Source organism: Marinococcus luteus, from assembly GCF_034497705.1.
Lineage (GTDB): Bacteria > Bacillota > Bacilli > Bacillales > Marinococcaceae > Marinococcus > Marinococcus luteus_A.
This window is the reverse complement of record NZ_JAXRUV010000011.1, coordinates 1-57671: the sequence shown is the minus strand read 5'-3', so window position 1 is coordinate 57671 and position 57671 is coordinate 1. Positions and strand designations below refer to the sequence as shown.

48 protein-coding genes (1 of these 48 running past the window's edge) are annotated in these 57671 nt (G+C 50.2%); 19 read left to right on the top strand and 29 right to left on the bottom strand.

Annotation, left to right across the window (positions count from 1 at the left end):
• A protein-coding gene (locus tag Q9M42_RS14280) for a copper resistance CopC family protein (protein ID WP_322527133.1) crosses the window boundary here: on the bottom strand, positions 1–481 show its 5' portion. 83 nt of this gene lie to the left of the window's left edge; the window shows 481 of its 564 coding nt (coding positions 1–481); the start codon lies at positions 479–481; its stop codon lies off the left edge, out of view.
• A gap of 186 nt (positions 482–667) precedes the next feature.
• A complete protein-coding gene (htpX, locus tag Q9M42_RS14275; protein ID WP_322527132.1) occupies positions 668–1567 on the bottom strand; it encodes a protease HtpX in 900 nt (299 codons plus the stop codon).
• Positions 1568–1796: 229 nt separating this feature from the next.
• Between htpX and Q9M42_RS14270 the strand changes: the two genes are divergently transcribed.
• The 4 genes from Q9M42_RS14270 (at position 1797) to egtD (ending at position 7078) form a co-directional block, all read left to right on the top strand.
• Entirely contained in the window at positions 1797–3740 is a 1944-nt protein-coding gene (locus tag Q9M42_RS14270) for an aconitate hydratase (protein WP_322527131.1), read from the top strand.
• Between the two features lie 78 nt (positions 3741–3818).
• Complete coding sequence (locus Q9M42_RS14265) at positions 3819–4703, top strand: SDR family NAD(P)-dependent oxidoreductase (RefSeq protein ID WP_322527130.1); 885 nt, start codon at positions 3819–3821, stop codon at positions 4701–4703.
• 150 nt (positions 4704–4853) lie between these two features.
• Positions 4854–6119, top strand: coding sequence for an ergothioneine biosynthesis protein EgtB (gene egtB, locus Q9M42_RS14260; protein WP_322527166.1), 1266 nt, complete (start codon positions 4854–4856; stop codon positions 6117–6119).
• Between the two features lie 2 nt (positions 6120–6121).
• Positions 6122–7078: an L-histidine N(alpha)-methyltransferase gene (gene egtD, locus Q9M42_RS14255; RefSeq protein ID WP_322527129.1), complete on the top strand. Its 957-nt coding sequence runs from the start codon at positions 6122–6124 to the stop codon at positions 7076–7078.
• Positions 7079–7106: 28 nt separating this feature from the next.
• On the opposite strand, the gene tenA is transcribed toward egtD, so the two are convergent.
• Positions 7107–7778: a thiaminase II gene (gene tenA, locus Q9M42_RS14250; RefSeq protein WP_322527128.1), complete on the bottom strand. Its 672-nt coding sequence runs from the start codon at positions 7776–7778 to the stop codon at positions 7107–7109.
• A gap of 162 nt (positions 7779–7940) precedes the next feature.
• Here tenA and Q9M42_RS14245 point away from each other — a divergent pair, with 162 nt between their 5' ends.
• On the top strand, positions 7941–9551 hold the full coding sequence (locus tag Q9M42_RS14245; RefSeq protein WP_322527127.1) for an FAD-dependent monooxygenase: 1611 nt from the start codon (positions 7941–7943) through the stop codon (positions 9549–9551).
• A 194-nt stretch (positions 9552–9745) separates the two neighbouring features.
• Here the strand turns inward: Q9M42_RS14245 and Q9M42_RS14240 are convergent, their stop codons facing one another.
• From Q9M42_RS14240 to Q9M42_RS14220, 5 genes are all read right to left on the bottom strand, one after another.
• Positions 9746–10273: a GrpB family protein gene (locus Q9M42_RS14240; protein WP_322527126.1), complete on the bottom strand. Its 528-nt coding sequence runs from the start codon at positions 10271–10273 to the stop codon at positions 9746–9748.
• Between the two features lie 91 nt (positions 10274–10364).
• Positions 10365–11843, bottom strand: a complete 1479-nt coding sequence (locus Q9M42_RS14235; protein WP_322527125.1) for an aldehyde dehydrogenase family protein — start codon at positions 11841–11843, stop codon at positions 10365–10367.
• A gap of 94 nt (positions 11844–11937) precedes the next feature.
• A complete protein-coding gene (locus Q9M42_RS14230; protein ID WP_322527124.1) occupies positions 11938–14163 on the bottom strand; it encodes an ATP-dependent helicase in 2226 nt (741 codons plus the stop codon).
• A gap of 75 nt (positions 14164–14238) precedes the next feature.
• Entirely contained in the window at positions 14239–14556 is a 318-nt protein-coding gene (locus tag Q9M42_RS14225) for a hypothetical protein (protein ID WP_322527123.1), read from the bottom strand.
• Positions 14531–15811: a Zn-dependent hydrolase gene (locus Q9M42_RS14220; protein ID WP_322527122.1), complete on the bottom strand. Its 1281-nt coding sequence runs from the start codon at positions 15809–15811 to the stop codon at positions 14531–14533. The genes Q9M42_RS14225 and Q9M42_RS14220 overlap by 26 nt, the downstream gene beginning before the upstream one ends.
• A 173-nt stretch (positions 15812–15984) precedes the next feature.
• Here Q9M42_RS14220 and Q9M42_RS14215 point away from each other — a divergent pair, with 173 nt between their 5' ends.
• The 7 genes from Q9M42_RS14215 to Q9M42_RS14185 all read left to right on the top strand — a co-directional run bounded on the left by Q9M42_RS14215 (position 15985) and on the right by Q9M42_RS14185 (position 24426).
• Positions 15985–17358 (top strand): aminotransferase, encoded by a 1374-nt coding sequence (locus Q9M42_RS14215; protein WP_322527121.1) that lies wholly within the window; start codon positions 15985–15987, stop codon positions 17356–17358.
• Positions 17359–17564: 206 nt separating this feature from the next.
• Entirely contained in the window at positions 17565–18452 is an 888-nt protein-coding gene (locus tag Q9M42_RS14210) for a nitrilase-related carbon-nitrogen hydrolase (protein ID WP_322527120.1), read from the top strand.
• 20 nt (positions 18453–18472) lie between these two features.
• Entirely contained in the window at positions 18473–19846 is a 1374-nt protein-coding gene (locus tag Q9M42_RS14205) for an NAD(P)-dependent oxidoreductase (protein WP_322527119.1), read from the top strand.
• 25 nt (positions 19847–19871) lie between these two features.
• Positions 19872–21149 (top strand): NAD-dependent dihydropyrimidine dehydrogenase subunit PreA, encoded by a 1278-nt coding sequence (preA, locus tag Q9M42_RS14200; RefSeq protein WP_322527118.1) that lies wholly within the window; start codon positions 19872–19874, stop codon positions 21147–21149.
• A 12-nt stretch (positions 21150–21161) separates the two neighbouring features.
• Positions 21162–22586 (top strand): dihydropyrimidinase, encoded by a 1425-nt coding sequence (gene hydA, locus Q9M42_RS14195; protein WP_440972332.1) that lies wholly within the window; start codon positions 21162–21164, stop codon positions 22584–22586.
• A 128-nt stretch (positions 22587–22714) separates the two neighbouring features.
• On the top strand, positions 22715–24184 hold the full coding sequence (locus tag Q9M42_RS14190; protein WP_322527116.1) for an NCS1 family transporter: 1470 nt from the start codon (positions 22715–22717) through the stop codon (positions 24182–24184).
• Between the two features lie 14 nt (positions 24185–24198).
• Entirely contained in the window at positions 24199–24426 is a 228-nt protein-coding gene (locus Q9M42_RS14185) for a hypothetical protein (protein ID WP_322527115.1), read from the top strand.
• 40 nt (positions 24427–24466) lie between these two features.
• On the opposite strand, the gene Q9M42_RS14180 is transcribed toward Q9M42_RS14185, so the two are convergent.
• On the bottom strand, positions 24467–26089 hold the full coding sequence (locus tag Q9M42_RS14180; RefSeq protein ID WP_322527114.1) for a PucR family transcriptional regulator: 1623 nt from the start codon (positions 26087–26089) through the stop codon (positions 24467–24469).
• Positions 26090–26310: 221 nt separating this feature from the next.
• On the opposite strand from Q9M42_RS14180, the gene Q9M42_RS14175 reads away from it, so the two are divergent.
• The 3 genes from Q9M42_RS14175 to Q9M42_RS14165 are packed head-to-tail and all read left to right on the top strand — an operon-like array spanning position 26311 to position 29428.
• Positions 26311–26847: a biotin transporter BioY gene (locus tag Q9M42_RS14175; RefSeq protein WP_322527113.1), complete on the top strand. Its 537-nt coding sequence runs from the start codon at positions 26311–26313 to the stop codon at positions 26845–26847.
• A gap of 23 nt (positions 26848–26870) precedes the next feature.
• A complete protein-coding gene (locus tag Q9M42_RS14170; RefSeq protein WP_322527112.1) occupies positions 26871–28280 on the top strand; it encodes an AMP-binding protein in 1410 nt (469 codons plus the stop codon).
• On the top strand, positions 28280–29428 hold the full coding sequence (locus Q9M42_RS14165; RefSeq protein ID WP_322527111.1) for a thiolase family protein: 1149 nt from the start codon (positions 28280–28282) through the stop codon (positions 29426–29428). The genes Q9M42_RS14170 and Q9M42_RS14165 overlap by 1 nt, the downstream gene beginning before the upstream one ends.
• Before the next feature lie 44 nt (positions 29429–29472).
• On the opposite strand, the gene Q9M42_RS14160 is transcribed toward Q9M42_RS14165, so the two are convergent.
• The 12 genes from Q9M42_RS14160 to Q9M42_RS14105 form a co-directional block, all read right to left on the bottom strand.
• On the bottom strand, positions 29473–30639 hold the full coding sequence (locus tag Q9M42_RS14160) for a mandelate racemase/muconate lactonizing enzyme family protein (protein ID WP_322527110.1): 1167 nt from the start codon (positions 30637–30639) through the stop codon (positions 29473–29475).
• A gap of 12 nt (positions 30640–30651) precedes the next feature.
• Positions 30652–32358 carry an SLC13 family permease gene (locus Q9M42_RS14155; protein ID WP_322527109.1) on the bottom strand — a complete coding sequence of 569 codons (1707 nt, stop codon included), beginning with the start codon at positions 32356–32358 and terminating at the stop codon, positions 30652–30654.
• A gap of 136 nt (positions 32359–32494) precedes the next feature.
• A complete protein-coding gene (locus Q9M42_RS14150; RefSeq protein ID WP_322527108.1) occupies positions 32495–33205 on the bottom strand; it encodes a response regulator in 711 nt (236 codons plus the stop codon).
• Position 33206: 1 nt separating this feature from the next.
• Complete coding sequence (dcuS, locus tag Q9M42_RS14145) at positions 33207–34817, bottom strand: DcuS/MalK family sensor histidine kinase (RefSeq protein ID WP_322527107.1); 1611 nt, start codon at positions 34815–34817, stop codon at positions 33207–33209.
• Positions 34818–34906: 89 nt separating this feature from the next.
• On the bottom strand, positions 34907–35728 hold the full coding sequence (gene nei, locus Q9M42_RS14140) for an endonuclease VIII (protein ID WP_322527106.1): 822 nt from the start codon (positions 35726–35728) through the stop codon (positions 34907–34909).
• A gap of 15 nt (positions 35729–35743) precedes the next feature.
• Positions 35744–37021 (bottom strand): PrsW family glutamic-type intramembrane protease, encoded by a 1278-nt coding sequence (locus tag Q9M42_RS14135; RefSeq protein ID WP_322527105.1) that lies wholly within the window; start codon positions 37019–37021, stop codon positions 35744–35746.
• 150 nt (positions 37022–37171) lie between these two features.
• Entirely contained in the window at positions 37172–38920 is a 1749-nt protein-coding gene (cydC, locus tag Q9M42_RS14130; RefSeq protein WP_322527104.1) for a thiol reductant ABC exporter subunit CydC, read from the bottom strand.
• The gene (gene cydD / locus Q9M42_RS14125; protein ID WP_322527103.1) at positions 38917–40632 is read right to left on the bottom strand and encodes a thiol reductant ABC exporter subunit CydD; all 1716 of its coding nucleotides are present in this window, start codon (positions 40630–40632) and stop codon (positions 38917–38919) included. The genes cydC and cydD overlap by 4 nt, the downstream gene beginning before the upstream one ends.
• The gene (cydB, locus tag Q9M42_RS14120; RefSeq protein ID WP_322527102.1) at positions 40632–41642 is read right to left on the bottom strand and encodes a cytochrome d ubiquinol oxidase subunit II; all 1011 of its coding nucleotides are present in this window, start codon (positions 41640–41642) and stop codon (positions 40632–40634) included. Before cydB ends, cydD begins: the two co-directional genes overlap by 1 nt.
• Positions 41629–43038 carry a cytochrome ubiquinol oxidase subunit I gene (locus Q9M42_RS14115; protein WP_322527101.1) on the bottom strand — a complete coding sequence of 470 codons (1410 nt, stop codon included), beginning with the start codon at positions 43036–43038 and terminating at the stop codon, positions 41629–41631. Before Q9M42_RS14115 ends, cydB begins: the two co-directional genes overlap by 14 nt.
• A gap of 212 nt (positions 43039–43250) precedes the next feature.
• Positions 43251–43853 (bottom strand): transglutaminase-like domain-containing protein, encoded by a 603-nt coding sequence (locus Q9M42_RS14110; RefSeq protein WP_322527100.1) that lies wholly within the window; start codon positions 43851–43853, stop codon positions 43251–43253.
• 81 nt (positions 43854–43934) lie between these two features.
• The gene (locus Q9M42_RS14105; RefSeq protein ID WP_322527099.1) at positions 43935–45326 is read right to left on the bottom strand and encodes an NCS1 family transporter; all 1392 of its coding nucleotides are present in this window, start codon (positions 45324–45326) and stop codon (positions 43935–43937) included.
• Positions 45327–45659: 333 nt separating this feature from the next.
• Between Q9M42_RS14105 and Q9M42_RS14100 the strand changes: the two genes are divergently transcribed.
• The gene (locus Q9M42_RS14100) at positions 45660–46235 is read left to right on the top strand and encodes a UbiX family flavin prenyltransferase (RefSeq protein ID WP_322527098.1); all 576 of its coding nucleotides are present in this window, start codon (positions 45660–45662) and stop codon (positions 46233–46235) included.
• A gap of 66 nt (positions 46236–46301) precedes the next feature.
• On the opposite strand, the gene Q9M42_RS14095 is transcribed toward Q9M42_RS14100, so the two are convergent.
• Entirely contained in the window at positions 46302–47096 is a 795-nt protein-coding gene (locus Q9M42_RS14095) for a PhzF family phenazine biosynthesis protein (RefSeq protein WP_322527097.1), read from the bottom strand.
• A gap of 196 nt (positions 47097–47292) precedes the next feature.
• Between Q9M42_RS14095 and Q9M42_RS14090 the strand changes: the two genes are divergently transcribed.
• Entirely contained in the window at positions 47293–48786 is a 1494-nt protein-coding gene (locus tag Q9M42_RS14090) for a UDP-N-acetylmuramoyl-L-alanyl-D-glutamate--2,6-diaminopimelate ligase (protein WP_322527096.1), read from the top strand.
• 137 nt (positions 48787–48923) lie between these two features.
• Positions 48924–49214, top strand: a complete 291-nt coding sequence (locus tag Q9M42_RS14085) for a DUF3892 domain-containing protein (protein ID WP_322527095.1) — start codon at positions 48924–48926, stop codon at positions 49212–49214.
• 40 nt (positions 49215–49254) lie between these two features.
• Here the strand turns inward: Q9M42_RS14085 and Q9M42_RS14080 are convergent, their stop codons facing one another.
• The 7 genes from Q9M42_RS14080 to Q9M42_RS14050 all read right to left on the bottom strand — a co-directional run bounded on the left by Q9M42_RS14080 (position 49255) and on the right by Q9M42_RS14050 (position 56410).
• The gene (locus Q9M42_RS14080) at positions 49255–49683 is read right to left on the bottom strand and encodes a hypothetical protein (protein WP_322527094.1); all 429 of its coding nucleotides are present in this window, start codon (positions 49681–49683) and stop codon (positions 49255–49257) included.
• 85 nt (positions 49684–49768) lie between these two features.
• Positions 49769–51244, bottom strand: coding sequence for a HAMP domain-containing sensor histidine kinase (locus tag Q9M42_RS14075; protein WP_322527093.1), 1476 nt, complete (start codon positions 51242–51244; stop codon positions 49769–49771).
• A complete protein-coding gene (locus Q9M42_RS14070) occupies positions 51228–51926 on the bottom strand; it encodes a response regulator transcription factor (RefSeq protein ID WP_322527092.1) in 699 nt (232 codons plus the stop codon). The genes Q9M42_RS14075 and Q9M42_RS14070 overlap by 17 nt, the downstream gene beginning before the upstream one ends.
• Positions 51927–52564: 638 nt before the next feature.
• Positions 52565–53554 carry an NAD(P)-dependent alcohol dehydrogenase gene (locus tag Q9M42_RS14065; RefSeq protein WP_322527091.1) on the bottom strand — a complete coding sequence of 330 codons (990 nt, stop codon included), beginning with the start codon at positions 53552–53554 and terminating at the stop codon, positions 52565–52567.
• A gap of 68 nt (positions 53555–53622) precedes the next feature.
• A complete protein-coding gene (locus tag Q9M42_RS14060; protein WP_322527090.1) occupies positions 53623–54453 on the bottom strand; it encodes an ABC transporter permease in 831 nt (276 codons plus the stop codon).
• Positions 54450–55436 (bottom strand): ATP-binding cassette domain-containing protein, encoded by a 987-nt coding sequence (locus Q9M42_RS14055; RefSeq protein WP_322527089.1) that lies wholly within the window; start codon positions 55434–55436, stop codon positions 54450–54452. The genes Q9M42_RS14060 and Q9M42_RS14055 overlap by 4 nt, the downstream gene beginning before the upstream one ends.
• A 113-nt stretch (positions 55437–55549) precedes the next feature.
• Positions 55550–56410, bottom strand: coding sequence for an alpha/beta fold hydrolase (locus Q9M42_RS14050; RefSeq protein ID WP_322527088.1), 861 nt, complete (start codon positions 56408–56410; stop codon positions 55550–55552).
• 186 nt (positions 56411–56596) lie between these two features.
• Here Q9M42_RS14050 and manA point away from each other — a divergent pair, with 186 nt between their 5' ends.
• The gene (manA, locus tag Q9M42_RS14045; RefSeq protein ID WP_322527087.1) at positions 56597–57565 is read left to right on the top strand and encodes a mannose-6-phosphate isomerase, class I; all 969 of its coding nucleotides are present in this window, start codon (positions 56597–56599) and stop codon (positions 57563–57565) included.
• Positions 57566–57671: the final 106 nt, after the last annotated feature.

Here is a 57671-nt window from a genome sequence, read left to right as displayed (position 1 = left end):
TGCCGGGGATATTCGGGCCTGCTTCTTCTGCTTCCTGCTCTTCCTCCTGTTCAGCCTCTGTGAGGGCACTTTCACCTGTACGTTCTTCCAGGTTATCCTGTCTTTCTTCTAAAGAAGAATTACTGTTAATACTGAAATTAATGCCCTGCTGCTCAGACTCCCCTTCCGTATCCGTTACAGTGTAATTCAATATATAGTTTCCATTTTCCAGAATGCTTTCGATTTCTGCAGAGACTGTCGTTCCGTCTTCACTGATCGATGGTTCTTCTATATCAATTTCATCGCCGGTTTCTACAAGCAGATACATATCTTCTACACGGTCAATCTCTGTATCAAAGTTGAGTTCCACTCGCTCGGGTACTTCCAACAAAGAATCTCCATCTTCCGGACTCGAGGATTCCAGTACGGGCGCTGCAACCGCCTGGTAAGGGGAAGCGATGAAAAATAAAACCGCGAGAAGACCAAAAATTCGATATTTCATAGGACTTCTCCTTTCAATAAATAAATCACTCTATTCTTTATATCATGATATAAAGCCAAATTCGAACCATATCATTTACGTTTTTGTGTCAATTTTATATTTCCCGGGAAATATCTACCTCTCTATCCTTCCACCTGGTACAAAAAACCCGGACGCGGCAGGCGCATCCGGGGAAGGTGCATATATTCAGCTTTGTTCTAAACGGCGGATCCGGTCTTCAAGCGGCGGGTGCGACGAAAAGAGCATCGCAGCTGCCGACGGCTTGTTATTAATTTTCAGCGTCTGCATGGAGGACTGTTCCGTATCTACCCGGTCCACATAATTTTGCAGCGAGCGGAGAGCATGGGCCATCTTGTCTTTTCCAGCAAGGTCTGCCCCGCCGCGGTCGGCGTGATACTCACGGTAACGGGAGTAGGCAGCCACGACAATGCTTCCGAGAATCGAAAAGAGGATTTGAAATACAATAATCGCCAGAAAGTGAATAATCGGGCGCATATTTTCGTTTACGAATCTCGATACTGCAAAGGCTACGACCCGTGCCAGGAACACCACGAACGTGTTCACGATTCCCTGCAGCAGTGTCATAGTGATCATATCGCCATTTGCCACGTGGGCAACCTCATGGGCGATAACGCCTTCAACAGCATCATCGTCCATCGATTGAAGCAGACCGGTTGAAACGGACACAAGCGATCTTTTTTTGGTCGGCCCCGTCGCAAAAGCGTTCACTTCAGAGGACTGGTAAATCCCAACCTCCGGCATATGAGTGAGCCCTGCGCGCCGGCAGAGACGGTGAACTTTTTCAACTACCATTTTTTCAGCCTGGCTTCCCGGATTATCCGGGTCAATCACTTTGACGTTCATCGCTTTTTTCGCTATGAATCTCGACATAGCCAGTGAAATAAATGCTCCGGCAAAGCCGATAACGGCACTGATAATTAACAGCGGCACCAAATTGAGCGTCCCGGCCCCGTAGTCATAAGCACCCAGGTTAACACCAAACAAACTTAGTATTGAAAACACGACGACAATTGTTAACAACACCATCATGTTCGTTAACAGAAACAGCATGATTCTTTTACCCATGGCTTTCTCTCCTTTTTTCCTGTTCATTTTCTTTTACACAAGTATTTATACGCAGGTGTACCCCGGATGGTTTCATCCTTATTTATATTATCACACATTAAAATTTACACGAAAAGAAAGATCCCTCGTATGTTTACAAGTTTTTCTAAGCAGGTATAAATATTAAGAGCATGTTTTCATTCAGAAAGAATTAACACAATTGGAATTCTGACGAAGGAGGACGCCATTTATGGCACGAAACGTCGCACAAAAGTTAATTGAAGAGCACCTCGTCTCGGGAGAGATGACTCCAGGCGAAGAGATTGGGATGAAAATCGACCAGACACTCACCCAGGATGCCACAGGAACAATGGTGATGCTTGAGCTTGAAGCAATGGGGGTTGAACGGGCTCAGACAGAAGCTTCCGCCCAGTACGTAGACCACAATATCATTCAGGAGGATAACAAAAACCCGGATGATCACCTGTTTCTTCAAACAGCAGCAAAACGCTTCGGCATGTATTTCAGCCGCCCGGGTAACGGCGTCAGCCACCCAGTACACATGCAGCGCCTTGCCCGTCCCGGCCGCACCCTTCTCGGGTCGGACTCCCATACTTGTGCCAACGGCTGTATGGGGATGCTTGCCATGGGAGCAGGCGGCATCGAAGTAACGATGGCCATAGCTGGAGAGCCATTCTTTGTTAAAATGCCCCAGGTTTGGGGAGTAAAGCTTACCGGCAAGCTGCCGGACTGGGTCAGCGCCAAGGACGTTATTCTTGAACTTCTACGCCGCCATGACGTAAAAGCCGGCGCTAACAAAATCATTGAATACTACGGACCAGGCCTTGAAGACCTGAGCGCTATGGATCGTCACGTCATCGCGAACATGGGAGCCGAGCTCGGTGCCACCGCAAGCGTATTTCCATCGGACGATGAAGTGAAGCGTTTCATGGCAAGCCAGAACCGCGAGGACGAATGGCACGAGTTGAAAGCTGACCGCGGTGCCCAGTATGACATCGATGAAGAAATCGATTTGTCCTCTCTTGAGCCGCTGATTGCCAAACCGTCGAGCCCGGGCAACGTTGTACCGGTGCGGGAAATCGCCGGCGAACCTATTTTCCAGGCATATATCGGTTCATCCGCGAACCCTGGATACCGGGACTTTGCGATTGCTTCTGAGATTGTCAAAGGGAAAAATGTGCATGAAAATGTAAGCTTTGACATTAACCCATCTTCACGGCAGATGCTGACAGACCTCGTGTCCAACGGCCATATTGCCAATCTTCTGAGCGCTGGCGGACGGCTGCACCAGGCAGGCTGTAACGGCTGTATCGGTATGGGACAGGCACCTGCCACCCACAAAAACAGCCTGCGGACGACTCCGCGGAACTTCCCGGGACGCTCGGGTACGAAGGAAGACCGCGTATTCCTGTGCAGCCCTGAAATAGCTGCTGCTTCCGCGCTTTACGGTGAAATTACTGACCCGCGGACTCTTGATATGGATTATCCTAAGGTAGGCGAACCTGATGAGCCAACCGTTGATTTCCGGCTGCTGCAGGAGCCGCTTCCTTACGAAGAAGCAAAAAATATAAAAATTGAAAAAGGCCCGAACATTGCTACCCTTCCGGAAATGGAAGAGCTGCCGGACCGCATCGAAGTACCAGTACTGCTGAAGCTTGGCGACAACTTCTCCACCGACGAGATTCTTGCCGGCGGAGCACGCGTGCTTCCGTACCGCAGTAACCTGCCGGAAATCAGCAAGTTTTCATTCGAAATTACCGATGAAGACTATTACAACCGGGCAATGGAAATTAAAGATGATACCGGTCACGCTATTGTCGGCGGATCCAACTACGGCCAGGGCTCAAGCCGTGAGCACGCAGCCCTTGCACCCCGCTACCTCGGCCTGCGTGTTGCCCTTGTCCAGGACTTTGCCCGTATTCACTGGCAGAACCTGGTGAACTTCGGCGTGCTTCCGATCACGTTTGAAGACACTGAAGACTATATGAAAATCGACGCCGGTGACACTATTGTGCTTGAGAACCTGCGTGAAAATATCCAAAATCACAACACGTTTGAAGCCACTGTTAAGAACAAAAATGAAACCATTACCGTGCGCCATGAAATGTCGAGGCGCCAAATTGACATGATGCTCCGCGGCGGCTTGATCAACTGGGTACGCGCAAAACAATAATAGTACCGGCGGGGCAGACGCTTCTTTTTTAGGAAGCGCTGCTCCTTTATATTTGATGATTAAGGGAGGCCTTCATTGATGGAAAACAAAGTAGAAAATCAAAGAACTATCCTTTTGACCGGTGCCACTAACGGCATCGGCAGAATCGTCGCAGAAAAACTGGCAGCTGAAGGGCACACCCTATTGCTGGTGGGACGCAAGGAATGGAAATGCGAAGATTTGATTACAGAATTGGAGCAGAAAACCGGAAATACGAAACTTCATTTTTATCAGGCTGACCTTTCTCTGCTTCGGGAAATTGAGACACTCGCAGAGACAGTGGCACGGGACTACGGCCAGCTTGACGCCCTGATTAATAATGCCGGAGCCGTCTACTCTTCCAGGGTTTGGACGGAGGAGCATCTTGAGCGCACCTTTGCCCTGAATTACCTCGGGGTATTTTATCTTACTGAACTTCTCCTTCCTCTTCTCCGTAAGAGCTCTGACGGCCGGATTGTAAATGTTTCCTCTGCGGCCCATGCCTTATCCAGGATGAACTTTCAAAATCTGCAGGGTGAGCAGAAGTATAACGGTTTGAAGCAATATGGTCTGGCAAAGCTTTCGTTGCTGCTGTATACGTATGACCTGTCCCAAAGGCTCCGCCATGAAAATATTAAAGTGAACGCTCTCCACCCCGGCAACATTTCCACCGGGTTCGGATTGAATAATAAAAATGCCTTTTACCGGGGGCTTAACAAATTCACCAGTATGTTCGGCGACTCCCCCGAAGAAGGAGCTGACCTGGAAGTGTCGCTTGCTTCAGGTGCCCGCGGCTCTCAGGTAACCGGTAAATACTTCACGAAAAAAGGTATTACGAGCTCTTCGAGTGATTCCTATTCCACAGCCAATCAAAGAAAGCTGCGGGAAATCAGCGAAGAACTTGTTTATCACTACACCGGAAGAGAGCTTCAGAAAGAAGCCTAAAAAATATCAGCCTAATGGAATGCCTTCGCGGGCATTCCTTTTTTCGCTTTTCTGTCTTTCCGCCTTGTTTTGCCCTGTTTTGAAGCGGGTATTTAATCTTCATGTGCATGTACTTATGCACCATTCTATTTATCTGAGGAGGAATTCCCCATCGTACAGGCGAAGGCAAATGCCGCAAAAGCTGACTTTACCGAACGTTTTAAGTCTCTGCGTCAGCAGACGATGAAGCTGACCGAACCGTTGTACACCGAAGACTTTATGATTCAGGCGCATCCTGACGTCAGTCCGGCGAAATGGCATCTGGCCCACACGACCTGGTTTTTTGAGCAGTTCATTCTCAAGCCGTACGCTGACGATTACGAAGAATTTTCAAAATTCTCTAACGGCTTGTACAACTCCTATTACGAAACGCAGGGAAAACCATTTCCAAAGCAGTACCGCGGACTGATTTCCCGGCCGACGACCGAAGACACCATGGAATACCGGCGTCATGTGGAAGCGGCCATGGAACGTTTTCTTCAGGAAGGCCCCTGGAATGAAGAGATCGCTGAATTAATGGAAACTGGCCTGCAGCACGAGCAGCAGCACCAGGAGCTGTTAGTCACCGACACAAAATTCAACTTTTCGATGAATCCACTTAACCCTGCCTACCTGGAAAATGATTCTTTTGCTGAACAAGGCGGGACTCCCAAGCTGGAATGGCACGCCTATGAAGACGAGCTAACGACTATCGGGACGGACAATCTGCATTTTTCCTTCGATAACGAACGGCCGAAGCATAAATTTTATCTGCACGCCTTCTCTATCGCCTCAAGGCCAGTGACCAACGAAGAATATATTCGTTTTATTGAAGACGGCGGCTACGAAGATCCTGAGCTTTGGCTTTCCGAAGGCTGGGGCATTGTCCAGGAGCACGACTGGAAAGCACCGCTCTACTGGCAGAAGCAGGGGGGGATCTGGTTCTACTTTACGATGAACGGCCTGAAAGAAGTGCGCCTTCATGAACCTATTGCCCATATCAGCTACTACGAAGCAGATGCCTATGCCCGCTGGGCCGGAGCGCGCCTTCCTACCGAACAGGAATGGGAGTATGCTTTCCGCAGCTCCGAAGCAGACGGTACGTTTCTTGAATCTGAAAGCTATCACCCGCAGCCGCTCCAATCGACTCCGGGTGCATACGGAGACGTGTGGGAGTGGACACGCAGTCCTTATTCCCCGTATCCAGGCAACCGTCCGCCGGAAGGGGCCTTGGGAGAATACAATGCAAAATTTATGAGTAACCAAATGGTGCTGCGCGGCGGTTCATGCGCGACTCCGCAGTCACACATACGCTCCACCTACCGCAACTTTTTCCCGCCGGAAAAACGATGGCAGTTCAGCGGGCTGCGGCTTGCCAAGGACGGGGTGCACAAATAGCCATGGCTGACTATACTGTATTGGATTTAAAGCCTTCGCTCTCATCACTGGCTGAAGACGTTCGCACCGGACTGGCTGCCAACCCTAAGAGTATCCCACCAAAACATTTCTACGATGAACGGGGGAGCATGCTGTTTAATGAAATCACCCGGTTGCCGGAATATTACGTAAGCCGGACCGAGGCATCTGTTTTATCCGACTATGGGGAAGAAATTGCTGAAAGTATTGGAGCTTCCTCCCTTATTGAGCTTGGAAGCGGAAGCTTTGACAAAATCCGCTGCCTGCTTCCTTTCCTTTCGGAGGCAGTGAGCTATACCCCCGTCGATATTTCGCTTAGTGCCCTGCACGATACCGCAGCCCATGTCAAGGAAGCTGTGCCGGCTATGCAGGTCTCGGGCGTATGTGCGGACTATACAAAAACGATGTCTTTTTTAAACAGCAGCAAAGACCAGCCCTCCGCTGTCTTTTTTCTCGGCTCTACGATTGGAAACCTGGATCCGAAGGAGGCTTCGGAATTTTTGCAGAAGCTCGCTTCTCAAATGAAGTCCGAGGACAGACTAGTGGTCGGCGTCGATTTGAAGAAGGATCCGGTTGTGCTTCACCGGGCGTACAACGACGAAGCGGGTATCACCGCTTCCTTTAATAAGAACCTGCTCCACCGCCTGAACCGGGAGCTTGATGCCGGCATCAACACCGGCCACTTTCAACATGAGGCTTTTTATAATGAACGGCTCGGACGGATCGAAATGCATCTGCGTGCCGAAAAGCCTTCCCTGTTCTCGATTGGCGGGGAAACGTTTACGATGTGTGCCGGTGAGACGATCCATACAGAAAACAGCCGGAAGTTCACTCCGGAGGAATTCATGAACCTGGCCCGCCAATCTTTTTGGAAAACCAACGACTGGTGGACGGACGAAAATGGATGGTTTGGCGTATTTACGCTTTCCCCTCAAATATAAGCGAATCCCCCGGTCCCCCGGGGGCTTTTCATGTCTGCGGCCAGCCTTCCAGCCGGTACGCCATTTCCCAGAATAAATACTCGAACCGGGTAGTTGTTAAAAATATTTTTTCAATTTTTCTTTTTTCTTCCTCGGTTTTGTTTTCTGCCAGGCGGTCGAGCATGCTGATGCCCCAGTCCGCCAGCTGCTGAAATTCGTCATCGCTGTACATCTGCACCCATTCGCCGTACAGCTCATGCTCCAGGGCTCCCGGCCACGCACTGAGCTTTCTCCCGATTTCTGCGTAGCTCCACATGCATGGAAGGACAGCTGCAAGCAGCTCAGCAAGGCCTCCGTTCTGCCCTTCGTGCAGCATATATCTTGTGTACGCAAGTGTGGTCGGGGCCGGTTCTGCCTGTTCGAGCTCCTGTTCGGTGATGCCAAACTTTTTCGCATACTGGCGGTGCAGACTCATTTCTTCATTCATGGTCGCATCCATCACCTTTGCAAAAGCCCCCATCGTTTCCACGTCTTCGGCTTTAACAGCGCCAATCGCAAACAGCTTCGCATATTGCACAAGATAAAGATAATCCTGAACCATGAAATAACGAAATTTTTCTTTATCGAGGGTCCCTCGCCCAAGCTCTTCCACAAACGGGTGCGTATGATTCTGTTCCCATACCGGAAGCAGTTTTTCCTTTAAATCATGAGTGAATGACATTAACCTCTTCCTTTCCTTCAATAAAAATCAAGCCGATTCGAGCCCAATAGAAAGCAGGAGTTTTCCATATTCAAACACAGTTCCTTCCCGGAGACAACACGTGCATGAGGCAGCCCTTCGCAGGGTATACTACAAGTATAACGAAGGGAGCGTGATGAATTCATGAAAACAACGAATACCGATGTATGCATTGTTGGGGCGGGCCCCGTAGGTTTGACTGCCGCCAACACATTGAGAGCACTCGGCATCCGCGTCCGTATTTTAGATAGAAAAAGCTCTATTTCTCCCTTTTCCAAAGCATTCGGACTCCAGGCGCGCACCCTCGAAATGCTCAGCCTGATCGGTGCGCTCCGCCCCTTCTTGAAGGAAGGGTTCCCCATTACTGATGTAGCTGTTCAGCCTGAGGGCAAGCGTGCTTCCAGGGCCTCCTTCGCTTCGCTCGATACGCCTTTTCCCTTCATGCTTATGCTGCCGCAGTCAGATACGGAGCATATTTTAAAGAAACAGCTTCGGGAAATTGGCCAATTTATCGATTGGAACACCCATTGCAAACGGATTACCCAGTACCGGGACTACGCGGAGGTGGAATGCTCCACCGAAAATGGACACGAATTAATCCGCGCTTCCTATGTGATCGGTTGTGACGGCCCTCACAGTACAGTCCGTGAGAACATGAACGTTTCCTTTCCGGGTGGCAAGCATGACACCATCTACTTTTTAGGGGACGTTACCGTGGAAGGAATTCCGCTTTCCAACGATATCTCCACATTTATTACCGAACGCGGTGTAGCTGCTTTCTTTCCCTTCCGTGATGAAACGTACCGGGTCATCACCATCGACCATGCCGAACAGAACCGTGAACACCGGGACGACCTCCCTCTTGAAGATCTCGAAAGAAGCGTACAGCGTATTACCCAGCAGCCAGTACGTCTGACCAGCGCCTCCTGGCTGTCCCAGTTCGGCACATCCCATCACCAGGCTGATGCCTACCGGGATAAGCGGTTGTTTCTTGCCGGGGACGCCGCCCATCTGCACAGCCCCTTCGGCGGCCAGGGGATGAACCTCGGCATGCAGGACGCGGTCAACCTCTGCTGGAAATTGGCCTGGGTCCTGCGCGGCCATTCGGATCCTGCTCTGCTCGATACGTATGAAGAGGAACGGTACGCGGTCGGGCGCAAGACCATTCGTATGACAAATACAGCCATGCAGGTGATGACCCGCTCTCATACCCTTATCCCACGCCTACTGGCGAACCCTGTCAGTATGCTGAGTAAAAGCAGTTCGCTGCAGCGAAAGCTGACACAGCGCCTCGCCAATATTGACATCAGTTATCAGAACAGGGCTTCGTTTGCGAAATTCCAGCACCAGGGCGGAATGATTCCCGCCGGAGCCCGGGCTGCTCCGGCACGTGTTCTTACCGAAGAAGGAGAACACGCAGATGTAATGGATTTTCTGCACATCCAGCAGTTCACCTGCCTGTTTTATATCGAAGACGAGCAGGAGCTTCATCAGCTCGATGAAAGTATTCAGGAGGTGCGCCGGCAGTATGGTCCTTCCATTCTCATTCTCGTTGTTCAGCGTAAAGGCATACTCCGGGCCTCCAGGCCGAACATCCACCATCTGTTTGATTACCGGCGCGATCTTGCCGTTAAATGGAAGCTGCCAACATTTTCAGCTGTACTCATACGTCCGGACGGCTACGTTGCTTTTGCTGAGCACCCGGTCCGTACCGGAAGATTGATGAGAAAAATCCACACCGCTTTATACCAGTAGCTTCCTTCATCCAAGCTCCATTTTCCAGCCGGCTGTGGGTAATTTCCGAAAAAATTCAACAACTGTCCACAAGCCGGCGTTTCATTTTAGTAAATTCTCTGTCATCAACACCTTCAATCGAAGCAGGTGCTTCCCTTATCCCAGCTGGAAACCATCTCCATTGTGTATATGTCTGTGGACGGTTTTGTTAGTCGTTAAAAACCGTCAGTTTTTCCTTCTGTTCGTTTCCAGAAGAGAGCCTCCTGTTCGAGCTTCTGCACGACGGCATGCTTTTCATCCATATATCCAGACGGGCTGTGCGGGTGCCTCGCTGCAGCCTGTTTTTTAATGATTTCATATTCCTTCGCCTTTGCCGGAAAAGAGCGTAAATAATCACGGAAGGCAAGATGCCGCCCGCTCCCTTCGCTTTCTTTTTCAAACACGTGCAGGTGAAAACGGCGGATAGATTCGCCTTTATAATAAAAAGCCCTTCCCTCAACGCCGTGCTCTCCTTTTCCGGTGTATCCGAGTCCTTCAAGCCGGTCTTCGGACCAGATAGAAAGCTCCGGCGTTTCGATCAGAATATCGATGATTGGCTTTGCCGCAAGGCCCGGAACACTCGTGCTTCCTATATGATAAATATGATCTTCTGGTCCGGCGGCTTCAAGCTCCAGCAGCTTTTGTTCATGGTAAAAATAGTGCTGCCACTCCTTTTGCCACGGCACGATCTGTATAGTTCTCATCGACTCACTCCTTTTCAAAACACTTTGCTTTACTCAAACTTTAGCATAAAAAAACTGCCCTGGAAGCGTCCAGGACAGCTGATTGATTTCATTATTCGGGAATATACGGCAGATCCCGCATTTTCGGTACATTGATGACGTGAGGGGTTACGTAGCCGAGAAGGCCTTCTTTTCCGTATTCACGGCCGATGCCGGACTGCTTGACTCCGCCGAATGGATAGCGGACATCGAGTCCCTGCACAGCAGCGGTATTGACCATCGTAGTGCCTGCTTCAATACGGGCTGCTACTTCGATGGCATGGTCCTCTTCTCCCCATACCGAGCTTGTGAGGCCGTAAATGCTGTCGTTCGCCATTTCCACCGCTTCATCCACCGTATCGTACGGTACGATCGGAACGGTCGGGCCAAACTGTTCCTCCTTCACAATTTCATCCTGCTGGTCCGCGCCGAGCACCAGGGTCGGCTGCAGGAAGTACCCCTGTTCAAACAGCTCGTTATCCACAATGTGGCCAAGCGGGATAACATCCGCGCCTTTTTCAGCCGCATTATCCACAAGGCCTTTCACAAAATCCAACTGCTGCTTGTTGTTGAGCGGTCCGGTCGTGACCTGTTCATCAAAAGGACTGCCGATTTTCACCCATTTATTGGCTGCATCCTGATACTTTTCCACAAACTCATTGTACAGAGTGCGCGGTACATAGATGCGTTTGGCGATCATACATATCTGGCCGGCGGTCAGGAAGTTGGAGATAACCATGCGGCGCATCGCGCGCTCATCGTTTACGTCAAAGTCCGGCAGCACTACGGCAGCATCGTTGCCCCCGAGCTCAAGCGTCATATCCTTGATTGTATCCGCGGCCGACTTCATAATTTTCTTAGCTGTTTCCGTACCTCCGGTGAAAGCAATTTTATCCACATGTTTATTGGAGGTAAGCTCCACGCCGACCTCAGCTTCACCGTGGACAAGATTCAGCACGCCGTCCGGGAATTCTTTGGCAATCATTTCAACCACCAGACTGACCGCATGCGGAGCAAACGGGCTCGGCTTTGAGACGACTGTATTTCCGGTCAGAATCGCCGGAGCAATCTTGATTGTAGAAAGCGCAATCGGGTAGTTCCACGGACTGATGGCAGACACTACGCCTATCGGTTCCTGACGGACGATTGTTTTGCCGCCCTCGCCTTCGTCCACTTGATCGGCGATTGTTTCTTTAACCGTCTGGCAGGCGTACTCCATCCACATGATCGAAACTGCCATTTCACCCTCTGCGTCGTAAACCGGCTTGCCGTGTTCCTCTGCGAGCGTTTCAGCAAGCTCCGGCGTACGGTCCTTCAGTGCTTGAATGGCCCGTTCCATCCGCTCGATCCGCTCTTCCACCGCTACTTCCTTCCACGTAGGAAAAGCAGCACGGGCTGCTTCGATAGCCTGAGCTGCCTGTTCAGTCGTCGTTTTCGGCACGTAGGCCACGATTTTTTGCGGATCGGCCGGATTTTCCCGTTCCATATATTCATCGGCGTCCACTCGTTTTCCATTAATCCATGCATATAATGTTACTGATTCGTCTGCCATTGCTGACTCCCCCTTAGAAACATTTTTATCTTTCAATTCATCGTAGCCTGCACCACGTGATTATTCAACTATTTCGCTGAGGCAGCTGCAGGCGTTACTTTTTAATGACCTGTTTGGTGCCGGGCACCATTTTCCCTTTACACATCGGGCATTCTTTTTCAGTGGTATCAGGCGCTTCGGACAGACGTATCCAGGCCGGGCACATCGCTTCTTCACAGACAAGCGCCTCGATGGTTTCCGTTTCCTGCTTTTCCCCGGTATGTGTTTCCCCCGGAAAGGCTTCGAGCAGAAAGCGTGACACTTCCACCTCCTTGCCGCGGTAAAACGCCGGCGAGCTGATGCACAGCTTTTGCTTCGCCCGCGTAATCGCTACATATGCGAGCCGCCGCTCTTCCTCAAGCGCCTGTGTCTGCTTATTTTCTGCCTTCTCTCCGTATAAAAGGTCCTTCATCCGGTCAGCCTTTAACGCAGAGTCGTGCGGCATAATCGTTTCCGATGCGCCGATTACATAGACAACCGGAAACTCCATGCCTTTGGCCCGGTGAATCGTCATCAGCGACACGTGGTTCGCGTCAGGGTCCTTCTCGCGTTCCTTCATCTCGCGGAACGTCCGGAGCATGTCGTCAACAAAATATACAAAGGACGACACACTCTCAAACCGTTTGGCCGAGGATTCCAGTTCATCAAGAGTTTCCTTTAGCGTTTCTTTTTTCATGCTTACCTGCTGCTCATCCGCCTCCAGGTAGCCGTCGTAAAACTGGCGCCGCATTTGGCGGATGGCCGTTTCCGGGCGTTTTTCCTTCAGCTTCTGAATCATGCTCTGCCGCTCCTCCACCTTTTTACGCTGAAACGGGCGGATGCCCGGCATGTCTGTTAAATGAAGCAGCGGCTCGCTGCGGGGTGAAAATACTTCCTGCTCTTTAATATGCCGCATGCCGCGTTCCCGGGAGATGAATAAAGTCGGTACGACCTCGGGCATCGCCTCCACCAGCGTCGGATTCAGGCTCAGCCGCAGATAGTCCATCATGGCTTTTACCGGCCACTGTTCGTAAAACATCTGATTGCCGAGGGAATGGTGCACAAACGGCACGTCCTGGGCGGTCAGCTGTTCAAAGATGGCACGGCTCACACTGATCGTCCGGTGCAGTACAGCCATATCACGCCATTCGCATTCTCCCTCTGCCACAGCACGTTTCATATCTGCCACCACCTGCTCCGCTTCCTCGTCGGTGGACGCGGCACGAAAATAAAACGGGGACGAGGCTTCCGCATTCATCACCTGGAGGGTTTTCGTTTTTCGCTGCTTGTTGTGGCGCACCACTTCGTTTCCGAGACCGGCGATGGCTTTATGGGAACGGTAGTTGACGTCGAGCACAATCGTCTTTGCTTCTGGATACTTCTGGTCAAACTCCAGAATGAATTCGTGACGGGCCCCGTTAAACGAGTAAATCGTCTGGTCGTCATCACCCACCACAAACAAATTGCGGTGCTTTTCTACAATCATCTGCACGAGCATGTACTGAAGATAGTTGGTATCCTGGAATTCATCAACCATGACGTATTCAAACCGGCCCTGCAGCTGCTGCAGAAAAGCCGGGTCCTCGTCCATCAATGCTTTAGCTTTCATTAAAATATCGTCAAAATCAATATAATTGCGCTCGAGCTTCCAGTCTTCATACGCCTGGCAGATACGTTTTAACTGCTTCTGGCTTGTTTCTTTTTCTGGCAGATCCGCGACGGCGGTATCATTCATTTTATGATAAGAAAGAAAGGATAAGACCGCCTCGGGCTGATAGACGTCTTCAAGACCCATATCCTTCATCAAAAGCTTCACGGCCAGCTGCTTTTTCCGCTCGCTTGAAACAATTTCCTGTCGGATGCCGTGGCGCCGGAGCAGAAGCAGGAAAAAGGCGTGGAACGTGCGCACCTGCAGATTGCTGGCCGTTTCCCCGACACCCGGCAGGTTCATCACTCTCGTTTTCATTTCCTCCGCTGCTTTTTTCGTGAATGTGATCAGCAGAACGGATTCTGCCGGCACCTGCTTGACCGCCATTAAATAGCCGGCCCGGCAGACGAGCACCGACGTTTTCCCTGACCCGGCACCCGCAAGCGCAAGCAGCGGTCCGCTGCCAAAGCGTACGGCCTCAATCTGGGCTTCGTTCAAAAAAATACCGTCCGCTTCAAGCGAACGAAAATAAAAGGCATCGGATTCCTGATCCGACACGAGCTCCCTGCTTGTGGTAGCTTTAGCGATTGCTGCATATGGTACTTCCTCTCCGCTTACACCGAAGGGAGTCGAATAAAAAGAAAATTCCCGCATAAGTTCTCACCGTTTCTGTTGGATTGAGTATGTTTATTATAAATCGGCACAGCCCCTCTTGTATAGAGCAGGCAGTCACGGCTTCCCGAGCATTATTTTTTCGCCACCGCCGAATCTTCCGCTCTCATAGTCCTGTAACGCCTGTCGTACCTGAACGAGCGGATATGTATGCCTGGCGCGTGGCACCACGGGCTGCCCGCTTTCCACCAGATGAAACAGCGTCCTGAATACTTGCCGGAAGCGCGCATGGGAAACTGAAGCATTCCAGTGCCTCAGATGAAACATCGCACCCTTCACTCCCAGTACTTCCGTAATATACGGCCAGTCTACGCATAATAAAAAACCCGGGCTTCCCGGGTTTTTTGCGTCAGCTGTTGATTTTATTCGCTGCATGCTTCATCTGATAATCCTTCATGTTTCCAGCAATCTGCTTCACTGTTTCATAGTAAAGCTTCGTACCTTCGATAATATCTTCATCTGTGCTGTACTCAAGCGGATTGTGGCTGATGCCGTCCTTGCATCGCACAAAAATCATGCCGTAATCGCACACCTTTGATATCGGCATCGCATCATGAAACGGGCCGCTCATCAGCTTCGGCGCTTCCATCTTTAAATGCCCGGCCTGCTCTTTCATGATGCTCTGGATCCAGTCTGCGCAGTATCTTGGGTCACTGTTCGTATCCTCCTGAATGTCAATCTCCAGGCCGTGCCTGGCAGCAATAGCTTCAAGCTCCACACGCAATTCGCGCTCACACTCATTTCGCCGCTCAAGGTCAATATCACGAAGATCGATCGTAAACTTTACTTCTTCGGGAATGATGTTCCTGGAGTTGGGAAATACTTTTATATTCCCGACCGTGCCGATCGTTGGGGCCGGCTGTCGCTTTCCCACAATGTCATTCAGCGCCACCGCCGCTTCGTTGGCACCAAGCAGGGCGTCCCGCCGGAGGTGCATCGGCACAGAGCCCGCATGTCCCGCGAATCCTTTATAGGTGACCGTGAGCCAGAGCGGGCCCGAGATCCCGGTTACAATACCCACCGCTGCTCCTTTATCTTCAAGCACCGGTCCCTGTTCAATATGCATCTCCAGAAATGCGAAAAGCTGCTCAGGATCATAGGCAGCCAGGTGCACCTTTTCCGGATCGAGTCCCATTTCTTCAAGAGCCTGCCGTCTTGTGATTCCGTCTTCATCTTCACGTTCAAGCTCGCCTTCTTCAAGTTCACCGATCAACCCGCGGGAGCCAAAAATCCCTTTGTTAAACCGGGAGCCTTCTTCATCACTGAAGGCGATCACTTCAATGGGGCCTTCAAATGTATAACCTTCTTCAACCAGTGTCTGGACCGATTCCAGGGCACCGAGCACCCCTATGGCTCCGTCAAAGCGGCCGCCATAGGGCTGGCTGTCTATATGTGAGCCGAGCATAAAGATTGGCAGGGAAGGGTCCTGTCCTTCCAGCCGTCCGATCAGATTTCCCACTTCATCACTTCTCGTCGCAAGTCCCGCTTCTTTCATCCAGGACTCTACGAGGGCCATCCCCTCCTGATCCTTTTTCGAATGGGCCAGCCTTCGCACGCCCGTTTCCCCAATCCGTCCAATCTCTGCAAGTTCGTGCACGTGTCTCGTGAGCCTCGCCGTATTAATCCCCATCGATTCATCCCCTTCCAGGCTTCATGATTTTATTTTATCGGTTTTCTTTTAATAGAGCGTATAACAAAATGTTAAATTATTCTGACTTCTTTTGCACAATCTGTATCATGCTTCTTTCCGCCTTTCGGGCTACCATATTATTATGCAGGCATATGAAAGGGGCGTTTTGCGACATGAACCATACCGATAATCAGACCGTTTCCGAAGAAAAGGACATGCTTCTGAATCAGGACCGTGCTTTTTTATGGCACCATATGGCCCCTCACAACGATCATCCGGCTATTTTTACCGAAAGCGACAATGTGTACCTTACAGACATTGACGGCAATTCCTACATAGATGGGATGGCCGGGCTCTGGTGTGTAAATGTTGGCCACGGAAGAACTTCCATCGCGGAAGCGGCAGCAAAACAGCTCAGTACGATGCCCTTTACCCCCATGACCAACAGTCATAAGCCGGCCATTCAGCTGGCGGCAAAATTAAACGACTGGCTTGACGGCCACTACCGCATCTTTTTTTCCAATTCCGGCTCCGATGCCAATGAAGTCGCCTTTAAAATTGCCAGACAATATTTCACTCAGACCGGCAAACCGAAAAAATATAAATTTATTTCCCGCTACCGGGCTTATCACGGAAATTCAATGGGAGCTCTCGGTGCGACCGGCCAGGCTGACCGGAAAGCAAGCTACGAGCCGGTTGCAGAAGGCTTCCGCCACGCGGCTCCGCCTTACTGTTACCGGTGTCCGTTCGGCAAAGAGCCGGACAGCTGTTCCCTCGAATGTGCTTCTTCTATTGAACAGACCATCATCTGGGAAGGCGCCGACACAGTCGCCGGAGTGATTGTGGAGCCGGTAATTACCGGCGGCGGAGTCATCACACCGCCTGAGTCTTATCTGCAGAAGGTACACGAAATCTGCCAAAGGCATCAGGTGCTTTTAATTGTGGATGAAGTCATCTGCGGGTTTGGGCGGTCGGGAGAAGCCTTCGGCCATAAAAATTTCGGCGTACAGCCTGATATCGTCACTATGGCGAAGGGAATTACGAGCGCTTACGCTCCGTTATCCGCTACAGCCGTTTCCAATGATTTGTATGAATCGTTTAAATCCGGCGGCCCCCAGAGTCATTTCCGACACGTGAATACCTTTGGCGGCAGTCCGATGTCATGTGCCGTCGCCCTCGAAAACATCGATATTCTTGAACGTGAGGATCTTGTGACAAAAGCTAAAAGCACTGGCAGCTACTTACGCAGTCAGCTTGAATCTTTTCACCATTTTCCGTCCGTCGGAGACATCCGCACGTTCGGCCTGATGGCTGGCATCGAGCTTGTCTCCGATAAAACAACGAAAGAACCGGCACCGCCGGAATTCATGCAGCAGGTGCTTGGCTACTGTAAACAGCACGGGGTCATGATCGGTAAAAACAGTGATACCGTGCCTGAGCATAACAACGTGTTAACCATCTCCCCCCCATTTATTATTTCCCATGAACAGATCGATACAATTGTAGCAACACTTCGTGAAGCAATTACCTGTGCTTCCCCCGCCTGACCGCCCCCCACGGCGGTCTTTTTATTTTCTGCTTAAAGCCGGTTAACTAATTTGTGTGTGAGATTTTATGACTGCCCCGCCCCCTGCCGGATAAAGGTTATTTACATTTTGTCCAATAAGACTTTCCATTATCCGACGGAATGTCACATGCTTTTTTCAGAAAATTCTATACTATTGAAAAAACAAACCGAAAGGGGATTGATTGTATGACCGATCAGGTCCGTATAGGAGTTATCCAGGCTTCCAATGACGTCGAAGGCAGTGCCTCTGTACAGGAGCATAAAGAAAAAGCCATTGAAAAACATATACGCATGGTTCGCGAGGCTGCCGCTCAAGGAGCACAGATTATCGGGCTTCAGGAAATATTTTACGGTCCTTATTTCTGCTCCGAACAGTCAATGAAATGGTACGAAGCAGCTGAACAGGTTCCGGAAGGACCAACCACCCGGCTGTTTCAGGATCTCGCTAAAGAGCTTGGCACCGTGATTGTGCTTCCCGTCTATGAACGTGAAGGCATCGCCGCTTATTATAATACAGCCGCCGTCATTGATGCAGACGGCTCGTACTTAGGAAAATACCGGAAAAATCATATTCCCCATGTTGCTGCCGGCAATGAAGGCTACGGATTTTGGGAAAAATTTTATTTTAAACCGGGCAATCTCGGCTACCCGGTGTTTGACACAGCTTATGCGAAAGTCGGCGTCTATATCTGCTACGACCGGCATTTCCCGGAAGGGGCCCGGCTGCTGGGGCTGAACGGGGCCGAAGTTGTTTTCAACCCATCGGCTACAGTCGCCGGCACCTCTGAATACCTCTGGAAGCTCGAGCAGCCGGCCCACGCCGTGGCCAACGGCTATTACCTGGCTGCGATCAACAGAGTGGGCTACGAAGCGCCCTGGAACATGGGTGAATTTTACGGCCAGTCCTACGTGGTAGACCCCCGCGGTGACTTTGTCGGTATCGCAAGCCGTGATCAGGATGAAGTTCTTGTCGCAGACATGGACAAAGAAATGATCCGGGAGGTGCGGAACGCCTGGCAGTTTTACCGCGACCGCCGGCCCGAAACGTACGGCTCCATGAGCGCCCTACTTTAAAACCCGAAAGGAGTTTTACCATGTCCAACCACCGCTCGGATGCATGGATTTCCACTGAACAGCTGCAGGAAAATTTTGCTGAAGTAAACAGCCCCCTTACAACAACCCATGCCGTTAAGGAATCGAACCGCTGCCTGTTCTGCTACGACGCCCCCTGTATTCAGGCCTGTCCGACAGGCATAGACATTCCTGCCTTTATTAAAAAAATAGCCTCCGGCAATTTAAAGGGATCCGCAGTCACAATCATGGATGCCAATCCTGTTGGAGCTAGCTGTGCACGCGTCTGTCCGACCGAGGAATTATGCGAAGGCGCCTGTGTATTAAACGGCGAATCCGAGCCGATCATGATTGGTGATCTGCAGCGCTACGCCACGGATTGGGCCATCCGCAATGAGCAGGTACTGTTTGAAGCGGGTCCTTCGACCTCCAAACATATTGCTATTGTTGGCAGCGGCCCCGCTGGTCTGGCAGCAGCACGGGAGCTCGCCCGGTTTGGGCATCAGGTCACCATTTTTGAAGCTGACGATGAACCCGGGGGCTTGAACCGTTACGGTATCGTTTCCTTCCGCCTTCCGGTTGATATTGTGAAATGGGAAATCGACCAGATTGTAAACATGGGCGTAACCATCCGCACGAATACCACAGTCGGAATAGACGTTACCCCAGAGGATCTCCGGGAGCAGTTTGATTCCATCATTATCGCTGTCGGTATGGGAAGCGTTCCGGAGCTTCATATGGAAGGAGAGGACGCTTCTGGCGTGTATGACGCTGTGGATTTCGTACGATCCACCAAAGAGGGTACGTTTTCCAGTAATCTCGCCGGCAAGCGGGTGGCCGTTATCGGCGCCGGCAACACGGCAGTTGACGCAGCCACCTGTTCCACCCGTCTCGGTGCTGAACACGTCAGTATCGTTTACAGACGGACAAAAAATGAAATGACCGCCTACCCGTTCGAATTTGAATTTGCCAAGCAAGACGGCATCGCTTTTCAATGGCTTACTTCCCCCGTGAAAATCGAAAAAAATGCCAACGGGGAAGTCGATGGCCTTGAATGCGTTCAGATGGAGCTTGGCGAAGCAGACCAGGACGGACGTCAGCGCCCGGTCCCGATCCAAAATTCCAACTTTATGATGGATGTGGATGTCGTTATACGGGCCATTGGCCAGGAGCGGCTGCAGGATACGATCGCAATGTTCGGCCTTGATCATACAGATGGCGTCGTTACTGTGGATGCCTCCTACGCCGCTTCCGAACCAAACCATTTTGCCGTCGGGGACGTCATATTTGGCAGCGGTCAGGGGGAAGCGATGGTCGTGAGTGCTGCGGAGCAGGGAAAGCAGGCCGCTTATACGATTCATCAGCAGCTTTCGGCAGGTACTCAGGCAGCAGGCTGAACCATAATCTGAAAGGAGTGTTTTCATGGCAGATTTAACGACCAATGTCGCCGGCATCCGTTCCCCAAACCCCTTCTGGCTCGCATCCGCGCCCCCAACCAATAGCGGGTACCAGGTACAGCGCGCTTTCGAAGCAGGCTGGGGCGGTGCTGTGTGGAAAACGATGGGAGACCCGATTCTGAACGTTTCCTCCCGTTTTTCCGCCGTATCATTTGGCGGAAACCAGGTAGCTGGATTCAACAATATTGAGCTGATTTCCGACCGGCCGCTTGAAGTGAACCTGCGGGAAATTGAAGAAACGAAACGTCTTTACCCGGAGCATGCAATTATCGGCTCATTGATGGTGGAGCCAGACCGTGACAAGTGGCATGAAATCGTCAAAAGAGTCGAAGCAGCAGGTGTCGATGGCCTTGAGCTAAACTTTGGCTGTCCGCACGGAATGGCAGAGCGTGGGATGGGGTCAGCGTCCGGCCAGGTGCCGGAGCTCGTCCGCCAGCAGACGGCATGGGTGAAGGAGGTGGCCCGGACGCCGGTGATCGTTAAATTAACACCGAATATCACGGATATTACGTTCACGGCTAAAGCCGCCGTCGAGGGCGGAGCCGATGCCGTCAGCATGATCAATACGATTAACAGCCTTTCCGGAGTCGATCTTGATTCCTGGAATACCATACCGAATGTAGATGGTAAAGGCGCCCACGGCGGCTACTGCGGTCCTGCCGTAAAACCGATCGCTTTGAATATGGTCGGGGAATGCGCCAGAACACCTGGCATCGACGTTCCTATTTCCGGTATGGGTGGCGTGTCCAGCTGGCAGGAAGCCGCGGAGTTTATGCTGATGGGGGCTTCAAACGTCCAAGTGTGTACGGCAGCTATGCATCACGGCTTCCGTATTGTTGAAGATATGATCGACGGCCTCAGCAACTACATGGACGAAAAAGGTCTTGCCTCCCTCGATCAGCTGATCGGGCAGACGGTGCCGAAGTATTCTGACTGGGGTGACCTCGATCTTACCTACCGGGTTGCCGCTAAAATCAATAACGATGTCTGTATTAACTGCAACAAGTGCTACATTGCCTGTGAAGATACGTCCCATCAGTGCATCGATATGCTGAAGGACGAAGATGGCAACGATATACTGCGGGTGCGCGAAGATGACTGCGTCGGCTGTAACCTATGCTCCATCGTCTGTCCAGTGGATGGTGCCATCGATATGGTGGAAGTTGCCAGAAAGATCGGAGATGAGCCGATGACATGGAACGAACGCCAGCAGCTGATGGCAGGTGCCGGATCTAATCAATAACAGGAGGAGATTATTTTGGCAAAAACGATTATCAAAAATGGAACCATTGTGACAGCGAGCGACGAATATGAGGCAGATATTCTTATCGAAGATGAAAAAATCACAACTATCGGCAAAAATCTCCAGGAGGCCGAGGCAGAAATCGTCGACGCCTCCGGCCAGTACATTTTCCCGGGAGGAGTGGATCCGCACACCCACCTCGAAATGCCGTTTGGAGGCACCGTTTCCAGGGATGACTTCGAAAGCGGGTCCATCGCTGCCGCTTTTGGCGGAACAACGAGCGTGATCGACTTCTGCCTGACAAGCAAGGACAAACCGCTCAGCTCCTCGATTCAGGGATGGCACGATAAATCCCAGGGACGTTCCGTGATTGATTACGGCTTTCACCTAATGATTACTCAAATGAATGAAGATGTGCTTGACCAGCTTCCTTCGATCATTCAAAACGACGGGATTACATCCTTTAAGGTGTTTATGGCTTACAAAAATGTCTTCCAGGCCGATGACGAAACGCTTTACCGCACGCTGCTTGCTGCCAAAGAGCTCGGGGCGCTCGTCATGGTACATGCCGAAAACGGCGACGTGATTCAGCACTTAACCGAAGAAGCACTCGCTGCCGGCAACACCGAGCCTATTTATCACGCCCGCACCCGTCCGTCTGAAATCGAAGGGGAAGCGACCGGCCGCGCAGCCCGCTTCACCGGGCTTGCTGACTCTCAGCTGTATGTCGTTCACGTTTCCTGCGCTGATGCCGCAGAAGAAATCCGCAAAGCACGCCGCAAGGGCGCCAATGTCTGGGGCGAAACGTGCCCGCAGTACCTCGTGCTTGATGAAAGCTACATGGACCAGCCCGGATTCGAAGGCGCCAAGTATGTATGGAGCCCGCCGCTTCGTGAAAAATGGAACCAGGAGGAGCTCTGGACGGCGATTAAAAACGGAGATCTGTCAACCATCGGCTCCGATCAGTGCTCGTTTGACTTTAACGGCCAGAAGGACCTTGGCAAGGACGACTTCACAAAAATTCCAAACGGCGGTCCGATGATTGAAGACCGGATGAGTATTCTTTACTCAGAAGGAGTAGCCAAAGGCAGAATTTCGCGCCAGCAGTTTGTTGATATTACCTCGACAAAAAGCGCCAAGCTGTTTGGTCTCTATCCGGACAAGGGAACAATCGCTGTTGGCGCTGATGCCGACCTTGTGCTGTTCAATCCGGATGAGAGCCGGACCATTTCGGTCAAAACGCAGCACATGGCGGTTGATTACAACGCCTTTGAAGGCATGGAGGTGCAGGGCGTGATTGAGTCCACCATGGTACGCGGCCGCTTTGTTGTACGCGACCGGAAGCTGGAGGGTGAACCGGGGTACGGGAAATACATGAAGCGCAAGCCTTTCGCTTTAGGAAGCAGCTCCAAAACTGCCGCCTCCACATTAGTGTAGTATACCCGGGGTCTTTTCTTCCCCTTCTTCCTCTGTTTCTTCAGGACTGGTGATCGTCTTTGACGGCTCAGGTATATTGTTTACCCGCAGGTAAAAATTTCAAGAAACAGAAAGGATGACGATGACTCATGAAAGATAACAGCTACTTAAAATCTCCGGACCTGATGCCGGTGGGCCATGATAAACGGAAAATCAGCACCTTCGGCTTTGCCGTTATGTGGGTCGGAATGGCGGTCGTCCTGGCTGCCTTTGCCATCGGCGGAGAAGGCGTCTCCTCCCTTCCTCTCGGCTGGGTTATCTTCGCTTCCCTGATCGGGTGTGTAGCTATCGGGCTGTTTATTACGATCGTCGGTGATATCGGCATTGAACACGGGTTGTCCTTTCCTGTCTATATGCGGGCCCCCTTCGGTACGATCGGCACGCATCTCCCCTCTGTGACCAGAGGCATTGCCGCCTCGTTCTGGTTCGGGATCAACACATACTTCGGCTCCACCGCGATGAACGGCATTTTAAATATATTGACCGGCTTTGATAACTGGGCCGTCTGTTACGCCCTGTTCGCCGGCGCCCAGCTGATCAATACGGCCATTGGCATCAAGGCTGTGGAACGGTTTGCTGACTTTGCCGCCCCCGCGATCATTCTGATTTCGATATGGATGTACATTGTTCTTACCGGTGAAGCATCCGCCCAGGGAACGAACGTATGGAACTGGGACGGCATCGAGGTCGGAGCAGGCTCTGCGGTAACTGCTTTTGTGATCGTTATCTTTGCCAACATGGGATTTTGGAGTACACTCGCGACAGATATCCCTTCGCTGAGCCGTTATATTAAAGCTCCGAAATATGAACGCAACTGGTTTAAAAGAAACCGCGGCACGATGGTCGGAAGCATGATCGCCCTTCCCCTTGTGCAGACATTCATGGTAGTCATCGGCGCCATCTGCTTTATTGCCCTCGGCAATTTTGATCCGGTCGTAGCTCTTCAAGAGACAGCCGGCGGGCTCGTACTCGCAGTGCTTCTGCTCATGATTGTGCTCGCCCAGTGGTCCACCAACACCAGTGCAAACGTTATTTCTGCAGCGACGATTTTTTCCAACGTTGGCGGGCCGAAAATTCCGTTCTTTGTAGGTGTGTTTATGGCGGGTATTATCGGGACTGCTGCCCAGCCATGGTTAATTTTCAGCTTACTTGACACTGTCCTTCTCATCGTAGGCGGCGTCCTCTCCGCCGTTGTTGGTATTTTAGTAGCAGACTACTATGTTCTAAGAAAACGCCGGGTGAACGTACCGGACCTCTACAAGCACACCGGCCAGTACCGTTACTTTAAAGGGATCAACGCCGCCGGCCTGATTTCCTGGGCCGTCGGAGGTGCCGTCGCTATTTTCTTCATCAACTTTTCTTTTATTGCCGGGTTCTTTGCCGGGGGCATCTGCTATTACTTCCTCGCTAAGTACTGGTGGTTCAAAAAGTATAAGCAGGTGGAAATCGAAGATCCGAGCGATGATAAATACCTCGGTATCACCGTTGGAAGAGACTGGGAAGTTCCTGCAGACGAAGCAGAAGAAGAAGTCAGACCAGATGTTGCCAGCATGAAATAGGAGGGGCGCCGCTTATGAAAGAACACGAGCACTTTTTAATTGAAAAAGAGCAGATTGACAGCCTGCTGAACGATGGCTTTTCCATCGGAGGTGTATCGGAAAACCTCGAGGGCACGTTTGTCCGCTTTCAAAAGGATACCGAAACCTTTACTCTTCACCTCGAAAGCCCGGACGCCCGCAAATATTTTGCCTTTTTGTTAAAGCAGCGGGCCGCCAGTACTTCTTCGGAAAGTTTATCTTAGCAGGATCAAAAAGAAGGAAGCCGCGGCTTCCTTCTTTACGTTATTCAACACTCCCGTATTTGTATTCGTACGCATGGATGGCCAGTTCAATCGAAAGCCGCTTCGGCGCTTCCAGAATATCCTCCCCCAGCAGCTCCTGAATTTTATCCAGACGGTGATACAGCGTCTGACGGACGACAAACAGCCGCTTCGCTGTCGCCTGCTTGGATCCGAAGCATTCCAAATATACTTTTAATGTCTGCAGCAGGCGGACATTTTTTTGAGCATCGTACGAGATCACCTCACCGAGATAATCCTGGATATAATCCTCAAGATCCCCCTGCTGCTCCATATAATGCACCGTGCGGAGAAGATGAAGGTTTTCATAAAATGGCATCGGCAGCCGGCCGATTTTCCGCTGAATCGTCATCGTTTCCTTCGCCGTCTCAAAGCTCCGCCCTATTTGGAACGTTTGTTTTAAACACTTCCCGAACGCTGCGAAATCATAAAGCTGTTTATCTTCCAGGGCCTCTGTTTTCCGCAGCTGCTCAAACGCTTTATACATCCGTTTGGAAAATGATTCCTGTTTTGATCTGACAGTGTCAAGCAGTACATACACCGGTCCCTGAGGCAGTACAGTGGATAAAAACAGTATTTGTTTTTCCTCAAAGGCTGCTCTTGCCACCATCGCTTTTTGCACATACCAGGCTTCGAGCGCTGACGCAGAGAGTGGCAGGTGCGACGTCTCCATCACACATACACAGGCCTCTGAAAATTCCTCACGCCCATAGTGACTGATTAGATGACGGCGCAGCTTTTCCTCTTGATGGTCACCGTTCAGCCATTCGTGGATCCACATCTCATCCCGGTATCGTTTCCGCTCCTCCATATAAGCTGTGCGCATTACCTCCTGAGCCACCGCTGTCGCACACCGGTCCACGGCCAGTTCTTCAAACGACGTTAGCTCCCGGCCGCTTCCATATACAACAATATCGGCGAAATACTGATCAAGGACCATGATCGGCTTGTGCATTACAAATTCCCTGTCCTCTGTTTTGTTCTCAAGCCACCGGCTGACGAACTGCTGCTCGCGTGCCGCTGTGATTTCGGGAACGAATTCACTTTCCCCCTGCACCGGAAGATAAAACAGCTCCAGTTCCGTCTGGGCGCGCAGCTCTTGCAGAAGTTCCCCCACCCCGCGACCGTTCAAAAGCATCTGGTTAAATGTCTGGGACAATATTTCAAGATCCCGCATCAGGGTATACTGCCTATGAATAAAAAACGCATGCAGGTCCTGCGTAATGTCCACATAGCGCACCTGCTCATGAAATAAAATCAGCGGAAAATCACAGGCTTCTGCTCTTTGCAGCATCGCTTCCGGCAGCCGGTCCGTATATGTACCCAGCTCGATACAAAGCCCTGCGGCACCGCTCTCAATCAGCTGATTTAAAAAAGCCAGGGAGAGCTCTTCGTCATTATGCCAGCCTACACCAGTCGTTAAAATCAATTCTTTTCCGTTCAACAGCTGCTCCACCTCAGCTACTTCGATGACGTGCACCCATTCAACCGTCCGTTTTAAGGCCTCTCCGCTTCCAATAAACGTAATATTCTGAAATATTGGCCGCTCCAATATTTCTTTTAACGTAATATGTTTGGCGGCAGTTGATTCATATACTTGCTGCACAGCGATTCCTCCTGTTAAAAGTATATTTTTTCTTTATTATAATTGTTCTATTGGCACCATAGCGGCTCGGTGTGACATTTTGTCACACTGTTTCTTCCTGCCTCCGCCTTTCTGCTGACCCCGATTTAACAAATTGACTATCTTTCGTAAACCATTTTTTAAATCAAGTTGACAAATTGCTGATTTCTTTCTATCCTTAGAAATCAGTGAGGTGAACATAGATGCGTATACAAAAAATTATTTATACGGCTTTATTTGCAGCAATTATCGCAGCTTTAGGCATTGTGCCGCCAATTCCGCTTCCATTCAGTCCGGTGCCAATTACCCTGCAGACCCTCGGTGTCATGCTTGCAGGCTCTCTGCTCGGTGCGAGATACGGCGGCCTCAGCATACTGCTGTTTGTCGTACTCGTGATGATAGGACTGCCACTGCTCGCCGGCGGACGCGGCGGTGCCGGAGTATTATTCGGTGCAGGCGGCGGCTACATTTTAAGCTGGCCGATCGGGGCATTTATCATTGGCTGGATCGCCCATTCTTTCAAGAAGCCGTCGTTTCCAAAGTATTTGTTTGCCAATATCGTCGGCGGTATTGTTGTCATTTATGCCGGCGGGGTAACCTACTTATCGTTTTTAATAAACATACCGTGGACCACTGCCGCCATTCAGGCACTCGCTTTTCTGCCGGGAGATATTTTTAAAGCGGTGGTTGCCGGCTTTGTGGCAGTCAGGCTGAACAAGCAGCACAAAATCAGGCTTTAGCGCCGAGAGGGGGAGGACTTTAAATGATCGGCCAGGCTATCACCCGGCATGCTGATTCTAACCCTGACGGGACGGCGCTTTTTTACTCGAAATGTTCCATCAGCTGGCGGGAGCTGCACGAAACCATTAACCACCGGCGGAGTCAGCTGCAAGCTGCTTACGGCCCGTTTTTTCAAAAGCAGATTGCTTTTGCACTTCAGGATCCTCTAGAGCAGCTGTATATGTTTTTTGCGGTCGTGTCTGGAGGCGGGATTGCTGTGCCAGTGGATGCAATGCTGGACAGCGCCACGAAAGCTTCTCTTCTTTCCTCCTCCAGGCCCATCCTTTTCGTTTCAGAAACTGAAGAGACCGGAATTCCGGTACCTTCATTGATGCTTGCAGACGTTACCGGCACTGAGGCGTATCCGTCCGCGCCCTCTGCGTTCTGCGAAGAAACCGATTTGTTTTACGGTGCCTGCACGTCAGGTTCCTCGGGGAGCCCAAAGGTATGCCTTCGGAGCCATCGTTCCTGGCTGAAAAGCTTTGAAGCGGACGAGCAGCTTTTTCCGTTTCAGGATAACGAACGCGTACTGATTACCGGAAAGCTCTCCCACTCTCTCTTTTTGTACGGTGCCGTCCGTATGCTCGAAAACGGCCACACCGTTGTTCTGCCCGCCCGACACTCACCCCGGGCGTTTGACCGGATGGTGGACGAGCAGCAGATTACAGTATTGTACGCTGTACCTACCACGCTCCGCTGGCTTCTCAGCCACTCCTTTCTCCCTTCTCCCTCGGTCAGACTTATCATTACGGGAGGAGAAAAATGGTTCCCTGCCGATAATCAAAAAGCATTCGCCCGATTTCCTTCTGCGGATCTGTATGAATTCTACGGCAGTGCAGAAACCAGCTTTATCAGTGCCTTAAACCATCGTGCAGAACAGGTCAGCACTTCCTGCACCGGCCGCCTTTTTCCTTTGGTGGAAGTCGCAGCTTCCCGGGACTCCGGAGAATTAATCATAACAAGCCCGTTTTTATTCAGCGGCTATGCCGGAGATGAGTCTTTTCATTCTCCCTCTTCGGTTGCTACCGGAGATATTGGCTGCGTCGATGAGGAAGGATTTCTTTATATTACTGGCCGCCGGAGCGGCAAGATCGTCAGCCGCGGGCGTAATATTTATGCGGAAGAAATTGAACAGGTACTCATGAGCCACCCGGACGTTGACCAGGCAGTCGCTTTTGGCGTACAGGATGCTTTTCAGGGGGAAAAGATTGCTGCGCTGTATACTGGAAGGGCTGGCTCCGGCAAAGTGCAGGCACACTGCCGAAAACAGCTCCCCGCTTATAAAATACCTGCATGCCGGCATATGGACCGTCTTCCCGTACTTGGCAGCGGCAAAATCGACCGGTCGCGGGTGCAGAAGTATTACGAAGCTTCATTTAAAGGAGAGCGGTAATGATGACTGAGCCTGTCTATATTATTGATGCCAAACGGAGCCCTGTACATCATGTGAACGGGACGTTTTCCCAATTGGAGCCGGAACAGCTGACGGCGCCGCTGTATAAGCATTTCCAGGTCCATCACGGGATAAATGACCGGGTCCCGGCTGACGAAGTTTTTATAGGAAATGCAGTTGGTCCGGGCGGTAACCTTGCCCGGCTCAGTCTGCTTGAAGCCGGATATGATATGTCTGTTCCCGGCGTAACAGTGGACCGCCAGTGCGGTTCAGGCCTTGAAGCTGTGCATCAGGGGTTCCGGCATCTGCAGGCCGGCGCCGCGGATACCGTTCTTGCCGGCGGAGTGGAAAGCACAAGCCGGGCCCCGAAGCGCTCCTTTTTCGCCTCGGAAGCCTACCCGGTCTCCGCCACGCAGGAAAGAGCCCGCTTTTCTCCAAAGTTTATCGGAGATCCTGATATGGGGGAAGCCGCGGAAACGGTAGCTGAAGCCTACAGCATTTCCCGCGCAGAGCAGGACGCCTTTGCCGAACGAAGCTACAGGCTTTCGTGGGAGGAAGCAGCAAAGCCGGATATTGCCCGGGAAATCATTCCGGTGAGCACCATCCAGGCAGACGCCGAGCTTCGTTCTCCAGATAAAATGTCCAAAATCATCCGCCGGGCCCCCTCTGTTTTCCAGGAAAACGGGACAGTCACCGCTGCCAACTCCTCCCGGATCAGTGACGGAGCGGCACTCACGCTGATGGCAAGTCGCTCCTCCTGCCGGCAGCACGGACTTGAGCCTGCGCTTGAAATCATCGATGCCGCCGCAGTCGGTGTCGATCCGACGATGCCAGGCGTCGGTCCGGTGCCTGCTGCACGCCGGCTGCTGGAGCGAAATCGTTTGTCTGTATGGGACATTTCCGTATGGGAATGCAATGAAGCGTTTGCCTCCCAGGTGCTTGCCTCTGCATTTCAACTCGGCATTCCACCTGAGCGGCTGAATACAGCCGGAGGTGCCATTGCTCAGGGGCACCCGTATGGCGCATCGGGGGCGATTCTTGTTGCCCGGCTGATGCGGCTGATGCAAAACGGCAATCTTCCGCTCGGCGTGGCCATGATTGGAATCGGAGGCGGGCTTGGACTAGCCAGCCTGTACCGGCTTTTATAATAAAAACAGCCTGCACTCATCAAAGGATGAATGCAGGCTTTCTTTTACTGCAGCATAGAGCGCAGCAGCGTATAAAGATTATTCTTTGCTTCAAAGCCGATGCCTGGAACCTCAGGCAGCTGTACATAACCATTTTCCACCGGATAGTCATCAGCGAATCCACCGAATGGCTCAAAGCCGCCGGGATAGGATTCATTGCCGCCAAGACCGAGTCCGGCTGCAATATTAAGCGACATCTGGTGACCGCCGTGGGGTATGCACCTTCTCGACGACCAGCCGTTTGCTTCCATCATACTGAGTGTGCGCATATATTCCACCAAACCGTAGCTGAGAGCGCAGTCAAACTGCAGATAGTCCCGGTCCGGCCGCATGCGACCATAGCTGATTAAATTTCGTGCATCCTGCATGGAAAACAGGTTTTCACCGGTCGCCATCGGATGGGAATAGTAGCGGCTCAATGTATTTTGAAGAGCGTAATCAAGCGGGTCACCCGCTTCTTCGTACCAAAACAGCCCATATGGCTCGAGCGCTTTTGCATAGGCAATCGCTTCATCCAAATCAAAGCGTCCGTTCGCATCCACCGCCAGCTTGCCCGGGTCGCCGGTCACCTCAATGACTGCTTCGATGCGTTTAATGTCCTCCTCAATCGACGAGCCACCTATTTTCATCTTCACCACCGAATAGCCGGCCTCCAAGTACGTACGCATCTCCTGCTGAAGAGCATCGAGCCCTTTTCCAGGCTGGTAGTAGCCGCCGGCAGCATATACAAATACACTGCTGTCTGCCCTTCCATTTCTATACCTTTCGGCAAGCAGCTGATACAGCGGCTTTTCTTCAATTTTTGCCACCGCATCCCATATCGCCATATCGATGACTCCGACAGCCACGGAGCGTTCCCCGTGGCCGCCAGGCTTTTCGCCGGTCATCAATACATTCCAAATTTTAAAGGGATCCAGGTTTTCCCCGTCATCGCTCGCAATATCCTGCTCAGAGGCTTCCAGCAGCCGGGGAATAAACCGCTCGCGCAACAGTCCGCTCGGAGCATACCGCCCGTTGGAGTTAAACCCGTAACCCACAACCGGTTTTCCGTTCTTTATTACGTCGGTTTTGATTGCGATAACAGAAACATTCATTTTACTGAAATCAATAAACGCGTTACGAATATCCGATTTGATCGGCACCGCCTGCTCTTCTACCTGTACGATTTTCACCACGGGTCCTCCTTAGTTGTTACGGAACGAGTCGGGTACGGTGGTCAAATCGATGCCCCATAGGACCGGCAGAACCGAGTACACTAACACGGTAATCATTATAATCGCGATAATGTTCAGCCAGAACCCGTTTTTCACCATGTCGATAATCCGTATTTTCCCGCTACCGAAAATGATGGCGTTTGGCGGAGTACCAACCGGCAGCATGAACGCGCAGTTTGCAGCCATCGCACACGGAACCATCAGCGCAAACGGGTGGACTTGAATAGCCAGTGCCAGAGAGGCTACCAACGGGATGATCATTGTTCCTGTAGCCGTATTGGAAGTGATTTCTGTTAAGAACAATACGAGCGTGGCAGAAACAAGAATAACGAGGATAATATTTAACCCTTCAAGAACAGTTAAGCTGTTACCGATCCATTCGGCCAGATCTGTTTCGCTGAACCCGGCAGCAATAGCGAGACCGCCCCCGAATAACAGCAGAATGCCCCACGGAATTTCTCTGGAATCGCTCCAGACGAGCACTCTCGGATCCTTTTGTTCCTTCGTGGCAGGAATCAAAAACAGCAGAACCGTAGCGATCATAGCAATGGATCCGTCGCTAAGCCCTTCCAATCCAACGATGCTTTCCCAAAAAAAGGAACGTGTTATCCACATCGTAGCGGCAAAAACGAACACAGCCATTACAATTTTCTCTTCGTATTTCATCGCCCCAAGCTTTGTTCTTTCCGCCTGAATCATATCACGGCCGCCCGGAATAGTCGAAAAGCCGACGTTGTACGCAAAGCGGGTCAGGTAAAACCATACCAGCAGTAAGAAAACAGCTACAATCGGCGCACCGAACATTATCCACTGCGCGAAGGAAATCTGCTGCCCGAACAGCTCTTCCGACTGTGCGGCCAGTATGCTTAGCGGCGGCGTCCCGATCAGTGTACCGAGACCGCCGACCGTGCCCGCGTAACCAACACCGAAAATAAGCGCTTTTTCGAATTTTTTCACTTCTGATTCGGAATCCTGCTCTCCTTTGAGAGCTTCGGATACCTGATACGTAATCGCAAGCGCGATTGGCAGCATCATCATCGTGGATGCTGTGTTGGATACCCACATGGATAAAAACCCTGTGGCTACCATAAATCCAAGGATAATACGATTCGTGCTCGTACCGATAACCGCTATAATAAACAGCGCGATCCTCTTATGTAGGTTCCATTTTTCCATGGCGTAGGCAATGAAGAAACCACCTAAGAACAAGAAAATGATATCGTTACCGTAAGCAGAAACGACGGTGTCTCCGTCTAGTCCCCCAGTAATCGGCAAAAGAACAATCGGCAGTAATGAAGTCGCCGGGATAGGAATTGCTTCGGTGATCCACCAGGTGGCAATCCAAAGCGTCACAGCAAGAACTGCTTTTCCTTCATAGCTCAGCCCGGAAGGATCCAAAAATAACATGGTAATTAGAAATAATAATGGCCCTAAAATAAGTCCTACGAGCTGGGGACGTTTGTAGGCGGGATCATGCCCTCCATCGTCTCCTCCATCGTTTCCTCCCCCACCGTCGCCGCCACGGTTTTGATCGCGGCCTGCAGTAGAAGGGTCCTGGATCTCTTCTTCCTTGTGTCGTGTCGGTTCCCGGTCAGTTTGAAACACATTCAGCAGTTTTTTTGTCTGCCGGTGGGAACTCCACAATGTTTTCCAACCGGAAGCAACCATATTCTTCATCCTTCTCACCTCTAACTTTTCAGATTATTGAAAGCGCTTGCTGACTAATATAATAAAGTTTTGATTTTTTGTATACATTTTGTAAGTAAGCACATACTTTTGTAAACAAAATAACCAAAACTGACAGCCTTTTTCCTTACTTTTCCATCCAGTCTTTAAGTATTTCTACCTGTTCCGGAGGCATCGTGTACTGCTGCAGCGGCCTGCCGCTTCCCGCATAATTCATCGTTATTTTAAGCACCCCTTCTCCCTCTAGAAAAGCGAGGTACTTCCGCACGGACACTCTTGAAATGCCCGTACTTTCTGCGAGTCCCTGCGTCGTAAAGGTGCTGCCGGCATGCTTCAGAATCTCTTCGCCGACAATCCGGAAGGTTTCTGTCGTCAGGCCCTTGGGCAGCTCCTGCTCCTCCTGTGTGCCCTTATTGGCTAAAAATAGCTGATCCACATCCTCCTGCCCCCATTCCTTTTTTGTCCCGGAGGCCTTCTGCCATTCCTTTACATTGATTAACGCTTCCCGGAAACGCTCAAAGTGAAACGGTTTAATCAGGTAATCCGTACAGCCAAGCCGTTTGGCCCGCTGTAGGGAGGAGGTGTCATTGGCCGACGTAATTGCTATCACGTCCACCGGGATTTGTTCTTTTCGCAGCTCCTCCAGAAGATCAAGACCATTTTCTTTACTTAAATACACGTCCAAGAGCACAATATCAATCGCTTCTGCACGAAGCATCTCTTTTGCCTTCGCCAGGTTTTCCGCATGCCCCGCTACGTCAAACCCCGGGACCCGTTCAACATACATGCGGTTAAATTTAGCTACCATCGGGTCATCTTCGACCATTAATACTCTCATTTCATTTCTCCCTCTCTATTGGTATCTGTACATCAAAGGCTGTTCCTTCTCCCGGGTGGGAATCGATAAACACTTCTGCTTCTAGCGTATCGAGGGAACGCTTCGTATTGTACATGCCAAAGCCCCGGCCTTCACCTTTCGTCGAGTATCCCCGTTCAAACAGTTCTGCCTGGGTCTTCTCATCCATCCCCCGCCCGTTATCCTCGATTTGGAAGCCGAGATAGCTGTTCTCTTCGTAAAGATGCATAAACAAATGAGGGGCCGGCGTATGCTTCATCGCGTCACGGGCATTGTCGATCAGATTGCCGATAATCGTGATCATATGGTCGGTCCATTCAGGATCAGCCATCGCTGGCCACATCCCGCTTCCCGACAGCTCTACTTCGATGCCATTTTCCTGCAGGTTGGATATTTTATTCATTAAATAACCGGCAAGCACCGGATCCTTTACATATGCGGTCACCCATCCGACCTCCTGGCGGTAGTTGCTTGAAATGCTCATCACATAGTCGTCGAGCTCTTCATACGACTCCGTCTGGATCATGGCCGAAATGACGTGAAGCTTGTTCATAAACTCATGGGACTGGGCCCTGAGCGTCTCTGCATAGGTTCTGGCCCCGGACAGCTGCTCGACGAGCCGTGTGAGTTCATCCTTGTTTCGGAAAGTAGCCACCGCTCCAAGCAGAGTGGCATCGGAAACCACCGGCATGCAGCTCACAATAATTTCTACGTCTTTCAGCTGCTGGACCTGGTCAAGCTCCTGCTCTTTAGTCTGCAGCACCCTTTTCAGGAGAGAATCGGCAAAGAAATAGGATATATCTTTTCCGATCGGGTCTTCTTCGGCGCCGGCTTCCGCGAACAGTTCCCTGGCCGCGTCGTTGGCCAGAATCACCGTGCCGCTGCTGTTGACAGCAAGTACGCCTTCCCGCACCGAGGACATAATTGCCTCCCGCTGTTCAAGCACCTGCGATATTTCAAGCGGCTCGAGCCCGTGCATCGTTTTTTTGATCCGACGTGCCAGCCAGAAAGCGCCAATGACACCGGCAGCAAGACCGATACCGCTTCCGAGAACCAGCGTCTGCTGGTCTGCCCAGATATCTTCCTGAATACTGTCAGTCAGAATGCCCACGGAGGTGACTCCGATCTGTTCGCCCCCCTCCATCACCGGTACAAATGCCCGCATGGAGACGCCGAGCGTTCCCTCAGCCGTTGATACATACGTTTTGCCGTTTAAAGCCTCTGTTTCATCTCCACCGGCAAATTCCTCACCGATTCTGTTTTCGCGCTGGTGCGTATAACGCACGCTGTTCATATCCATGACGACAATATATTCCATGTCTGTTGCTTCCTGCACTTCTTTTGTATATTCCTGGAGACTCCCACCCTGTTCACCAGCCTGCAGTGCTTCAGCTGCTTCCGGCGAATGGCTGACAGCCTCGGCAATGTTCAATGCTTTTTCTGCCTGCTGCTCCCGAACATCGTCAGCAGTATCTACGGCAACGATGATTCCGGTAATGCAAAGCGCAATCAGCATCACTGCAGAAATCAACAAGGTAATCCATGTTACGAGCTTTAACGGTTTAGTTCGCTTATCCCCCACCATATCCCCCATCACTGCTGCAAATACTTATGTTTAGTAACATATTTATTATGCAGGGAGCAGTTCTTTTTTTCAAATGAAGGTGATGGCGGTCGCACCGTTTATTTTTGCTGGCAGGTCGGACAGTAATAGCAGCGTCTTGAGCCGGCAGTGAAACGGATAATTTCCGTACCATCCACCCGGCACGGCTGCCCACCGCGGTTGAACACCCAGTGCCTGTACTCGCTGTATGTTTTTCCTTCTGCCTTTGCCCGCTCAACGACTGACTTATCAGTTGTTATTCCTTTATGTTTATAGGACCGTTCTATTAATATCAGCAGTTCTTCAGCCAGATTCCGAACCTGCCCGTCACTTAAATCGGCGGGCCGCTGATCCGGATAGACACCAGCCGCAAACAATATTTCGCTGCGCAAATAATTACCGATGCCCCCGACAAAATGCTGATCAAGCAGAAGTGACGTCAGGCGACGATTCCGAAACTTTTTATCCAGGGTACGCTCCACAATCATATCTGCTGTTACTTTCTCGCTGAGCGGATCCGGCCCGACCTTCGAGACAAACGGGTGATCCCAGATTTCTTCTGTCGGCATAATTTCCACATCCGAGGCGCTGTATAACAGTGCGGACTGCTTTTCGTTGTGCAGAGCGAGCCGGAGCTGCCGTTTTGTTTTCGGGTACGTGTAGCTGTTTTTAACATACCATCTTCCGTACAGCTGATTGTGGGAATAAATAGTATAGCCACTGTTCAGGTGGATGAGCATCGCTTTTCCTTTTGTCGCCACCTCGTTGACATTTGACCCCAAAAGCAGATTTTCATAAGTCTTTAATCGTTCAAACGCCGTATACATCTCGATGATCGGTCCCTTTTGCAGGGCTTTTTCCACTTTATCGGCTTCCCGCCGTATCTCTGGTCCTTCAGGCATGTCGCTGTTCGCTCCTTATTCTTTTTTATCTTTTCGGCCCATTCGTGACCTCGTCTGTCCCCGGGACATTGCTTCGGCTTCCAGTTCTTCTTCGACGGCCCGCTCCGGCTTTTTTCCATTTGTATGCAAAGCCGCAATCTGCCGAAGACCAGCCTGAATCATCGTCAAAATCAAATACCAGGCCACTGCGATCAAAATCAGCTGGACAAAACGGCTGTCAGGGAATAACGCAATAGGCATATCCCATACCGCGTGTAGAAGCACTGGAATAATAAAGATTTTCAAAAACTGCCGGTCCGCCACATGCTTTCTCTGGAGCGGCTCGTCTCGCTTCACGAGCAGCAGGGCAGCGCCAATAATGGCACCCCATACAACGTGCCCGCCAATCGACAGCCAGCCGCGTTCAAAAATAACGTCGATCATTACGCCAGTCCCGTACTGCAGGCCGAAATTAAGCGCATAGCCGGCGGATTCAAAGGCAGCGAAGCCTGCACCGACAGCAGCACCGATTAAGAGCCCGTTCAGAATATACTTTACCTGCGTTTTCTTAATTAAGTATGCGATAATAATCAGCTTTCCCACTTCTTCGACCACACCGATGACGATAGCGCTGAAGAACCCAATTTCACCGATGGGGATAAAGGAATACAAAATCAGCGTGACAAAAATCGACGCCACTCCGCCGACGAAAAACATCTGCAGCAGACGAAGCATACTGATATTTCTCGGCGCATTCAGTTCGTAAAAAAATACAACGAGTGCAAACGGTGCAGCAAATGAACCGATGGCGATCATGCCGGGAATTGTCAAAACATTGCCGAAGAACAGCGTGCATCCATATAAAATCAAATACGTGATCACAAGCACCAGAAGTACACGCGAAAACAGCCACGGCTTTGGCCACGACAGTGGAATCTCCTGCTCGTTGGGTGTTGTCAGAGAAGTACCGGAAATAAACACAAGCTCTGCTTCTTCCCTTGAGTGCCGCTTAAACACGTTGGAGAACAGATTTTTCAGATGAAAATCTGCAGATCCTTCTTCTCCGACATATTGATTAATCCGGGTCGAAGCCCGGATAAAAGCGCTTCTCGCCTGATCTCCCGGATGTTCTTCATCCTCCACCAATGCTTCAACAAGGACCGTACGACTGAGTGGAAGCCATCGCCCACCGGTAGCTTCTGACCATACAAGGGTTTTAGCACCAATTTGCTTTTCATCGATTAATGCCCGCATCTGTGGACTCGACAGCGGGCCATGCTCTTCGTCGTTCTTTCTATAGTACCAGTAATCCATAGACCTTCCCTCCTGCCTGACTTTCTCCAATTACTCTCATTTTACCCGAATGCCGTGAATCATAAGCTATTCATAAAGAACATAACACCCGGGTCCTGCAGATTGGAACACAAAAAACCAGCCTGTTTTTCTACAGGACTGGCTCTTCGGTTATTTTATTGTCTTTTCTTTTTCTTGAAGAACTGCTGTCGGACGGTCAAGCTCATAGAGCCTCTGATACCGTGGGCTTGTATGCATTAAATCTTCGTGAGTACCGCGCATTGTAATCCGCCCCTGATCCAAAAAGCAGATTTCATCTACCTGCTCCAGTCCACTTAAATGGTGAGTAATCCAAATTACCGTCTTACCCTCTAATGACTGCAACACGTCATCCATTAATGCTTGCTCCGTCCGGGGATCAAGCCCGACCGCAGGCTCGTCTAAAACGACGATTGGTGTATCCTGCAGAAGCACCCGCGCCAGTGCTATACGCTGGCGCTGGCCGCCGGAAAAACGAGCACCCGCCTCCTGCATATTCGTATGGAATCCTTCCGGCAGCGAGTTTACAGCGTCATAAATCTGTGCCTGTCTTGCCGCCTGCTTTACTTCTTCTATTGATGCGTCCGGGCGGCCAAGCCGTATGTTATTTTCTACCGTAGTCGAAAATAAATACGGAGATTGGTTCAATACGGCAATCTTTTCCGTAATTCTCTCGCCCCAGGCAGAAGCCGGCCGCCCCTCCACAACCACTTCTCCGTGAAAAGGAAAACACACGCCCCGCAGCAGGTTTAGCACTGTTGATTTCCCGGATCCGCTTGGCCCTAAAAGAGCTACACGGCAGCCAGGCCTCCATTCTGCCTGCAAATGCTTCAACACGGGCTGTGAAGCTTCATAATGAAAAGAAACATCATCAAAGAAAATATGCTTTTCCTCGTATTCCGGCTTCCACGACTGCGAATCCTGAAGATCCTCTTCCGCTTCGAGCCTGTTTAGGCGCTCTGTCGAATGCGTGTACCTCGGCAGTTCGCCCACCGCCTCAGAAATTGGGATTAGCGTTTCTGTGAGCGGAAAAATAAACAAGGCAAACGCCGCCACGAGCGTTGGGGTAAGCGATCCCGCTTCCGCCCCGGATCCGGCCCATACCAAAACAATGAGCACAAGCCCCGCTGTCACTGTCTGTAAAAGTATCCCGCGGGCGCGAATAAACCGGCTGTATTTCCACTCCACTGAACGCATGGCCTCGTCCGCCTGGCGAAAACGTCCGGCAAGCTCCATGAAACGACCGCTCAACAGCCATTCCCCAATCCCGAAAACCGCCTCTGATGTTTCTTTATACAGCCCCGCCCGTTTTGGCTTCCACTTCTGCACAAATGAGGCTGTGCGTCTGTAGGACCAATACGGAACCACAGTCATATAGATGAGCGCATACACGGCTGCCAAAGCGCCCATCCCCCAGGAAAAAAACCCAAACCAAAGTGCTGACAGCAGATAAAGAGCGAGCGCGCTTACTGCTGGCATGACGGTTTTAATGTAAATATCCTGGAGGCGCTCGATGTCCTCAGCCAGAAGCCCGAGCATATCTCCAGCATGAAGCAGATGAGACCCTTTTTCCACCACAGGAAGCAGCCCTCTGTATAAACGAACTCTCATATCAGATAAAATCTTTAGTACTGCCTGATGTGCTGCCAGCCGTTCTGCGTAACGAAAGACTGCCCGGCTGACCCCAAAAGCCCGGACAGCAACAATCGGAATGTATACCATTAAAATATTTTCAGGCTGAGTGGCCGATTTGGTTAACAAAAAGCCTGAAACAAACAGCAGAGCCACGGCTGATATGGAGGCAAGAAGCCCAAAGAAGGCCGTCCATGCGATACCCCGCTTATATTTTTTTACGTAAGGCAGTATCCATTGCCCCTTCATTCTGCTTCTCTCCTCTGCATCCGAATCCATTCCTGAAAAGCCGCGCTGCTTCTCATCAGACCCTCGGGGCTACCGTCTCCAGCTACTCGGGTCTCTTTCAGAAAAATCACCCGATCGACATCATTTAACCAGTGCATCCGGTGCGTCGCCATAATGACTAGCTTACCTTCAAACAGCTGTTTTAACCGCTGTTTAATATCATATTCTGTTTCTATATCCAAATGCTCGGTGGGTTCATCCATCAGCAGAATCGGCCGGCCGCTTAAAAACGCACGTGCGATCGCTATACGCTGCCCCTGCCCGCCGCTAATACCACGGCCTCCTCCGCCTACGACTGTCATTTCTTTTTTCGGGAGGCTTTTTATCCATTCACTAAGGCCCGCCTGCCTCGCTGCGTCATTCACTTCTTTTTTTGAGGCTTCCGGCTTATTCATGCATATGTTTTCTTCAATGGTTCCTGCAAAAATATGCGGGTGCTGCGGAATGTAAGCAATCTGCTGCCTCCATCCTTCCTGCTGTAAATGGGTCCGCCACTCTCCGTCTATGACCATCGCTCCATTTGAGGCCGGCAGAAACCCGGCCAGCAGATGAATGAGCGTAGATTTACCTGAACCGCTGTCTCCGGCAATCATGATTTTTTCGAATCCACCTAAAACCGCGGAAACCTCGTTAAGTGCATTCGCTTCGCTTCCGGCATGAGTCACGGAAATGTTTTTCAGCATTAACCTGCTCTGGTCTGTCCACTCGTGCTGAAGCTCAGGCTCCTGATTCTTCTCTTTTTCCGCCAGCCACTGTTCGGCAGCAGCCCCGGCTTCCTTACCGTCGAGCGTCGCGTGGAAATCGCTCCCGAGTTCACGTACCGGCATGAAAAATTCCGGGGCCATAATAAGCACAAATAGTGCCGGAAGCAGCTCCCCCTGCCCTTCAATCAAGTTCAAACCAAGAAAAACGGCTACCACCGCTACTGAAAGCATGGCAAAAAAATCAAGGGCAAACGAGCTTAAAAATGCTACCTTCAGTGTGCTCATCGTCGCTTTCCGGTACTGCTCACTCACCTTACGGATGTTTTGTTCATGTCCGCGTGCCTTCCCTAAATACACCAGTGTTTTCAGCCCCCGCACCGAGTCGATGAAATGGTTGGATAACAGCTGGTAGGAATGCCACTGCTTGTTCGCCTTTGCCTTCGCCGCCACTCCAAGAAGAATCATAAATACAATTAGAATGGGAAAAGCTGTGAATAAAACGACCCCCGACCGTATGTCCTGGCTTAATACCACCGCTCCAGTGACGACCGGAATGATAAGCACACCGGGGATTTTTACAAGCGACAGTTCAACATAGCGCTGAAACTGACTCATTCCTTCCACAAAAGTTGTTACTGTGCCTCCCGTGCCCCGGACAGTGTTGCCCGGACCGAGCCGGCCGATTTTTTGAAAGAGCGCATCGCGTTTTTCCCCCGTCAACCTGCTGGCATAGGAAGCAGCCAGAGCCTCTTTCCAGGACTGCAGAAGATAGCGTAAAACCAGGGCAGCTGTAAACCAGGCAGCAGGCGCTAACGCAGACGGCACGCCCTGTTGTTCAAATAACGGCACAATAGCCCGGGCGAGCCAGTACGCCTGCATCACAATCATGCCTGCCTGGATGAGCGTCAGCACCGTTATCCAGCTGAAGCAGGCCTTTGCTCCCCGGTAAGCCAGTAAGTCTTTTCCCATTAGTAGGTCAGATCCTTTCCAGTGACCCGTTTCCGGAACACATAATAGCTCCATATTTGATAGCCGAGCACAAACGGCAAAAGCGTAATGGCTACGATCGACATGACCCGCAGGGAGTAATCCCCCGAGGAAGCACTGTATACCGTTAAGTCATTTAATGATGAAAGAGAGCTCACCATAACTCTTGGAAACATGGCCACAAAAACTGAAGCGATAACAGAAGCTATCCCGAAGCCTGAAAAGATAAATGCCCACCCGTCTCTGCCCCGCAGGGAGAAAAGAAATGCAGCAGCATAGCTCAATACAGTAGCAACGGTAATGGCCGCCACCCAACCGCCTTTAACCACATACATATCAGTATTAAAAACAGACAGCACCACGAAAACGATAAGCGCAGAAAAAACAGCTGCTGCAGATCTCCCAGCATGTTTACGCGCCCGTTCCTGCACTTCTCCGACTGTTTTCAACGTCAAAAACATCATGCCGTGCAAGTAGCATAAAATTACGAGCGTGAGGCCGCCGGCCACCGAATATAGATTGACAAAATCGGTAAACCCCGCCCGCATTGTCATCGTTTCGTCAATGGGCATGCCCTTCAGCATACTCGTAAACAACACGCCAAACAAAAACGGCGGCATAAGGCTTCCAAGAAAAATGCTCCAGTCCCACGTTTTTTTCCAGTACATGTGGCGGCCCTTTCCCCGGAACTCAAACGCCACGCCCCGGATAATCAGAGCAAGCAGTACGAATACAAATGGGATATAGTAGCCGCTGAACATAGTAGCGTACCAGTGCGGAAACGCAGCGAACACCGCTCCTCCGGCTGTAATCAGCCAAACCTCGTTTGCATCCCAGAATGGGCCAATCGTATTGATAAGCACCCGGCGGTCATGGTCGTTTTTGGCCAGTACCCTCGTGCCCATGCCGACGCCGAAATCAAATCCTTCCAGGAAGAAAAATCCAACAAACAAAATAGCCACCAGCAAAAACCAAAATTCACTGAGCTCCATGTTCATATGCCTCCTTGTCAAATGGATCTATCACCGGCTCTTGATCTTCATCCTCCGGGTCATGCTCAGTACCTTGTTTAATTTCTTTAATGTATAAATAAACCATCACAAGGCCAAGCAGTAGGTAAATTGTAGTAAATGTAATGATGGAAAATAAAAGCGACCCCACTGAAACATTTGGAGAGACCGAAGCAGCAGTCGTCATCAAACCAAACACGGTCCACGGCTGCCGGCCGATTTCTGTCATGATCCATCCGGCGGTGTTTGCTATAAACGGGAAGGCAATAAGTGCCATCATCAGCTTTAAGTACCAGCGTCGTTCAAGAAGCGTCTTCCGGAATAAAAACCAGAGACCTAGCGCTGAAGCTGCAATCATAGCCATTCCGGCACCAACCATTATCCGGAAACTCCAGAAGGTGGCGTTTACCGGCGGAATGTAGTTTCCCGGCCCATACTCTTCTTCGTATTCCGCCTGAAGCGTCTTCATTCCTGGCACTGAGCCCTCAAATTCTTCATAGGCAAGATAACTGAGCAGGTATGGAAGCTCCAGCTGTGCTTTATTTTCCTGCGCTTCGACATCCATCCAGGCAAACAGGTTCCACCCGGCTGGGTCTTCGCTGTCCTCCCAGAGAGCTTCACTGGCTGCCATTTTCATCGGCTGTGACTCCATCAAATGCTGTGCCTGCACATGGCCGCTGAATGCTGTTCCCATACCGCCGATCAGACCAAGTGCCATCGCCAGGGCGAACGATTTCCTAAACAGGGAAACCTCTTCTCCCTTCAGCATTTTATAAGCACTTGCGCCACCTATAACAAACGCTCCTGTCGCAAAAGCACCGAATATAACGTGCGGAAATTCCACTAAAAACTGAGGATTGGAAAGAAGAGCAAAGAAATCATTCATTTCCGCCCGCCCGTTCTGCAGAATATAACCGACCGGCTCCTGCATAAAAGCATTGGCTGCGAGAATCCACATAGCTGAAAGGATCGTTCCAAGCGCCACCAGCCAGATGCACATCAGGTGGATACCTTTTGGCAGACGATGCCATCCAAAAATCCACAGTCCGATAAAGGTCGATTCCATAAAGAAGGCAAGCAGAGCCTCTACTGCTAGTGGCGCTCCGAACACATCGCCTACAAAACGGGAATATTCCGACCAGTTCATACCAAACTGAAATTCCTGAATGATACCAGTGACCACCCCGATTGCAAAATTAATCAAAAACAGATGACCCCAGAACTTCGTCATTTTTAAATACACTTCTTTACCGCGGAAATAATATAACGTCTGCATAATTGCTACCATAAAAACAAGTCCGATCGATAAAGGCACAAAGAAAAAATGAAAAATCGTCGTCGATCCGAATTGAATTCTGGCTAAAATCAGCTCATCCACTGTAGAAACCCCTCCTCTGTTCACTATTTCACAAATTCAAGTGAAATTATTCACATGACTCGATATTATTATGCTCCTGAACGTGATAAAAATTACATAGTATTTATGACAAAGCTATTAACATATTGTGGCAAAAGTATGGCAGATATTAAAATCGTTCCGGGAGGGTAAGCCCCGGAACGATTTTAATATCTGCCATATGCCGAAAATGATTAAAAATCTTTCATAAGCGATTCCGGAAGCGCGTACCGATACATATACATCGGGTCCTCGTGACGGTCCAGAACGTCTAGGAGCTCTGCCGGCGGGTCCGCGTATATTCCCGGGTAGTCCCGCTCGTCCTTTTTCTCCTTCAAGTTAAAGGCCAGCTGCTCTTTATCGGTAAAAAATTGGGCATCGATGCCGGGCTTATTGCCCCTCGCATCCAGCCGCACCCATTTGTCTTCCTCATTAAGATAGACGGCATTTAACGCATGAATACAGTAGCCGTCTGCCGGTTCATCAAAGAGTGTTAGCCGCTGATAGCTGAAGCCGCAGGGTATCCCTTCCGAGCGGAGAAGTGCCGCCAACAGATGCGACTTGGACCAGCAGATCCCCTCCCCGTATTTCAGCGCCTCCGAGGCTCTCCGGGTAACTGTTTCACCCTGAATATCCCACGAATGGCTGACTTTATCACGCACAAATAAGTAGGCAGCTTCTATTTTTTCCTTTTCATTCATTTCCGGGAAAAACAATTCCGCCTTTTTCTGCTGAATACTCTCCGCCTCGTAATCGATGTCATAGGTTTTCTTTAAAAATTCTATGAGATGTACCATCGCCCTGCCTCCCTTTATGTATAATTATACTAAATAAAGAATTTAAATACAAAAAGAACAGGCAGCTGCCTGTTCTTCTGATTATTCCTTTATCCACTGGGGCTCCGGTTTTTCGTTCACTGTCTCTTCTTCAATGAAGCTTTGATTCATCCCCTCCTGAACATACGGTTCGTGCCCTGCAATCCAGTATTTCATTAATACAGTATAGAGCAGCAGGGCTGGCAGTCCGCCGATAAACCATGAGCCGTCAATATTAATAAAGGAAACGGCAGTACCAACAACAATGGAAATAATTGCTGCAGGATTCCATCCTTTAAAAGCCTGGAACAGCTTGCTCTGCTCGTACAGCGCTGCTACGTTATAATTTCGTTTATGCACGAAAAAGAAGTCCGCAATCATCACACCGAATACCGGTCCCAAAAAGGCGGAGACAATGGCAATGAATGTTGTAAAATATGCAGCATTCATCAGCCACCACGGGCATGTGAACGTAGCGAGTATACCAATGATGATGCATGACTTCGCCCAGGAAATTTTAAAAAGGTCCATTGCTACTAGCGCCGGCGGCATAATGTTGGCCATCAAGTTCGTCGTCATCTGGGCTATCGCAATAAAAACCAGTACGATAATGCTTGCAACGGTAGAAGGAATATATTCGGAAATAACATCAATCGGATTCCAAATTCCAACCGCAGCCGCTCCGAGCATTCCGATAAATGGAAGCAGAATGCTCGGCGGCACCATGCCAACCAGATGAGCGTTAATATAGGTGGATGTTTTTGTCTTTTTCGGGACGTATCTTGTGTAGTCCGACACGTTAATCAGAAGGGCTGCAAACTGCCCCACCAATACGGTCATTGCCAGCCAGAGTGGAATGCCCCAGGAGCCATCCACGTTCGCAGCTGCCTGCACCTCAAATCCAAACGTCGTTAAAAACAGGAAAATTAAGTAGACGATCCCGCCCATAATGATGACAGAACCGATAATTTCCACCCATTTGATGGATTCAATACCTTTAGCCGAAAGAAAAATCTGCAGGGCCTGAAAGCCAAAAAACCACACCCATACATTTTCAAAGCCTATAAAGCCCGAGGCAATCTGGTTCAAAGCCTGCGCCCCGAGCCATGTCTGTATCCCGAACCAGAACAAAGCCGGAATACTGCGCAAAAGTGCAGGAATTCTGGAGCCAATCGGCCCAAAGGACGAACGAAGCTGAACAACCATCGGAATACCATGCTTCCATCCTACATATCCATTCAATGAAAACAACAGAGCGGCCATAATATTTGCCAAAAGCAGTGCTGCACCCGCCTGATAAAGGTTCAGGTCGCCAAACGGCGGAATCAGACTTGAACCGAGCATGAATGTACCAATCATGATGGTGTCCCCCCACCACATCGCCACGTAAGCTTTCGGCCCAAGGATTCTTTCTTTCTCACTAGTAATTGGTCTCAGATCCTGCCGTGCCTGCATGATATTTTCCTCCTAAATAAAAAACGAACAATTCATGTTTAATTTATTCATTCATTCGTTTAATGATTAATTTTATTTTATCGGAGAAATATGCACCGGATCATTGTTTATCATCACACAAATTTATTATTTTCTCTGTGCATTATCGCTAAAATTGGTTGATTAATTCTATATTGAATGTACATTTTCTGACATAACTGTCACAAAATCAGATTTGTATAAAGTCCGGAGAGCTGTTTTAAATCCCTCTTTCATGCGCGTTCACTCTCACTCATGATACAATCAAACGAGCGAACAAGGTCTTTCTACGGCCTTCATGAAGGAGGTTCTTTTTTGAAAATTATTATTGGCATTACCGGCGCAACGGGCGCCATTTTTGGCATCCGTCTGCTCGAAATATTAAAATCCACCGACATTGAAACCCACCTGATTTTATCCTCCTGGGCAAAGGCTACTATTCCACTTGAAACTTCGTACACAGCGTCACAGGTAGAGGCGCTTGCAGACGTTTCGTATTCCTCAAAGGATCAGGCCGCCCGTATATCAAGTGGCTCCTTTCGTACCGAAGGCATGATTATTGCGCCGTGCAGCATGAAAACGACCGCCTCCATCCGTCACGGCTTTGCGGATAACCTTATTGCCCGTGCAGCCGACGTGGTTTTAAAAGAGCGTAAGCACCTGCTGTTAATGACGCGGGAAACGCCGCTTAATACTATCCATTTGGAAAACATGCTCGCCCTTTCCAGGCTCGGCGTAACCATTGCCCCACCGATGCCTGCTTTTTACAATCAGCCGGCAGACATCAATGAACTTGTCGACCATATTGCCTACCGCACGCTCGACCAGTTCGGCATTCATATGGAGGAAGCTGAACGCTGGGAAGGCATGCCTTCGTCAAAACATAAATAGAAGCGGGCGCCCGGCATTAAAAGGCGCCCGCTTCTATTTTACAGATAAGAGTCCTTTCACGCTTTATCATGCCAGCCAGTCGCCCTTCATAACAGTGACTGCCCGTCCGCCGATGTGACAGCGGCTGCGGTGCATTTCCACCTCTACAACGCCTTCCCTCTTACTGAGCTGTTTGGCCGTGAAGTTCTGCTTTACCATTCGTTTTGCCCAGTACGGACCGAGTGCACAGTGAGCCGAACCCGTTACCGGATCCTCCTCTACACCAACAGCCGGAAAGAAGCAGCGTGACACAAAATCGATCCCCTCTTCTTCTGACAGAGAAGTAACTAAACATCCCCGCGTCGTATGCTGGGCTAATGCTTTCATATCCGGGACGAGGTTCCGGAGCGTCTGTTCGGAATCGACTTCTACAATAACGTCCATCCGGTTTTGCTCCACCGCAGGCGCCTCCACCCCAAGAGCCTCCAGCAGCCCTCCATTTAAAGGCGCAGGCTCCGGCGGTTCGGAAGGAAAATCAAGCCAGATGGTTCCTTCCTTTTGAAAAGCAGCCAACGGCCCGCTCGCGCTTTGAAACGTAATCGTCTGCGTTTCCGGAATCTTTTCTTCTTCCCACAGCACATGAGCGGAGGCGAGTGTCGCATGACCGCACAAATCCACTTCAGCGGATGGGGTAAACCAGCGTATTCCGTATTCAGCCTCTCCTCTTTTAACCAGAAACGCGGTCTCAGAAAGATTCATTTCTGCAGCTGTCTGCTGCATCCATGCCTCAGACCTCTGCTCCGTTTCTTCCAGCAGGCATACGCCTGCCGGATTCCCGTAAAAAGCCCTACTCGTAAAAGCATCGACCGTATATATTTTCATTCTTTTTTCTCCTTTGCGCTTTTGATTCTGCCTGTATTGTAGCATGAACGCCCTTTCTTTAGGAGTTTATACACTTTAAGGAAAACATGTATTTAGGAAACAAGGATTAATTATTTATTTGATAGGGAATGGGGTATCACACATACTTCCTGCCCCGGTAGTTGTGACTACAAGCAGAAAGGAGAGAAAAGAATAGATGAAATGGAACTGGGAAAAAAATAATTCTCTGCCTTTTCAGGATGTTTTCGGCCCCGCTGAATCGACAATCACTCATGTCACTTATGATTCCCGGAAAATCCAGGAAAACGGCTGCTTTGTCTCGATACCGGGCAATAATATCGATGGCCACACGTTTATTCCGGATGCTGTCCATAACGGCGCGTCCACCATCGTAGGAAGCGACCGCGATACACTTACCCATTATGCTGCTGTATTTCCAGCTGTCACCTTTGTTCTCGTGGAGGACAGCAAAATAGCGATGGCTGAATATGCAGCACATCTGCATCATCACGTTCATAAAAAAATGAACCTCTTCGGCGTAACAGGTACTAATGGAAAAACGACTGTTACGGCTTATATACGGTCAATGCTGAACAATTTAGGAGAGCCTGCGGGCATTATAGGAACAGCTGGAGTATGGTCCAAAAATAATAAGCAATCATTTAAGCCCACCACTCCGACTACGCCGGAGGCAGCAGACCTGCATGATATTTTCGCATCCTTTTATGAAGAAGGGACACGCACAGTAGCAATGGAGGCGACCTCTATTGCCATCGACTTAAAACGTCTGCACGGCCTCGAATTCGAGGTGGGCGTTCACACTAATCTCGTTTCTGAGCATATGGAATTTCACGGCACGATGGAGAACTATAAACGGGCAAAATTAAAATTATTTCGGCAGTCGCGCCAGGCTGTAGTGAATCTTGATGATGACGGCATGGCCCAGGACATTTTAAACATGTTCGATGGCCCCGTCTGGACATACGGCATTCGGCGCTCTGCAGACATTATGGCCAGCAACATCCGGACGGATTCAGGCGGGTCGAGCTTTCTGCTGACTGTACAGGGACGCTCCTACTTAGCTAGAGCTCCGGTATTTGGTGAATATAATATCTCCAACACTCTGGCAGCGGTAGGCTCGTGTCTCGCTGTCGGCTACTCAGTATCCGACATTCTGTGCTCGCTTCCAGATATTCAGGGTGCGGAGGGACGTTTCCAGATTGTCTCCGATTATCCGGAGAAGCAGATTATTCTCGATTACGCCCATACGCCTGATGCGCTGGAGCTGGTGGTGGAGACAGTTAAAAGACTTCCTCATAACAGGCTTATCCTCATGATTACCGGAATCGGCCTCCGGGATCCGGCCAAACGTCCAAAAATGGCAGCAGCAGTAGAGGGAAAAGCGGATCATATTATCGTTTCTGTCGATCACCCCGGCCCATACAACCGCCAGCGGATCGTCGATGACGTTGCTTCCGGTTTTAGCGATCCCGGGGCAGAGAATATATACAAACGAAAACACCGGGAGGACGGTATTCATAAGGCTCTCTCGCTGGCGGAAAACGACGACCTTATCGTCATTACCGGTCTCGGCTTCGGTGGCTACCAGGTCATTAACGATCAGCATGTTCCTTACGATGAACTCGAAGTGATTGACTCTTATTTTCAGGAAAACCGGCAATTATCATAAATAATCTATAACCGGAGAACAATTTTATTTGTTTTCCGGTTTTTTAGCTCGTCTGTTCTGATCGCGTCATATCATTAAGATTAATAAAACAGGTTACCGGGAAAGGCACTATCAAGAATATGTAAAGGAGGCTTTTCATGGATTATCAAATCACTGCCATTCATTTTGACGGCAGCCGTGAAAAAGAAGAGTACATTACGCATATACAGCTGGTGGACGGGACCGAAGAAACGATAGAAAAAGCAATCGCAAGCGTTGATGACGGTAAGGATTATTATTTTCGCGTAGACGGCGGGGACAAGGTCCGTGTGGACACGGTTCACCCGGAAGACCCGGACACTCCTGCCTATCTCCGGACTCATCCGGATCAGTCGACAACAGACAATTTGTTAAAGCTTCCTACGTTTGACCCGACCTACATGCCTTAACTCATAAAAGCAGCGTCCTCCTGCGGGAGAACGCTGCTTTTTACAGTTCCTGTTCAAACGGATACAGCCCCTGCGTCTCAGCCTCAGGGGCATAATCATTTAAAATTTCTTCAAGTATATCCTCTGCATCTTTTCCCTCTGAACCAATACCAAGTACCTGGGCCGCGTGCATAATTTCCTTCTCCCGTACGTCCGCCATCATCTGCGATACGTCTTCAGTGACTTCCACACCGTAAGCTGCCGCTTTTTCCTTCCATTCCGCCAGAAGTACTTCATCAATTACTGTCTGTTCATCTTTATCTTTGATAGCTATGCCGTATTGCTCTGCTTTTTTCGTTAAATCATTTTCCCGGATCTCCGTGCCCATCCGTTCTATCCCTGCTTCGCTTTTTTGCGCCGAGACATTGGCCGGCAGAGCCACACTCGACAGTATACAGGCGGTAATAATGGCGTACATCCATTTTTTCATCAGTTCAACCTCTTTTTTGATATAGATTGAAATCTTACTTTATCGTATAGATGAAACATGTCAGGAAAAAGTCAAACAGAAGGTTTTAGATCACATCCGTTTGTTTTTCATAATTGGTCTCCTCGTCCGGCACGTCACGTGGCAGTTCAAATACAAACACGGTCTCTTCCGGCCGGCTCGACTGCAGGTACAGGTCGCCGCCAAGTCCCTGGGCGATTAATTTACTGAACGGCAGCCCGAGGCCGAGGCCGTGCACATTATACTTTTTATTTTCTCCCCGGTAGAAGCGCTCAAATACGAGCAGCTGCTCCTCCTCATCAATACCAATGCCGCTGTCTATCACTTCAATAGCCACCATGTGATCATTTTTTTCACTGCACCGGACGGTCAGCGTCCCTTCCTTCTTCATTGCCTGATTCGCGTTATTCAAAAGATTGACCATAATCTGCTGGAATCTCATCGGATCAGTGTAAACCGCGTGCGTCTCTTCGCCGTAAAGCTTTTGAATATCCAGGCGGTCCGTGTCATTGGAAATCGACCATTGATGGATGACCTCATTCAGCAGCGATTCGAGCGTCAATGGCCGCATGTCTGTAGGCACACCCTGAGAAGAGAAAGTGTTAAATTCAAGCAGGTCCGCAATCATGTTTCGCATTCTGCCCGTTTCAGCCAGCGTCACGCTCAAAAATTCCTTCGCTTCATCGCCAGTCACTACATCATCTTTGACCGCCTGTACCATCCCACTGATAGAAGTAACCGGAGTTTTCAACTCATGGGTAACACCAGCCAGCAGCTCGGTCCTCATGCTTTCAAGCTGTCCGAGTCTCGTCGTCATATCATTAAAGCCGGTAACCAGCTCATCGATCTCCCGCTCCTTGGCCTCGGTATCAATACGAATGGCATACTTTTCTTCCTTTACACGCTGAAAGGCCTCGGCGATCTGCTTGATCGGACGGAGCAGCCGCTTGGAAAGAATATAAATCGTGAGCCACCCGAGTATAGCCAGACTCACCAGCAGGATACCGACCAACTGATACTGGCCGCCGACTTTCACCAGGGAATCGGCCGGCTGGACGATTACCACCCATCCTTCAAATGAACCGTCTTCGCCCTGGATACGTGACTTGACCAGGTACTGCTCCAGGTTTCCCTGCTGGACTTTCACCGTCTGCGGGCCTGATTCGAGAAATGAATCCGGAAATACAACGGGATCCTGATAAAGCGAATTTCCAAATAAAGAATCGGATACAATGTTTCCGTTGTTATCCACTACATAAACAAGCGGCTCCGTTTCAATATCAAATGCCTGCTGGCGCTCACGAACATAGGCAGCAAGGTCAGCGTTTAAGCCAATTGAATTATCTTCTGAGCCGGCTATATCCTCCGAAATTTCATCCGCCAAAAAAGAAGTAACGTTCAGACCTCGTTCTAGATTATAGGAGCGGAGCCAGAAAAACGAAATCAGGCCAATAATAATCAGGCCAATGCAGAGCGTAATAAAGTAACGCGTCGTCCAGTAGCGAAGCAGCGAAACTTTTTTATCCTTATTCCTCTTTAACACTGAGCTGATACCCCACTCCCCGGAGCGTTCTGATTTCCCCTTCTTCCACCGGCCAGTTTTTCAGTGACCGGCGGATCCGCTTGATAGCCAGGTCCACCGCGCGGTCGCTCCCTTCGTAATCAATGCCCCACACGTGGGAAATTAACTGCTCCCGGTCAAAAAACTGATTCGGGTGATTGCCCAGAAAAATAAGCAGCGACAGATCCCGCGGTGTCAGATCGAGCTGCAGGCCGTTCAGCGTCACAGCGTATGCCTTTTCATCAATGACGAGGCTTCCGAACCGTTTAAGATACTGCTCCTCCTCCGCTGGAGAGGCTGTTTTACCGCTGCGCCGAAGTACAGCCTGAACACGGGCTACCACTTCATCACCTTCAAAAGGCTTCGGAATGTAGTCGTCCGCCCCGCCGTCAAATCCTTTTAACCGGTAGTCCACGTCCCCGAGAGCGGTCAGCATAATACACGGGCAGTCGCTTGTACTCTGGATATGTTCGAGCACCGCCCATCCATCCCGGCCCGGGAGCATGACGTCAATTAAAGCTAAATCAAAATGCCCGCGGTCGAACGTCTCTACGGCTTCGTTTCCTTCATATATTTGAGTCACTTCAAAGCCTGCCTTCTGGAGATAGGCCCGAAGCACCTGACTGATCGATGTTTCGTCTTCAATTACAAGAATCGAGCTCATATATGCTCTCTCCCTTCTCTATGTACTTTCATTATAAATCAACAAAGCACAGGAACAAACGGGGTCCCTTGCAATCCGGTACAAAAAAAAGACCCTCGCGGGGGAACGAGGGCGTACAGCTATATGAATCTAGGGGGTAATTCCATGAAGAGTGCACTACCCGAGTGAGTGCAGCTCTTAAGCCGAGTAATAATACCCAGCTAAAACACAATTGGATTGTTTGCATAGGGCCATCGTATCCACATGACTCTTTGGCTTCTTCTGCAGTTACAGGACGATCAATCGTTGTTCTAGGGGGGTCAACATATTTTAGGTCCTGGAACCAGTAAACTGCATATCCTCACCTTTTCTTCATATGTGCCAGTTATTTGATGCACTTTCCCTTTCGACAATGCAGCAAATAGAGGGCGGAAGAAAATGATGATTCGATGCCGATTACGTGGCAACTGTATCAGAAGCCGGCTTTCACTCCGCTTTCTAAAGAAGTTTTTCCTGTTGCAGCGCGGGAGTGTTATAAGCCGTGGCGGCCTCTACATTTATTACTATAAGTGGTTTGTGTGTCAGCAAAATGTCAACAAATATCTTTTTTTAAAAAGTACTGTTTAATTTGCCGGAAGTGCCTGCATTAACCGCTTAATTTATTGAGGATTTTCGTTATATTCTACATTGATGATGACGTTCCCCTTCTTGTGTCCCTTCTCCACATACTGATGGGCTGCCACTATTTCTTCAAGCTCATAGTACCTGTCCACTGCAACCTTTAACTCCCCCGTCTCCACAAGCTCCTTGAGAAAGCTGAGAGCTTCGGCGTTCTCTGATGAATTTTGGGCCAAAATTAATTTCCTGCTGCTTGTCAGTTTAGTCCACAGCATTCTAACTCCCGGCAGCGGTACAGTGACATTTATATAGGTGCCATTCTTCTTTAATGATTTCATACAAGCTGAAAACGAACTTTTGTTTACCGCTTCAAAAATAACATCATAAGTCGCTCCTTCACTGGAAAAATCTTCAGTGGTGTAATCAATTACCTTATCAGCGCCGAGGGATTTTACCAATTCCAGATTCGTCGTGCTGCAAACTCCTGTAACTATGGCCCCAAGATACTTGGCGATTTGGACGGCATAGCTCCCTACACTCCCTGAAGCACCGTAGACAAGCACCTTCTCCCCCTTCTGAATGTCCGCTTTCTCAAGATGAAACAATGCGGCACTCGCCCCTATTGGTATAGCTGCGGCTTCCCCAAAAGATAAATTACTGGGTTTAATACATACTGGTCCGTCTTCAGGCAGACACTTATACTCGGCATAAGCACCGGCACCCCTCAAGGAAGCAGCAAAAATCCGGTCGCCTTTTTTAAATCGGGTTACTTCTTTTCCGGCCGACTCTACTTCTCCAGCTAACTCCATACCTAGTATCTCATTTTTCGGTTTTCTTACACCCAGGGCTATGCGGGCAGGCACCCAAACAGAAAGAGGAACGGTGAAACTCCGTGCGCGAATGTCTGCGGCGGTTACAGTAGTCGCTTTTACTTTCACCAGTATTTCATTTTCCTGAGGAACGGGTTTTTCCATATCTTTGAGCTGGAGGACTTCGGGGGAGCCATACTTTTTGTACACAATGGTTTTCATTTATCCACCTCTATTTTGTTGTATTCGTTAATTACCGTGGAAAAGTCTTAAACATACACAACGTCCTCTTACTTTTTATAGTACAAATACATGGTCAGTGGTGCGAATACGAGGACTAATAAAAATGATACCAACAGCACCCAACCGATTTCGGCAAAAGCTGCTTCCCCGCCCATGAAGCCGCGGACAGCCACGACCAGCAGAGACACTGGATTAATTTCCACAAGCGGCTGAAGCCAGGTGGGCATTGTTTCAGGATCAACAAACACGTTGCTGATAAACGTTAAAGGAAACAATACCATCATGCTTGCTCCCATCAGCGACTTTTCAGATCTCATCACGATGCCGAGCGTCGTCCATATCCAGGAAAGGCTGAAGGCAAACACGAGCAGTATAGCTACGCCGAGCAACACACCGACTACTCCTCCCTCTGGTCGAAAGCCGAGAATAAAGCCAAGCGTAATCATAATCGTAGAAGCGATCGAATATCTGACAAGATCCACGAGCAGCGCGCCTACAAGAACCGAAGGCCTCCATACTGGCAGTGTCCGGAAACGATCAAACACGCCTTTTGTAATATCGTTGTTCAATTCGATGCCTGTGTACATCGTAATCATGACCACAGTGAGTACGAGCACCCCCGGCAGCACAAATTGCAGGTAGGCTTCCGTCGACCCGGCAATAGCGCCGCCAAATAAATAGGTGAACATAAGCAGAAAGATAATTGGAAAAGCTGTAATATCAAACAGCTGCTCGGGGACATATTTGATTTTCAAAAGCATTCGTCCGCCAAACGTAAGCGATGCTGAGACCGGGCCTGCGTTTTTCGGCCGTTCACTGGTCGAAACTGCAGCCCGGAGCGCATCCTGTTGACTGAGAGGAGCCTGTTTTTTGTTCATGCTTCCGCCTCCATTTGTTCAATCTGTTCGGCTGAGCGTCCAGTTAACGTAAGAAATACTTCATCCAGGCTCGGTTTGCCAACAGAAAAATCAGAGACGGCGATGCCGGCCTTATCTAATTCCTCAAGCATTTGAACCGCCAGATTATTCTCTGCCACCTGGGCGGTCAATTCCGACGCGTTGGAGGAATAACTCACAGCTTTACCCAGCTTTTGCTGAAGTAGCTGCGCAGCGAGCGGCCGCTGGGCCGGATCCTGAAGACGAACATGAACCTTCCCCGTTCCTATTGATGCTTTCAGTTCACCGCTCGTGCCTTCTGCGATGACTTTTCCCTGATCAATCACCGCGATCCGGTCCGCCAACTGATCGGCCTCATCTAAATACTGGGTTGTTAACAGCACCGTGGTTCCTGTACTCACGAGCATCCGTACAATAGCCCAAACCTGGTTGCGGCTTCTTGGGTCAAGGCCTGTGGTCGGCTCATCCAGAAACAGCAAATCTGGCGTTACAACAATGCTTGCAGCGATATCGAGCCGTCGCTGCATTCCTCCGGAGTACTGTTTCACCTGCTTTTTTGCGGCTTCTTTAAGCCCGAAAGCGTGCAGCAGCTCGTGTGCCCGGGCTTTTGCCTGGGCTCGTGTGAATCCCATTAAACGCCCGATCAAATGAAGATTTTCCAGACCCGACAAGTCTTTATCCACTGAAGCAAACTGTCCCGTCATGCTAATCCGCTTCCGAATGAACGCCGCTTCTTCCACCACGTCATGTCCGAACACACTAGCCTGGCCTTCGCTTGGCTGGAGAAGAGTCGCAAGTATGCGGAGGACCGTCGTTTTCCCCGCCCCGTTTGGACCGAGCACTCCGTAGACTGTTCCTGCCGGCACCTCCAGATCGATCCCGTCCACTGCCCGGGTCGTTCCAAACGTTTTAACCAGACCTTTGACGACCACAGCCACCCTCCGTTCATCCGCCTTGCTATCCATCGCTTGTACCTCCTTCTACGTTGTCTCTCAACCGTCTCCTTTCTATTTATCATAGCACTGCCGGCCTGCCTGGACTTCTTCTCGATTGCTATAAAAACGTACGTTCGTATTTTTTACAGTCGGTTCTTTTTTAAAAAATTTAACACAGCATGGTCTCTGTACTCTGCTTCCGAACCGATCCAGATCAGATGCCCCCACGAATCCAGAATAGTTAATTCCGCCTGAGGTATTAACCGTTTAGCCTCATACGCATGCTCAATAGGCACCGAAGCGTCATGCTCACTGTGCACAATAAGCACCGGTGCATAAATCTTTGGCTGCACCTCTTCTGCCGCATTTGTGTTCACATCAATCAGAAAACCCTTTCCAGACCTCTGTGCTGCTATCATACTGGCAAATTCCTGCAGCGCCCCGCTGTTTATTTCCTGACGAATACGTTCATACGAAAGCGTGCTGAATGATGCAGCCATTTGTTTAAATATCATTTCCGGTCTTTTTTTGACAGCCATCCTTAATAGCGCCCAAGTCCCTTTTTCCACTACCGGTCGAAACAGCACCATTGCCGCTTTATAGGCAGCATCCTTTTTCTTCAGCCATTCGGTAGTGACCGCCGACTCGAGCGTTAATGTGCGCACCCGTTCAGGATAAGCTGAAGCAAGCATCAACCCACTCGGCCCTCCAGCGGAAACCGCAAGCACATGAACAGCCTCTATCTGCAGATAATCAAGCAGACCGGCGTAGGCTTCTGCGGTGCTCTCCAGAGAACCGCCGATTTCAGCGCTTGTGGCTCCGTACCCGGGCCTCGAAGGCGTAATTAACCTGTATCCCCGCTTCACAAGCGGTGCATAGCCCATCTCCTCCATGCAATTGGCATGCCCTCCATGCATCACCAGCACCGGCTCCCCACTCCCACAAATAGTATATTCCAGCTGCGTACCGTCTTTCCGGTACCACATGCCAAGTGTCCGTTCCATGCTCTGCTCCCCTTCCCGTTTTCTATACCTTTACTATATCCTATAATAGAGTAGCCCGCCGATCGCATTTCCGCTAAATCCAAAAAAATTTACGCCCGGATTTTTATAAACATTCACGCAGGAATTGCAAAGCATTCTGCTCTTTGTCATATTGAATAAGAGACAAACTATAAACGGAGGCTGACCATGGATCAATTTATCTTTTTTCAACCTATCTTTCAGGAACGCATTTGGGGTGGAAATAAATTACATACTCATTTTAATTACAACATCCCATCAGCATCGACCGGTGAAGCATGGGTCTTTGCCGCCCATCAAAACGGTTCAAGCATTGTAGCGAACGGATCCTACGCGGGCAAAACGCTCCTGGATCTCTGGCAGGATAAGCGGGAATGGTTCGGTTCGTTAAAAGGCGACCGCTTTCCGCTGTTAACGAAAATTCTCGACGCGGCCAGGGACCTTTCGGTGCAGGTGCATCCGGACAATCAGTACGCCGCCGCTAATGAAAACGGCGAATACGGCAAGACCGAATGCTGGTACGTGATTGACTGCGATGAAGACGCGGAGCTCGTACTCGGGCACAACGCCGATAGCCGGTCGGAGGCTACAGAGCTTATTGCAGCTGGCGAATGGGACGCTTTTTTACGGAGAGTACCAGTAAAGCCCGGGGATTTTGTTTACGTACCGAGCGGCACGATGCACGCCATTGGCGAAAGTGTGCTTATTCTGGAAACCCAGCAGAACTCGGACGTCACCTACCGCGTCTATGACTACGACCGGACCGATAACGAAGGAAACAAGCGGGAGCTTCATCTGCAGCAGGCCCTCGACGTGACTCATTTCCCTCATGAGGATGCTAAAGTGGATCCTTCCGTGGAATCCGACGGCGAGGCAGAAGTCACCACCTTTGTGGAGGCAGACTACTTTTCCGTCTACAAATGGGAGGTGCACGGCACAGCTTCATTTACCTGCGAAGCGCCGTTTCTGCTCTGCAGCGTCATTGAGGGCAGCGGTACTGTCGATAACCTGACTGACAGCGCCCCAATCCAAAAAGGCGATCATTTTCTTGTCCCGAACCACGTGACCGACTTCACGATCGACGGCAATGTCACCTGCATTGTGTCCCATCCTAATGCTTCCCTTCATTCCTCTTAAATAAAGAAAACCACCTTCTGCCAGGCAGAGGGTGGTTCAGATTGTAGACAAAGGCCTCCGAAATTCATTTTCGGAGGCCTTTGTTTGTGCCATTGAGGGAAAAAGA

Bases quoted from the DNA above. Each gene is read 5' to 3' on its own strand.
- Q9M42_RS14190 (WP_322527116.1), top strand. From the start codon at position 22,715: ATGAAAGATAACAGCTACTTAAAATCTCCGGACCTGATGCCGGTGGGC.
- Q9M42_RS14170 (WP_322527112.1), top strand. From the start codon at position 26,871: ATGATCGGCCAGGCTATCACCCGGCATGCTGATTCTAACCCTGACGGG.
- htpX (WP_322527132.1), bottom strand. From the start codon at position 1,567: ATGGGTAAAAGAATCATGCTGTTTCTGTTAACGAACATGATGGTGTTG.
- Q9M42_RS14235 (WP_322527125.1), bottom strand. From the start codon at position 11,843: ATGGCAGACGAATCAGTAACATTATATGCATGGATTAATGGAAAACGA.
- Q9M42_RS14090 (WP_322527096.1), top strand. From the start codon at position 47,293: ATGAAATGGAACTGGGAAAAAAATAATTCTCTGCCTTTTCAGGATGTT.
- cydB (WP_322527102.1), bottom strand. From the start codon at position 41,642: ATGGAGCTCAGTGAATTTTGGTTTTTGCTGGTGGCTATTTTGTTTGTT.
- dcuS (WP_322527107.1), bottom strand. From the start codon at position 34,817: ATGGGGGATATGGTGGGGGATAAGCGAACTAAACCGTTAAAGCTCGTA.
- Q9M42_RS14065 (WP_322527091.1), bottom strand. From the start codon at position 53,554: ATGAAAACCATTGTGTACAAAAAGTATGGCTCCCCCGAAGTCCTCCAG.
- Q9M42_RS14110 (WP_322527100.1), bottom strand. From the start codon at position 43,853: ATGGTACATCTCATAGAATTTTTAAAGAAAACCTATGACATCGATTAC.
- Q9M42_RS14230 (WP_322527124.1), bottom strand. From the start codon at position 14,163: ATGCGGGAATTTTCTTTTTATTCGACTCCCTTCGGTGTAAGCGGAGAG.
- Q9M42_RS14105 (WP_322527099.1), bottom strand. From the start codon at position 45,326: ATGCAGGCACGGCAGGATCTGAGACCAATTACTAGTGAGAAAGAAAGA.
- Q9M42_RS14135 (WP_322527105.1), bottom strand. From the start codon at position 37,021: ATGGATTACTGGTACTATAGAAAGAACGACGAAGAGCATGGCCCGCTG.
- Q9M42_RS14240 (WP_322527126.1), bottom strand. From the start codon at position 10,273: ATGAGAACTATACAGATCGTGCCGTGGCAAAAGGAGTGGCAGCACTAT.
- egtD (WP_322527129.1), top strand. From the start codon at position 6,122: ATGGCTGACTATACTGTATTGGATTTAAAGCCTTCGCTCTCATCACTG.
- Q9M42_RS14060 (WP_322527090.1), bottom strand. From the start codon at position 54,453: ATGAACAAAAAACAGGCTCCTCTCAGTCAACAGGATGCGCTCCGGGCT.
- Q9M42_RS14080 (WP_322527094.1), bottom strand. From the start codon at position 49,683: ATGAAAAAATGGATGTACGCCATTATTACCGCCTGTATACTGTCGAGT.
- Q9M42_RS14220 (WP_322527122.1), bottom strand. From the start codon at position 15,811: ATGGGGATTAATACGGCGAGGCTCACGAGACACGTGCACGAACTTGCA.
- Q9M42_RS14155 (WP_322527109.1), bottom strand. From the start codon at position 32,358: ATGAAGAATATGGTTGCTTCCGGTTGGAAAACATTGTGGAGTTCCCAC.
- Q9M42_RS14245 (WP_322527127.1), top strand. From the start codon at position 7,941: ATGAAAACAACGAATACCGATGTATGCATTGTTGGGGCGGGCCCCGTA.
- cydD (WP_322527103.1), bottom strand. From the start codon at position 40,632: ATGGGAAAAGACTTACTGGCTTACCGGGGAGCAAAGGCCTGCTTCAGC.
- Q9M42_RS14265 (WP_322527130.1), top strand. From the start codon at position 3,819: ATGGAAAACAAAGTAGAAAATCAAAGAACTATCCTTTTGACCGGTGCC.
- Q9M42_RS14215 (WP_322527121.1), top strand. From the start codon at position 15,985: ATGAACCATACCGATAATCAGACCGTTTCCGAAGAAAAGGACATGCTT.
- Q9M42_RS14150 (WP_322527108.1), bottom strand. From the start codon at position 33,205: ATGAGAGTATTAATGGTCGAAGATGACCCGATGGTAGCTAAATTTAAC.
- manA (WP_322527087.1), top strand. From the start codon at position 56,597: ATGGATCAATTTATCTTTTTTCAACCTATCTTTCAGGAACGCATTTGG.
- preA (WP_322527118.1), top strand. From the start codon at position 19,872: ATGGCAGATTTAACGACCAATGTCGCCGGCATCCGTTCCCCAAACCCC.
- Q9M42_RS14085 (WP_322527095.1), top strand. From the start codon at position 48,924: ATGGATTATCAAATCACTGCCATTCATTTTGACGGCAGCCGTGAAAAA.
- Q9M42_RS14070 (WP_322527092.1), bottom strand. From the start codon at position 51,926: ATGAGCTCGATTCTTGTAATTGAAGACGAAACATCGATCAGTCAGGTG.
- Q9M42_RS14095 (WP_322527097.1), bottom strand. From the start codon at position 47,096: ATGAAAATATATACGGTCGATGCTTTTACGAGTAGGGCTTTTTACGGG.
- tenA (WP_322527128.1), bottom strand. From the start codon at position 7,778: ATGTCATTCACTCATGATTTAAAGGAAAAACTGCTTCCGGTATGGGAA.
- Q9M42_RS14210 (WP_322527120.1), top strand. From the start codon at position 17,565: ATGACCGATCAGGTCCGTATAGGAGTTATCCAGGCTTCCAATGACGTC.
- nei (WP_322527106.1), bottom strand. From the start codon at position 35,728: ATGCCTGAAGGACCAGAGATACGGCGGGAAGCCGATAAAGTGGAAAAA.
- Q9M42_RS14205 (WP_322527119.1), top strand. From the start codon at position 18,473: ATGTCCAACCACCGCTCGGATGCATGGATTTCCACTGAACAGCTGCAG.
- Q9M42_RS14050 (WP_322527088.1), bottom strand. From the start codon at position 56,410: ATGGAACGGACACTTGGCATGTGGTACCGGAAAGACGGTACGCAGCTG.
- Q9M42_RS14270 (WP_322527131.1), top strand. From the start codon at position 1,797: ATGGCACGAAACGTCGCACAAAAGTTAATTGAAGAGCACCTCGTCTCG.
- cydC (WP_322527104.1), bottom strand. From the start codon at position 38,920: ATGAAGGGGCAATGGATACTGCCTTACGTAAAAAAATATAAGCGGGGT.
- Q9M42_RS14175 (WP_322527113.1), top strand. From the start codon at position 26,311: ATGCGTATACAAAAAATTATTTATACGGCTTTATTTGCAGCAATTATC.
- Q9M42_RS14055 (WP_322527089.1), bottom strand. From the start codon at position 55,436: ATGGATAGCAAGGCGGATGAACGGAGGGTGGCTGTGGTCGTCAAAGGT.
- Q9M42_RS14185 (WP_322527115.1), top strand. From the start codon at position 24,199: ATGAAAGAACACGAGCACTTTTTAATTGAAAAAGAGCAGATTGACAGC.
- Q9M42_RS14225 (WP_322527123.1), bottom strand. From the start codon at position 14,556: ATGCAGCGAATAAAATCAACAGCTGACGCAAAAAACCCGGGAAGCCCG.
- Q9M42_RS14165 (WP_322527111.1), top strand. From the start codon at position 28,280: ATGATGACTGAGCCTGTCTATATTATTGATGCCAAACGGAGCCCTGTA.